Genomic DNA, 57,671 nt, shown 5'->3' with positions numbered 1-57,671 from the left:
AAGAACAGCACTGACAATAAAGGCTGCTGATAGACCATTACGAAAACCAGGCCGATCAATGTCAGTAAGTCGCGCACAAAGCTGGTGACAACGACGTTGACCAGCCGTCTGGCCGCCTGAGCCCCCTGCGTCACGCGCATCAAAAGGCCCGAGGATTCGTTTCTGGAGAAAAAGCCCACACCGCGCTTGATCAGCTTGGCGTAAAGGCGCTCTTGCTGAACGGCGATGATGCGGTTTCCGGCCCGTGCCAAAAACACTGCCTGTACGTAAGATGCAGCCGCTTTGCCGAAAAACAGCGCAATTACAGCCCCGGCAACCAGAAAGACCTGCGAACGCATCTCAGGCTCGGTCATGGTGTTGACGATGTTTTCCATCATCCACGCGGTACCCGCAGTGGTTGCGGCAACCACAACCATGGCTATCATCGCGATCCCATACAACCAGCCCTGGCTGCGCAGGCTTTCGCCCAGCAAACGGCCGATATGACCGGATTGCCATTTGGCCAAGGTTTTTTTGATCATTCTACTCTCCAAAACCCTTAGCTGTTCCGATACCCGGCAGCATCATGGTCTTAACCCGCATTGAACCGGCAACCGCCGGACAGGATGGTGTTAGTTATGCGCGACTGCGCCAAGAATCCATAGCCCACGCGCAGATAATAAAAGCGATGTGTTCCGGCTGACATCAGGTTTAGGATTTTGTCCTATTTTTCGTGTAACGAAGTGGTTTTGCTAAATTAATCACAGCAGGGAGCCCAGTATAAACCCACCTTCCAGCTATTGATAGGCGTTTTACCGCCACTCGACGTCCCCCAGAAAAATGTAACCTGCCCCATAGATGGTCTTGATCAGGCGCGGGTTTTTCGGATCTTCGCCCAGCTTGGTGCGCAACCGAGAGATACGCACATCCATTGCCCGGTCAAAGCTATCGCCAGCCGCACCGCCCAGTGCCTCTTGCATCTGAGATCGGCTGATCAGGCGTTTCGGGCTGTCCAAAAACAATCGCAGAACTTCCCCTTCGGCATGGCTGAACGGTGTCTCTGCGCCGCTGGCATCGATCAGAACATAACGGTCAAAATGCGCAGCCCAACCATTGAACATCGCCACATCCGATTGCGAGGTCTGCTGACGGGGGGAGCGTAGTCTGGCTCGGATGCGAGCTACAACCTCGGCCGGGTCGAACGGCTTGGTGATGTAGTCATCCGCCCCAAGCTCTAGCCCGGTCACACGATCTTGCACCTGTGCCCGACCTGAGATGATGATCACCGCTGCCCCCTGTTCCAGTGCCAGCCGATGCACCAACGCCAACCCGTCCGTGTCGGGTAGGGACAGATCAACCAGGCACACATCCGGCGTCACACGTTTCAGCGCGGCCTCGAATTCCCGCGCCCGCGCAAAGCTTTGGGTGCGGAAGCCGGCCTCTTCCAGCGCATCGGTCAGAACGCGCCGAATTTCGGGCTCATCATCGACAATGGTAACCAGCGGTTGAGTCATCAGGTGCCCTCGGTTCGGATCAGGGCGGACAGCTGTGCCCGCGTAAATGGTTTGCTCAGGAGCGGCGCCAGTGTCAGCGCTTGCCGGTGCAGCGGGTCGGAATAGGGCAACGAGGTCATCAGAATACACGCCAAGCCCGGTTTCAACTGCGCCAGAAGGTCGAGCCCAGTTCCCTGCCCTTCCAGTCGGATGTCTGACAGTACCAGCGCGATATCGTCAATATCCGCCGTCAAAGCCAAGGCTTCGTCGACCGAGGTTGCCTCGATCACCGAACATCCAAGATCGACCAGCATATCGCGGAACTGCCCCCGCAGATCATCATTGTCTTCAACAAGCAGGACCAGCCCATCCTGTACCGGCGGGGCTGGACGATAGGGCAAACGCATGGCTACCGCCGCGCCCGAAGGCGTGTTGCGCAGGTTCAGGTCCCCGCCTGCCAGTTTTACAGTATCATAAACCATCGGCAGACCCAGCCCCGACCCTTTGCTGCCCTTGGTCGTAAAGAAAGGGTTCAGTGCTTTTTCCAATCCTTCCTCTGAAAAACCCGGTCCGGTATCGGTGACCGCAATCTCAATCCAGATCTCTCCGATCTTATGCGCGCTGATCGTCACCTGACCAAATCCACCACAGGCATCGCGCGCGTTCAGAACAAGGTTCAACAGCGCGTCCTGCACCATGCCCGGGTCAAGCATCAGCGCCTCGTCCGGCAAGGTGTTGACCACCGACAGGCCCACGCCGCGCGGCAAAGATGGCGAGGCGAGGATGCGTAAGTCTTCCAACAGGCCGCGCATGTCGGTTGCTTTTGGTTGGAACGTCCGGTTGCCGGTCATATCCGCGATACGGTTCAACAATTGCCCGCCCCTCAGCGCGGTTTGCTGGGTAGCGGCCACAAGCTCACGCGCGGCTTCGGACAAATCCATCTTTTCCAACCGGGACTGCATACCCAGAATGATGGTCAACAGGTTCGAGAAATCATGCGCCAACCCGCTGGTCATCTGCGCCGCCATGGCCCGGCGACGTGTCTGTTGCAAGGCCACACGCGCCTGCGTTTCCTCGGTAATATCGACAGACATCACATAGACACCCCCCTCACCATCTGGTGAGAACGACACGCGGATGCGGCGGGAATCCTGATCCTCGGTAAACTCGAACACCGACGTTTCGCCGCTGTAGGCTTTGAGCAGGTAAGGTTCTACACGGGTAAAAGCCGCAGCTCCCAATGCGTCGGATATATGCATATCCAGAATTTCAGATGGTCGGCCCGGCATGACCGAGCTGAGCCGTCGGTTGGAGTAATCATACCTTCCGTCCGGATTCAGATGGGCAATATGGGCTGGCATCATCTCGGTTGTCATGCGTGTGCGGGCTTCGATCTCGGTCAGCTGACGCTTGGCCTCTTCCAGCGCAGAGTTGGTCGCTGCGAGTTTCCGGTTGGCTGCCAAAAGTTCCTCGGCGCGGTCCAGCAATTGATCCGACAGTTCCTCGGACCGGGCCCGCAGCAGGGCCTCGGCCTGTTTGGTGTTGGTGATATCGGTGTAGACCGATACCCAACCGCCTGTGGGCAAAGGTGCTCCTTCGACCGAAATCACACAGCCGTTGGCGCGCACGCGTTCCATGTAATGAGGCTCGAAAGCCAGCGCCTGTTGAACCCGCTGATTGACGGCGTCTTCGACATCGGTGACCTCACCATATTCGCCGTGCGTAACCAGATAGTGGATTGTGTCGGCGAACAGCGCTCCGGGCTGCACAAGTTCGTCCGGTAGGTCGAACATATCCTGAAAACGGCGGTTGCTGACCACCAGCCGCAATTGGCTGTCGTAGATCGACAGGGCCTGACCGATCAGGTTCAGACCCGCACTGGTCATCGACTTAATCTGTTGCTCAGTTATGTCCAAATTCGCCCTCTCCGCGAACCATGCGTAGCATCGGTTTCGTCACAGGTGTATAGGACAGATTGGATCAGTACCGCGGTTTGGACTTTGCCCCATCCGGCGTGATGGAATACAGCGACAGCGTATGGTCCATGTTTCGCATCCGATGCCGCAACATTTGCCGCCCCAAACGCGCAAGGTCAGCTGCATGATCGGGGTTGCTTGCAACATCCTCCAGCTCGCCCTTGCCGTCGTGATCGAACAGCAACGGCGGCAGGTCAGCGGCGAACTCAACCAGCGTAAACCGGACGTCGCGCAGAATGCCCAAACACGAGTCGCTGTTGCCCGTGCCCAATTGCTGTTGCCACAACGTAGGGTTTTCGGGTTCCGAGAAATCAAGCTCGCTAAAAGAATAGCTGCGCCAATCCTCAGGCGCTTCGCCACGCAAAAGCGGCAACAAAGACCGGCCATCCATCGCGTTCGGAACCGTCTGACCAACCCATTCAAGGATTGTCGGGGTAATATCGACGGACTCGGTTGGCGCAGACACTACCTTGCCCGCCTGTGATTCATTGCCCGGCACCCGGATCATCAGCGGTGTATGATAGGCCGCGTCATAGACTGTCATCTTGCCCCAGCTGTGCCGATCGCCCAGCATCTCGCCGTGATCAGCGGTGATCACCAGCAGCGTGTCGTCGTATTGCCCGCTGTCTTTAAGGTACTGGATAACGCGACCGATATGATGATCCACTTCGGTTGCCAGCCCCAGATAGACCGAGCGCAGCGTCTGGATACTCTCGACCGTGGGGTCAACGTGATCGAAACCCAATACGAAATCCGCCGCCGTCTGCTTGTCCATCGTCGGACCAAAGAAGGGATGCATCGCCCGTTCCTCAGCTGCATCAGAGCAACCCGCAGGCAGCGGCAACGTCGCCGGATCGTACATGTCATTATACGGTGCCGGGGCCACCAGCGGTGGGTGTGGCCGGATATAGGTCAAGTGGGCAAACCAGTTCTGGCCCTTGAGAGGGGCAAGACTGTTCAGGAATGTGTCGGTCAGAAAAGCCGTGTCGCTGTCTTCGGCCCGGTACAGGGCTGGATCATTCAGGCGCGGCGCGCCTCCGGCCGGCGACACCGGTTTGTGAACGTCCCAGTAATCGTCAAAGCGGTACCCTTTTTGCATCAGATGGGATCGCCACGGGTAGGATTCCTCTAACCGCATCTCGACGATTTCATCAAACCCGGCCATCGGGTTCTCATAGGATTTCAGAATCGGGTCACCTGGGTCATGCACACGCGGATCGGCCGAGGTATCAGTGTAACCGAACAGCATGGGCAGATAACCGGCCTTACGCATCTCGGTCGCGATATTCGGCGTATCATGCCTCAGCGGTGTGCCATTTCTGACCGAGCGGTGGTTCATCGCATACTGCCCGGTCAGGATCGAGGCCCGCGACGGCCCGCAGGGATTGGTAACCGAGAAGTGGCGGTCAAAGGTCACGGCCTCATCCATGAACGCCCGCATGTTCGGCAGATCGACGTGATCCGCAAGGGCACCGTTCAGGCAATCCGCCCGCAACTGATCAATAATGATGAACAGGACATTTCCCGCGTGCTTCATGACACTTACCTTGATTCCAACGAGGCGCTTCCGCTGCGGACTTTGACTTGGTTCCGTGGTCGCGGCAAGCCGTTCATCGCGCTGATATTTGAGCAGGCTTTTTTTCGTATCACTTACAAAAAACAGTCATTTAAGGGGATGGCGCACATAGCTAGCGTCAGGCGGACCCAAATTGTCACACCCCTGCTATGGTATGGCGGCAAATCTGGTCACAGCGTAAAAATCCGTTGCAGCACAACGTGGTTTCACATCACATACGCCCATGACGCAGCCCATGATACATTCGGAACATGACGCCGACGGCGTCTGCCTGCGTATTTCGGGTGAAATGCTCACCAAATCTCTGGCGTCAGTAGAACAGGCTTTTGCCTCAGCTCAACCCCAGGGTGGCAACGTCACGTTTGATCTGTCTCAGGTCGAGGCGCTGGATACCGGTGGCGCATGGCTAGTTGCCGATTTGGCCCGGCGAAACAGGGCCGTAGGCGCCGAGGTTCGGTTTGAAGGGTTAAGCCCGGCTCAGTCCGCCCTGTTGGACACTGTAGCCAAGAACATACCTGACGATCCCGGTATCGAAGCGGAACACCGCAGTTTTGTTGATTGGGTCGCCAGCGTTGGTCAACGCACGGCGGGGGCCTGGAAAGACACCCTTTCGATGCTGGGCTTTCTGGGCCTGACCCTGCATCGGTTGGCCCGCACCATTATTATGCCATGGCGGCTGCGACAGGCAGCGCTGGTATCCCAGATGGAGGAAACGGGTTTTAGGGCCATCCCGATTGTTGCCCTGATGGGGTTTTTGATCGGCGTTGTGCTGGCCTTTCAGGGGGCCACTCAGCTGAAACAATTCGGGGCCGAGATTTTCGTGGTCGAACTAATCTCGATCTCGGTACTGCGTGAGCTGGGCATCCTGCTGACGGCCATCATTGTTGCGGGCCGGTCGGGGTCGGCATTCACCGCATCAATCGGTTCGATGAAAGTGCAGGAAGAGATCGACGCCATGCGCACGCTGGGCCTGGACCCGATCGAAGTGCTAGTGATCCCGCGCGTCGTCGCTTTGTTGATCATGTTGCCGATCCTCGGTTTCATTGCGGATATGGCCGCCCTGATCGGTGGTGGTTTGATGAGCTGGATTGATCTTGGCATCAGCCCCGGAATGTTCGTGACGCGGCTGAAGGAAAGCACCGGCATCTGGCACTTTGCCATCGGCATGATAAAAGCCCCGTTTTTTGCCGTGGTCATCGGTGTTATCGCCTGTTGGCAGGCAATGCAGGTCAAAGGGTCGGCCCAAAGCGTCGGCCAAAGAACGACAGCCTCCGTTGTGCAGTCGATCTTTATGGTGATTGCACTGGACGCGCTGTTTTCGATCTTCTTCTCGGTGTTGGAGGTCTGACATGGACGGAAGTGTGCTTGAAAAGACCTCAGAAACTGGCGTTCAGCGCGAGGCGGTGATCCGCGTGCGCAACCTGACTAACCAGTTTGGAACGCAGGTCGTGCATCAGAACCTCAACCTGGATGTCTGGCGCGGTGAGGTGCTGGGCATCGTTGGCGGCTCGGGCACCGGCAAGTCCGTCCTCCTGCGCACGATTGTTGGACTGAACAGACCGGCCGCAGGCAGTATCGAAGTATTGGGTGTCGACGTCCTGAACGGCCCAGAACAGGAACGTCGCCGCGTCGAACGGCAATGGGGTGTGGCCTTTCAGGATGGCGCGCTGTTTTCGTCTCTGACAGTTTTGCAGAACGTCATGGCTCCGCTGCGCGAACACACCGGGTTAAGTGAAAAGCTTATGTGTGCCCTTGGCAGCCTGAAGATCAGCCTTGTAGGTCTGCCGCAATTGAGCTGCGGCAAGTTTCCGTCGGAACTGTCCGGGGGTATGCGCAAACGCGCAGCCTTGGCCCGCGCACTGGCACTCGACCCCGAGATCGTGTTTCTGGACGAACCCACTGCCGGGTTGGACCCGATCGGGGCGGCGGCTTATGACGAGTTGATCGGCGAGTTGCAACACGCGCTGGGGCTGACCGTGTTCATGGTTACGCATGATCTCGATAGCCTCTATGCCATTTGCGATCGTGTCGCAGTGCTGGCCGAAAAACGCGTTCTGGTTGAAGGACGGATTGAAGAAATGACCAAAGTCGACCATCCTTGGGTGCAGGAATACTTCACCGGCCCCCGGGCGCGCGCGGCGCAAAAGAAGGGGCAGGACAGGTAGAGGCCATGGAAACCCGAGCGAATTATATCCTGATCGGCGCCTTCACCCTTGCGGGTATTCTTGGCGCATTCGGCTTTTTCCTATGGTTGGCGAAATTCGAGGTGTCGCGGCAATACGCTTATTATGACGTTCTGTTCGACAACGTATCGGGCCTGTCAGCGGCTGGTGGAGTCAGCTACAATGGTCTGCCGGTCGGTCAGGTTATTTCGCTGAATCTGGACGAGGACGACCCGTCCAAGGTACGGGTCAGGCTTGAGGTCGACGCAGACATCCCCGTAACCGAAGACACAATTGCGCAGTTGCAATCACTGGGTGTCACGGGCGTTAGTTACGTGGAACTGACCGGCGGGTCCGCCAGCGGTACAAAACTGCCACAAGACAGTGTGATCAAAAGCAAACGCAGCGCCATTCAATCGTTGTTTGAGGGTGCCCCGAAGGTGCTGGACGAGGCCGTCACCCTGCTTGAAAACCTCAATGCCGTGGTTGATGACAAGAACCGCAAATACGTCAGCGACATTCTCGACAATCTGGCTTCCGCTTCAGGCAAGTTGGAAAAGACGCTTTCGGATTTCGAGAACCTGTCGACGGATCTTGGGGGCGCCGCCAAAAAGCTTGGCGATTTCACAGATCGACTGGATCAGTTGGCCGACACCGCGGAAACGACCCTGACAACCGGCACGGATACGCTGAAAAGCGTGAAAACCGCATCGGACTCGGCAACCGAAGCCTTGGGGAGCGTCAAGGTCACCATCGAAACAGCGAACAGCGTGATAGAGGAAGATATCCGACCCTTCATCGAACGGGCCACAACCTTGGCCGAGAACCTGAACAGCCTCACGGGCGAGGCCGGGGTATCATTGGCAACCATCACTGAGACATTCGTGAATGCCAACAAAACCCTCGGATCGATCACCGGCGCAATGGAGATGGCAGAGGGTACCCTGGCTTCGGCAGAACGCGCCTTCGACTCGGCCAACAAAGTCATAAACGAAGATGTCGGATCTGTGATGAACGATATCCGAACGGCAGCAAACGAAGTTGCCTCCACCGTGAAGAATGTCACCCAAAGGATTGACGACATCTCAGCCGATATCCTCAGCGCATCGAAATCCGCCTCGGAACTGCTGGGAACCATCGACGGCGTTGTTCAGGATAACCGCCGTCAGTTGTCCGACTTCATGCGGGTCGGCCTGCCGCAATTCACCCGCTTCATCGAAGAGGCGCAACGCCTGGTCATCAGCCTGGATCGACTGGTAGATAAGGTCGAACGTGATCCCGCGCGTTTCCTTCTTGGAACTCAAGCATCGGAGTTTCGCCAATGATTAGGCATTTTCTTGTGGTTCTCGCCCTGGTGTCGCTAGGGGGATGCGCGGGGCTGGGAACGCTCAGGCAGGCATCAAAGCCTAATGATTTGTACTTGTTGACACCAAAAAGCACGTTTTCGTCCTCGTTACCGCGCATCCAAAAACAGGTCGTGGTGCAGGAACCAACCGCCACCGCAGCCGTCAACACCGACCAGATTGCTATTCAACCCACACCGCTGCAGGTTCAGTATCTGCCACGGGCGCGTTGGGTGGACCGAGCCCCGCTGATCGTTCAGGCGTTGTTGGTGGAAAGCTATGAAAACAGCGGCAAGGTGGCTGCCGTTGGTCGTTCGACCGTTGGATTGCGCGCGGACTATGTCATCGTTCCGGACTTGCGGGAATTTCAGGGCCTTGTGATCGCTGAAGATGACGGATCGTCAACTGTACGGGTCGAAGTCCGCATGAACATAAAGATCATCGACGAATTCGAAGACAAGATCATCGCGTCAGATTCCTTCCGGGAATATGTGGTCGCCGCCAGCGATAAAACCCCTGATCTGGTCCGAGCGTTCGATAATGCGCTAGGCAAGACCATGCGGGATGCGGTGGAATGGAGTGTGCGCAGGATCAACACCCACGCCGCGAACAATTCTGATCGATTTTAGGTCAGGAAAACGGGTGCCTTCAAATGTCTGCGCCCGCATGCAAGTGTCATTGGGAAAGTGTCTGGGCCAAACGCATCAATGTGATGGCTTCGGCACGATACCCGAACGAGTCCTCACCCTTTGCCTCATTTGCAAGCGCAATCGCATCCGCATAGGACCACGAGCCCAAATATTCCCCGCCGCGCAACAACTGGCCGAAGCCCGCAATGGCGTATGAGAATTCCACATCTTCGGTCACGGCCCTCTGCCCCGGCAGGATTGGGTGCTGGATCAACTGGCTTTCCGCAGCCCCCGGAGTTTTGTACCGCAGTTTGAAGAACCCGATCTCGTCCGACCCCTCGGACACCGCCTGTTCCGCATAGCGCAAGGGACCATTTCGGATGGCGTCCGACCCCACAGGTGTCACTTCGTAAATCGCAGTCACCGTGTGGCCGGCCCCGATATCGCCCGCGTCCACCTTATCGTTAGCGAAATCTTCGCGCCGCAGAGCACGGGTTTCGTACCCGATCAGACGGTATTCCGCGATCTGCGCAGGGTTGAATTCGACCTGTATTTTGACGTCATTGGCAATCGGAAACAGCGCACCGGTCAGCTGATCGACCAGAACTTTGCGTGCCTCGCTTAATGTATCGATATAAGCCGCCTGCCCGTTCCCGTTCTGCGCCAGGGCCTGCATGGTCGCATCGTCCAGATTGCCCCGACCAAAGCCCAGGACGCTCAGGAACGTGCCACTGTCGCGTTTTCCGGCGATAAAATTCTTCAAAGCGTCCGGGTCGGACAGGCCAACATTGAAATCACCATCCGTGGCCAAGATGACGCGGGTAACCTCGCCATCCCCAGCCATGCTTTCCGCCACCTGATAGGCCTGTTGCAACCCGGCCTGCCCGGCGGTCGACCCCCCGGCCTCCAACTGATCCAGCGCGTTCAAGATTTTGGACCATTCTGACGCCGCCGTCGGCTCCAGCACTTGGCCGGCGCTGCCTGCGTAAGTGACAATTGACACCTGATCTTCCGGCCGCAATTCCGACAGCATCAGGCGGAAGGATTGTTTCAGCAGGGGCAGCTTGTCGGCATTTTGCATCGAACCTGACGTATCGATCAGAAAGACCAGGTTCAGCGGCGGGCGATCTTCGATTTGCGGAAGCGCACCCTGAATGCCGATATGGACCAGCTGCGTGCCTTCGTTCCAGGGTGTTGGGGTCACCGAAATCGAAGGCCGGAACGGCACATCACCTTCGGGCGCGGGATAGCTGTATGGGAAGTAATTCACCATTTCTTCGACCCGCACCGCATCTTTCGGCGGCAACAGACCGCGCATCAGCGACGACCGGACAATCGAATATGACGCCGTATCGACATCAATCGAGAAAGTCGACACGGGATCTTCCGTAGTGACCTTCAATGGGTTGGTGTCGGCGTTGGCAAAATCTTCGGTATTTTGTTCAGGCGCCAGAACAACAGCGCGTTGGTCCGGCGACGGCACCAAGCGTTGGGTACCTCCAATTAATCCCGAACTGGAATAGCTCTCACTTGTCACACCCAGGCCACCGGTTTGTATTTTACTCGATGCATTGGGACGCGATCGAGGCGCGATCGAGTCCTCCATCACAACAGGCGCTTCGACCACGGGTTCTGAAACCGCGCTGTCGGGAACGGCGAAAGACAATTCACTGTCTTGATCCGCCTCTTCTGTTTTGGTCCGGGATTCAACGCGTTCATCGTTCGGTAGTGGGAATGGATTCAACATGTAATCCCGCGTCTGTGGCAGGATCACCACCAAGGCCACTGCGGCGATTACGGTTGTTGCGGTCAAAGCACCGCGATGCGTCAGGACATTCAACATGGACTTCGCTCCTTCTGTCAGGCGGGCTATTGGGCCTCGCTTGACAGTCGGACGCGCGCCAGACTGCAATCCTTGGGCGCAGGCGAAACTTTTCTGCGCCTGCTGCAGATTTTCCACCCGACGCTGCGCATCCGGCGCGGGGGTGGCGGCATTCATCAAGGTTTTGAAATCTTCAAGATCGTCTGTCATTGAGCCAGCTCCTCTTGCCGCAAGGCGCGCAAGCGTTTGCGGATATCCGACATGCGCCAGGACACCGTGCCTTCGGACACGCCCAGCACTTGCGCCGCTTGGGCATGAGTCATCTCGTCCTCAAGCGTCAGGGCTAATGTGTCCTGCAATTCTTGCGGTAACGCGTGCATGGCACGCTGCAACCAATCTAAGGCTTCGGAAGTTTCCGACGCTTCGGCCCGACGCATCTGCTCGACATCGCCCCACCCGACCGCAGCACGGCTGTGACTGGCTTGCCGACGGCGCGCGTCTTCGGCGGCGTTGACGACAACACGGTACAGCCAAGTGGTGAATTTGGCCTGCGCCCGAAACCCAACAATCTTGGTTGGTAAGGCGGCGCAGATATCCTGTGTCAGATCCTCGGCCTGATCACCGCGCCCGCACAAACGAAAGGCCAGACGGAAAATCCGATCGTAATGGCGCGCAAGTAGGGCAGCGAACGCATCCGCGTCGCCCTTTGCGGCAGCTTTGGCCAGATCCTCATCCGAAGTTGTCATACGCATCACGATGAGTAAGACGGACCGGAAAGGTCAATCCTTGGCGGCGGGTCGAAAAAAAATCAAAAATGACTTGCCGATGCCATTTTCCAATCCGCAGCAAAGGCTTCGGGGGGCGTATCGTTCAGCAAGGCGCCTTCATCGATCAGAGTGTACATTTCGGCATAAGAACGTTCGTGTTCATCCGCGTTACGACAGCGGATATCGCTTGGGTGCAAGTCAGAGACTTTTTCTTTACCCATAGCTCCCAAAAGCTCACGAAAGCTTTCCAGCGTGGCGTCATGAAAGCGCTGCACCCGAACGCGTTTTTGCGGCACGTTCACTGCCCGTCCCCGGATCGGGTCCTGTGTGGCCACGCCAGACGGGCAACGGTTCGTATTGCAATGCAACGCCTGTATGCAACCCACCGCAAACATCATCGCCCGCGCCGCGTTGCACATATCAGCCCCAAGCGCAAATTTCTCGACCATGTCATAACCCGTGGCCACCTTACCCGAGCAAATGATCCGCATCTTGTCGCGCAAACCGGCACCACGCAGGCAGTTGTTAACAAAGATCAACGCCTCGTTCAGGGGCATGCCGAGGCGGTTGGTGAATTCAACCGGAGCCGCGCCGGTGCCCCCTTCGGCACCATCAATGGTAATAAAGTCGGGCAAAATACCCGTTTCCAACATCGCCTTGCAGATCGCCATGAACTCGGAAGGACGACCAATGCACAGCTTGAAACCGACGGGCTTGCCGCCTGACAATTCACGCAGGTGCTGAACGAAATGCATCAAACCCGTCGGGCCTTCAAAGGCCGAATGGATGGGAGGAGATATGACGTCCTGATGCTCGGGTACGTGGCGGATTTCGGCGATTTCCTTATCCACCTTAGCCGCAGGCAGAACCCCGCCATGGGAAGGTTTCGCGCCCTGCGACAGTTTGATTTCTATCGCCTTGACCACACCTTTTTGGGCTTTTTCAGCGAATTTATCCTTATCGAACGTACCTTCGAGTGTACGGCATCCAAAATAGCCCGTGCCGATCTGCCAGATGATATCCCCGCCCTCGGCCAGATGGTGCGGGGACAGCCCACCCTCGCCCGTGTTATGCGCAAACCCGCCATCCTTGGCACCGCCATTTAATGCCCGGATCGCATTGGCGCTGAGTGCGCCAAAACTCATGGCGGATACGTTCAGACGCGACGCATTATAGGGCTTGGTACACTGGGATCCGCCCAGCATGACCCGTTCCTCACTTTCGGCCACCTCTTTGGGTGCAAGTGAATGGTTGGCCCGGTGATACCCAACGTTCATGATGTCGAATTGTGTGCCAAAGGCCTGTGTATCCATCTGCCCTTTGGCGCGGGAATAGACCAGGCTGCGGATGATACGGTTAAAGGGGCGCCCGCTTTCGTTGGTTTCGACAAAGTATTGGCGGATTTCCGGGCTGACGAATTCCAGCATGTACCGGAAATGCCCCAGAACCGGATAATTGTTCAAAACGTTATGCTTTGTGGTCAGCATGTCATATAGGCCAACCACTGCGTAGGGGATCAACAGGACCAGTAGCCAATGCGCCGGTGGCCAGTACAGCCCCCACAACACAGTCAGCGGCAAACACACGTAGCTGAGGAAGTAATAGAGTTGACGTACAATCATTTTGCGCTCTCCCAAGGTGTTGCCAAACCGGCTAATGGCAAGCGTGGATCAATTCGGCTTTTGATTGCAAGCGTTTGAACCAAACATCACACGATCAGGTTAGATTACGAAACATGCGGAATACAGGGCCACGGTTGATCCCCATTGCCCCAATAGGTATGCCAAAACAAAGGTGAAATTGGGCAGGAATCCAGGCCGTGACACAGACCCGACCCGCCGTCCGGACCACGGCCATCATGTTCGCTGCCGTTTTCGTAGGGGGCGCTGCGGGGTCGTTGCTGCGCGAGGCGCTCTCGGCCCAGATCCCCGGCGCTCCGATTCTGACGGCCACGTTTGGGATCAATATTGTGGCCTGCTTCATACTCGGTTGGCTTTATGCAGTGCGGCATCGCGTGCATGCGCATGTATTGCATCTAGGCGCCGTCGGGTTTTGCGGAGGTCTGTCTACGTTTTCCTCATTTGTGGCTGAACTGGAACGTATGGCGGCAACGCATCTTTGGGGCGCTATTTCGGCTGCTGGTCTGGAAATAGCGGTTGGCCTTGCGGCAGCCATTCTGGGTGAGGCTATCGGACGGCGTCTCCTAGGGCAGAGGTCAGCAAAATGACTGAGCTGTACCTGCACGCCATGTTCGGGCTGGGCGGCGGTCTGGGCGCAGTGCTGCGCCATTGGGTCACCCTGCGGGTTCGCCACGACCTGCCGTTTGCAACGCTGATTGTGAATATTCTGGGCAGCCTGCTTCTGGGTCTGTGGATCGGTTACCTGGGTGGGCCGGTTGATTTGGGGGAGGAAGAAAGACGGCTGGTTTTCGGGTTTTGTGGTGGGTTCACCACTTTCTCAAGCTTTGCCTATCAGTCGCTGGAATTACGGCGGCAACGCACGATAGCGCTGGCGGCGGGGAATATTCTACTTAGCCTGATCTTGTGTTGGCTTGCCCTGTTGTTGGGATTGTTCCTGACGCACTAGTGCGCGGGAACAGCAGTTTGCGTGCCGGGTTTAGGAGCGCGGCAGAAAAACAGCAAAGGGATCGTCGCCAGGGCCAGCAAGCCGAGGTTATTGAACACGGTCAGATATGAGATCAGTTCAGCCTGCTGGCTGATCGCTTGCCCCAGTATGGCAGCGCCTTGCGCACTGTCGGGCGTCAGGCCAAACGGTTGCAGATAAGCCTGCGCTGCCGGATTGTAGGGTGTCACATTCTGGCCAAGCACAGCAGTATTCGTCTGCAACCCGCGCACCACCCATGTACCAACAAGTGAGATTCCAACCGACGAGCCCAACTGACGGGTTACGTTGAACAGACCAGACGCTTCGTCCTGCCGGGCTTTCGAAATACTCTCGAACGCCAGAATCGACATGGGCACAAAGACCAACCCCATACCCAGACCGCTGACGGCACCCGGCCAGGCCAGCTCCCAAAACCCCGCATTCATATTCAGCGCACCCATCATGAAGTTGCTTACCGCCGTCAACGTCATGCCCAACCCGGCCAGAACACGCGGATCAAAACGATGCACCAGCACAGCACCAGTCACCACCATGGACAGACCCGCCGTAATGCCCCGCGGAATGAACAAATGGCCTGAGGCGATGACCGGATAGTCCAGCAGGTTCTGCACGAACGTTGGCAGGATCGCGATGCCTCCGAACAGCGAGATCGCAAACCCTGCGATCACCAGATTGCACAGGGCAAAATTCCGGTCCGCGAAAAGGCGCAGATCAACGACCGGGCGTTTCGCGCTGAGCGCGTGAACAACAAACCCGAACGCACCCAGAACCGACGCGATCAGCGCCACCTGTATCACACGAGAAGTCAACCAATCCTTGGTTTCCCCCTGGTCCAGTATGTACTGTAGGCATCCAATGCCGATGGCCAGCAAGGCCAGACCCATCCAATCGATCTTGACCTCTTCGGTTTCGTCATCCGGCAGCTCTCCGGCCAGCAGCAGCAGGGCCATGGCCGCCACCGGCAGGTTGACGAAAAATACCATCCGCCACGAGAAATACTCGGTCAGGATGGCCCCGACTGTCGGCCCCAAGACGGGGGCAACCACGACGCCCAGACCAAAAACAGCCATCGCCTGCCCGCGTTTTTCGCGGGGATAGGCATCAAACAGGATGGATTGCGACAACGGGATCAGGAATGCGCCGAACATGCCCTGCGCCAGTCGGAAGAAAACGATTGTCTCAAGGCTCCACGACAGGCCGCACATGACGGACATGGTGGTAAAACCCGTGATGGCGGTCAAGATCAGCCGCCGCCGCCCGACCCGGCGGGCAACAAACCCGGTCAGCGGCATGACCACGACCGCCGAGACGATATAGCTGGTCAAAATCCACGTTGCCTGATCGGTCGTGGCCCCAAAAGCGGCCTGAATATGGGGCAGCGCCACATTGACAGTGGTGCTGTCCAACACCTCGAGTATAGCGCTGAGAACAACGGCTATCACAATCACCGGATTGACGCGGCTGGCCGCCGATCCCGTCATTTTTCTGCCTGATCGACGGTCGTGTCCACTGTCACTTTGCTGCTGCCGCCCACACGCAGCGGCGCATCGGTCGGGTCAAGCTCCACGCGCACCGCAAAGCGGCGGGTGACCTTGACCCAATTGCCGCTGGCATTCTCAGACGGCAAGAGCGAGAAAGTATCCCCCGAGCCGCGCCCGATCGAGGCGACCTTGCCTGTCAGCGTAACCCCCGGCAGCATGTCGATCTGAACGGTAACCGGTTGACCCGGACGAATACGTGGCAGCGCGGTTTCCTTGAAATTCGCATCCACCCACCACTCTGACGACTCCACAATCGAAAACTGCGGCGCATTGGCGGCCACCGCCGAACCCGGCCGCAAGGTCAGGTTGGCGATCCAGCCATCCGCCGTTGCATAAACCTTGGTCCATCCCAGATCCGCCTGCGCGATCTCAAGCTGTGCGCGGGCAGACAGAACGTCATCCTGCTTTGCGGCCACACCGCTTTGCAGGGCCAACAGACTGGACTGGCTGGCGGTCAACCGGGCCGAGGCCTGCGCGAATTCTGTCGTTGCCTGGTCCAAAGTGACCTGCGCCACATCTCCGTCCGCAAAAAGCGCTTTGTTGCGTTCAAAATTGTTGTTGGCCGTGTTGAAGGCGGACTGAGCGGAATCGACCGTTGCCTTAGCCGCTGCGATCTGGGTCGAAAACGTTTGAACCTGCTGTATGGCTCTGTCCAAATCGGCCTGCGCCTGATCGACGGTTGCCTTGAATTGTTTATCGTCGATGGTGAACAGCAGATCCCCTGCCTTGATCGGCTGATTGTCATTGATCGGCACTTCAGCAACCTGCCCGGTTACCTGCGCCGCCACGTTGATGATATTCGCACCGACATAGGCGTCTTTTGTCGACGGGTACCGTTCCTCATGGCGCCAATACAGCAACAGACCAACGGCGATGGTAATCAGCATGGCGGCAACGGCGACGACTTTAATCGATTTCATGCGTCAGACCTTATACAATTCGCTACATCGGATAGGTGTGCATCCGAACCGCCAGATTGCCCATGATCCAAACAGTTCCAAGGATGATGATCAGCAGCACCAGCGTAGAGAAAAGGATCAAATCCAGGTCTTCGCGGCTGCTGCGGCGGCGGTCGATATGCAGGAAATAGACCAGTTGCACGATCAGTTGCGCCAACCCCAGCAGAGCGATTGAAAGGTAAACCCCTTTGGTCTCGATGCCGTATTTATAAGCTATCATGAACACCGCACCTGTCAGCAAAAGCGAGCCGCCATACCCGATGACGTACCGCCGACGCTCGCGCCGGTGCATCTCGCTGCGCTTATCCATAGGAGAGCCCTCCGAAGTAAACGATGGTGATGATCCCGATCCAGATCAGGTCGAGGAAGTGCCAGAACAACGCCAACCGAACCACACGCGACATCAACAGATCGGTCAGGCCAAACAGGCGTAGCTGGATACCTAAAACAATCAGCCACAGACACCCCGCAGCCACGTGCAACCCATGCAGCGGCACCAGACCGTAGAAGGCCGAAAGGAACCCGCTGCGTTGAGGGACACCGCCTTTTTCGGTCATCGCGATGAAGTCGCGGATTTCCAACACCAGAAAGCTGAGCCCCAGAACCAGCGTCACGCAGAACCAGAACACGATCCGCCACCTGGGCAGGTTGTATTTCAGCGCCAGCATTGCCAGCCCGACGGTCAGACTGCTGGTCAACAGGATCAGGGTCTGTGCAAAGATGCTTCTTAGATCGAACAGCTCGTGCGGGCCGGGCCCGCCAGCCTGTGCATCGATCATGGTGATGTAGATGGCGAACATCAGGCCGAAATAGACCAGATCGCTCATCAGAAAGACCCAGAAGCCAAATGTAACGACCTCGGCGGCCTGGTCCGCGCTGGCATGCCGCCGCCCGAGGTTCAGCCCCGGATAGCTGTGCGTCGGTGCGCGCTTCATGTCACTGCCTCCAGGTCAGGGCGGGCAAGGCCGCGATTTTCCGGAGCGATTTCATGATCGCGATCCACTGGCGTTGCGCTGCGGACCAAATCCAACCAGGCTTCGTGTTGTATGCGAACCTCTTCAGCGGGGATGACCTCTTCGGTGTCCAGCCGGAAGGTCCACAGGATGAAAGACAACAACATCAGCGCAGTTACCAATGCGGCCAGCCACCAGATCCACCAGACTAGTGCGAACATCCAGACACCGCTCAGCACACACAGGATGAACCCGATGCCGGTGTTGCGCGGCATCGAGATATCTTCGTACTCATCAGGTGTCGGATAGGCCACACCCCGTTCCTTTGCGGCGGCAAAGTTATCCCGATCCGTCACCTGCGGGATGACGGCAAAATTGTATGGCGGCGGCGGCGACGGAATCGACCATTCCAGCGTGCGTGCATCCCAAGGATCTCCAACCGGTACGCGGGTTTTTTCGCGGTCGCGGATACTAACCCACAATTGCACGACCACCGCCAACAGCGCCGACAGGATCACCAGCGCGCCGATGACGGCGATGATCATGTAGGGGTGGAAACTGGGGTCTTCCCAACTGAACGACCGGCGCGGCATCCCCATGAGGCCAACGAAATAAAGCGGCAGGAAAGTCAGCATGAACCCGACTGTCCACAGCACCACCGTGATGCGGCCCCAATGCTCGTTCAGCCTGAACCCGAAAGCTTTGGGGAACCAATAATTGTATCCCGCCAGCAGACCGAACAGCACGCCCGGCAACAGAACATTGTGGAAATGCGCCACAAGGAACAGAGTGTTATGCACCTGATAGTCAACCGTTGGATTGGCAAGGATTACACCAGACAACCCTCCAATCACAAACAGCATCAGAAAGGACAGGCCGTACAGCATCGGCACCGAAAACCGGATTCGGCCCCGGTACAAAGTCGCCATCCAGTCATAGACCTTCACCCCGGTTGGAATGGCGATCAGCATGGTGGCAATACCGAACACTGCATTAATCAGCGCGCTTTGGCCCATAGTGAAGAAATGGTGCAGCCAGACGGTAAAAGACAGCACCGCGATGCACATTGTGGCAATCACCAGCGAGTTGTAGCCGTAAAGCCGTTTGGCCGAGAAGGTGGCGAAAACTTCGGAATAGATGCCATAAGCGGGCAGCACCAGCAGATAGACCTCGGGGTGGCCGAACAGCCAAAACAGGTTGGCATAGTTCATCATGTTGCCGCCAAGGTCGTTGGTGAAAAAATGGAAATCCAGATACCGATCCGCCGCCAACATCAGCGCGGCCACGCCAAGCGGCGGCATGGCAAAGATGATCAGGATCGAGCTGCTGATGATTGTCCAGCAATACATCGGCAGCCGCATGAACTTCATCCCCGGCGCCCGCAGCTTATAGATCGTCACCGCAAAATTAATCCCCGTCAGAGTGGTGCCGATACCCGAGACGACAATGGCCCATATCCAGTAATCCGGCCCCACCCCAGGGTTAAAGGCAGCGCCGGTATAGGGCGGATAGGCTGTCCACCCGCCGGTCGAGAAATTGCCCACCACTAGCGACACCATCAGCATCATGCCCGCCGAGACGGTCAGGCCCAGACTGATCTGGTTCATTACCGGAAAGGCCACATCCCGCGCACCTATCATCAGTGGGATAAGGTAATTCGCGAGCCCAAAGACAAAGGGCACGGCGACAAAGAACACCATGATCGTGCCATGGGTGCTGAACAGCTCGGCAAAGTGTTCGGCCTCAAGGAAACCATCGCCCGGCCCGGTTGCTTGTTGGGCGCGCATGACAACGCCTTCAAGCACGCCGCGCGCCAGCATGACGATGGCAAAGACGATGTACATGATGCCGATTTTCTTGTGATCGGCGCTGGTCAGCCAGTCGCGCCACAAGGGCCCCCACTGGCGGAACCATGTCAGCGACCCCACCACAACAATAACGCCTACGATCACCACGGCCGCCGCCGCGTTGGCTACAATTTCGTTTGCGTTAGGGTTTTGGATCAAACCTGTGATCGGGAAGGCATCCCAGTTCAGGCGGCCAAAGAATCCTGTTTCGGTCATTGCGCGCCCTCTTGCCCATATTCAGCGGTTCCCGGTTGTTGATCACGTGGCAGCGGTTGACCACCGTGATAGCGGTGCAGAATAGACCGGAATAGATCACCGTCCTCCAACGTAAAATACAGCGCGTTGAGTGGCATCAGTGGGGTCCCCAATGCTGCCTGCACCTCATCCCGGTCCGTGCGCATGGCCAGTGTTCGATAAATGTCTTCGGTCAGAGGGATGCCATGGGTGCGGACGCTTTCGACCCAGGCGTTGAAGTCTTCCGGCTGCATCGCCTGAGTCAGAAACTTCTGTTTGGTAAAACCCCGCCCATTATATTGCGTGTTTTCGCCCTGCATCGTCTCGGGCGTGTCGGCCACCAGATGCAGCTGGGTCGTCATCCCCGGCATCGCATAGATCTGCCCTGCCAGGGCTGGGATCATAAAGGACTGCATCACCGTATCCGTCGTCAACGTCATCGCAACCTGCTGTTTGACAGGAATGCCGAACTCTCCGACGGTGGCGATACCAAGGTCGGGGTAGATAAACAGCCATTTCCAATCGAGGCCAACAACCTGCACGTTCACCGCGGGTGTTTCACCGAACGGTGCGGCATAAGGGTCCAGCCGGTGGGTGGCTTTCCACAGGTAAAACGACAGCAGCGCCACAATCACGACCGGCACGCCCCACATGGCGAATTCCAGCTTGGCCGAGAAATCCCATTTGGGCCGGTACTCTGCCGCGCTGCCCTTGCGCCGCCGGTACCGCAAGGCGATCAGCGGCACCAATACCAAAACCGGCAACACGGCTATCATGATCAGAACAGTCGCCCGCAGCAGGTGGGTTTTTTGAACCGCCGCAATAGGGCCTTGCGGGTCCATAAAGCTGTTGCTTGCCCACGCCATCTGTGCCGAGGTCACAACAACCGCGATCACCAGTGCCATTGCTGAAGGTTTGAGTAAGGCCACGCCTGATCGTCCTCTTAAGCCTTCGTTTCGGCCAACTATCGACAGAGTCACAGATTTTCTCAAGGTTTTTTCCAAAACGTCGATTGTTTCACACCCTGCCTGAACAACCACAGCATTAGGATCGTGCAAATCGCCTTCGATGATGCGGTTGACTTGGCATCGCAGTCGGGTGAGACATTTTGGTGATGCGTTGGATTATTCTCGCCCTCAGCCTTTGGTGCCTTACGACAAGTGCAACCGCACAGGATCGCGCGGCGGTGGAACGCCAGTTTCAAGCATGGCTGCAGGATACGGTCTGGCCGCGTGCCAAGGCCCAAGGAGTTTCGCGCGCAACCATGCAGCGGGCCTTTGACGGGGTAACGCTCAACTGGAAGTTGCCCGATCTGGTGCCGCCGGGCAGTTCTACTCAGACACCCAAACAGCAAAAACAGGCTGAATTTGGATCACCTGGCCGATACTTCAATGCAGGTTCCGTTCAGGGTGCAACTGCAACGGGGCGGCAGATGGCCCGGCGCCACGCCGGAACTCTTGCACAGGTCGAGGCAGAAACCGGGGTTCCCGGACGGATCATCCTGGCCATTTGGGGCCGAGAGAGCGGGTATGGCCAAGTGCCCATCCGCCACGATGCCTTTCAGGTGTTGGGGACAAAAGGGTTCATGAGCACCCGGTCCGCCTATTTCACCGACGAGTTGATCGCCGCTCTGAAAATTACCGAAGCAGGCCACGCCCCAACGGGCACGTTGAAAAGCAGCTGGGCGGGCGCGTTGGGTCAACCACAATTCATGCCCTCAAACTTCCTGACCTTTGCCGCGGATGGCAATGGCGACGGGCGGTCCGATATCTGGGGCTCGGCCGAAGATACAATCGCCTCCATCGGGCATTTCCTGTCGCAACATGGCTGGGTCACCGGGCGCGACTGGGGGTTCGAGGTCACGGTTCCGACCCAGATAACCTGTGCACTGGAAGGGCCGGATCAGGGCCGACCTATTCAGGACTGGGCCGCGATGGGGATCACCCGTGTATCTGGCAAGCCATTTCCACCACACGAACTGTCGGGTGAGGGGTTTCTGATGATGCCCGCCGGACGCAAGGGACCCGCCTTTATCGTCACGCCGAATTTCTACGTTCTCAAGGATTACAACAAAAGCGATCTCTACGCTCTGTTCGTGGGCCACGTCGGAGACCGCATTCAATATGGCGTTGGCGACTTCAAAGCCCGCTGGGGCAAGATCGATACCTTGTACCGGTCAGATATCGCGGCCATGCAACGGGCGCTGGAAAGTCAGGGCCATGATGTCGGTGGTGCGGATGGATTGCCGGGGTTCAAGACGCGCCGCTCGATTGGACGCTGGCAACAGACTGCGGGACGCAGTCCGACCTGCTTCCCCGAAACCAGCATGAAATCCACTCTGTCGAAGTAGCGATTCGCTGCGAATTTGATGTGTTTCGAGCTTCCTTGGCGTCAAGTTTGCGGGGTGACCTTCACGAAAATGTCAAGAAACGATGAAGTTTCATTATTAAATTTCCCAACCTACGCCCATTTCGTTCACGATCCACCTGTAGTTGCTTAAATTGTGGGCACCATCTTTATCCCGATTTGAAATAATGCCACCTTCACCGGCAGTGAAAGGCGACTTTCGCAAACACGTTCCCGACTGCAAACCGAAAGACTGCGACGCGGTGTTCCTTGCGCTCTGAAAAAGCAAAATTCGAACCCGTCCCGGTCTTGTTCAGGGTCGGACAAACATGGTGGCCTGCACCCATCCTGAAAGGATGCGCGTGCCGGACCCCTAAAAACGGGAGTAGAAAAACATGAACAAGTATATTCGTACATCTCTGGCGGGGCTATTGACCTCGACCATGATTACCGGTGCCGCCTTTGCTGCGGGCACCCATCCCACAACCGGTGAGACGCTGGCGGATGACCAGACCTTCATCTACCGCCTTGGCGACGAACACAGCTCGGTCGATCCGCAGGTTGTTGAGGATACCTATGGCGCTGAAATTACCCGTGACCTGTTCGAAGGTCTGATGAATCAGGACGAAGACGGCAATCTGGTTCCGGGCGTCGCCACCGGCTATACCACCAATGACACCAAAGACGTTTATACCTTTACCCTGCGCGACAACGCCAAGTGGTCGAATGGCGACCCGGTGACAGCAGGTGATTTTGTTTACGCCTGGAAACGCGCTGTCGATCCCGCCCTGTCCTCGCCCTATGCCTGGTTCATGGAGCTGATGTCGATCGAGAATGCTGCTGAAATTATTGCAGGGAACAAGCCCATTGACGAGTTAGGCGTCAAAGCCATCGACGATCACACTCTGGAAGTCACCCTGAGCGCGCCCTTGCCCTATTTCCCGCAGATGACCACACACTCAACCACTTTCCCGGCCCCGCAGAAAGTGATCGAAGAACACGGCGACGCCTGGACCCGGCCGGAAAACATCGTCTCGAACGGAGCCTATATCTGGACCGAACATTTGCCGCAGGAACGCTCGGTTCGTGAGCGTAACGAGATGTATTGGGACAATGAAAACACGATCTTGGACAAAGTCGTGACGCTGGTCATTAACGATGAAAACGTCGCTTTGACCCGCTATCTGGCTGGCGAACTGGACCGCACCGAAGTTCCCGCAGGGCAGTTTCCCCGCATGAGCCAGGAACACCCGGATCAAGCCATCAGCTTCCCGCGCCTGTGTAACTACTATTACACATTCAACCTGACAGAAGACGGCCCCGAAGCCTTCAAGGACCCCAATGTCCGTCAAGCGCTGTCGCTGGCCGTTGATCGCGAGATCATCACCGAGAAGGTCATGGCTGGTGGCCAGCCACAGGCTTACACTTTCGCACCCGAAGCGACCGCTGGATTCACGGTCCCCGAGGTCGAAATGGCCTCGATGACTCAGCCCGAGCGGGATGAACTGGCTAAGGAACTGCTGGCTGGTGCCGGTTACGGCCCCGACAATCCGCTGAGCTTTGAGATGGTCTACAACACCAACGAAGACCATAAAAAGGTCGCCGTGGCGCTGAGCCAGATGTGGAAGCAGAAGCTGGGCGTGAATGTCGAGCTGGCCAACATGGAATGGAAAGTGTTCCTGGAAGAGCGTGGCAACCAGAACTTCGATCTGGCCCGTGGCGCATGGTGTGGCGACTATAACGAAGCCTCCACCTTCCTGGATCTGCTGCAATCGCAGTCGGGTTATAACGACGGCAAGTACAACAATGCCCGCGTTGACGAGCTGCTGGCCGAAGCCAAAACGTCGGATGATCCGGCGCCTCTGTATACAGAAGTTGAACGGATCATCGCACAGGAAACGCCTGTGATCCCGATCTACCACTATGCTGGCGTTTACATGATGGACACCGATGTCGGGAACTGGCCGATCAACAATGTCGAGCAGAACTGGTACTCGAAGAACCTCTACAAACGCGCCGAGTAATCGTCTTTGAACCTCGCCCTGTCCCGGATGCAACCGGGGCAGGGCCAATAAACATGGGGGCATGAAATGCTTGCCTATAGCCTGCGGCGACTACTGGTTGCCATACCGACGATCCTGTTGCTGATCGTCGCCTGTTTCTTTCTGATGCACTTCGCGCCCGGTGGGCCCTTTACCTCGGAGCGGCCTCTGCCGCCGGCGGTTCTGGCCAATATCGAAGCCCGCTATGGGCTGGATCAACCGCTGTGGAAGCAGTTGTGGGACTACCTCTACAACATCGTCGTGCATTTCGATTTCGGCCCGTCCTTCAAGTTCAAGGACCGCGATGTGAACGACATCATCGCGCAGGGTTTTCCAATCTCGCTGACCTATGGGTCGCTGTCGTTCCTGGTTGCTACCACCGCCGGTGTGGGTCTGGGGATCGCCGCCGCAATCAAGCACAATAGCTGGATCGACTATTTTGCCGTGGGTCTGGGCATTGCCGCGCAGGCGCTGCCGAACTTCATCATGGGCCCGATCCTGATCCTGACTTTCACCCTGTGGCTGGGGTTGCTGCCCGGCGGTGGCTGGAATGGTGGTCAGTGGCAATATCTGATCATGCCGGTCATTGCGCTGGCGACTTCATACATGGGGTCGATTGCGCGGATCACCCGGTCGTCCATGCTTGAGGTTCTGAACTCGAACTTCATCCGCACCGCACGGGCCAAGGGCCTGCCGACCAGAACCGTAATCTGGCGTCATGCGCTGAAGCCGACGCTTCTGCCCGTGGTGTCCTATCTGGGGCCGGTCTTTGTCTATGTGCTGACCGGTTCGGTCTTTGTCGACATCTATTTCTCGACCGGGGGTCTGGGTCAGGCCTATGTCGGCTCTGCCCTGTCACGGGATTATGCGGTGCTGTTGGGGGTCACGATCCTTTACGGGGCGCTGACTGTTGTCGTGAACTTGCTGACCGACCTGGCTTATGCCTGGTTCGATCCAAAAATCCGGTACTGAGGGGCTGGCAATGCTTGGAAAATCAAAAAAAGCCGCTCAACTGGCCGGAGACGTAACCGACTACACGGTCATTCAGGGGCGTTCGCTATGGCAGGACGCACGAATGCGGTTCGTCCGCAACAAGGCCGCGATGGCCAGCGTGTTGATACTGGGGCTGATCGTCCTGTTCACAATAATCGGCCCGTATTTCGCCGTGTGGAGCAACGAGGAAATTGACTGGAACGTCATGGGTGACGTAGCCGGCATGGGAATGCCTTCTATCGAAACCGGGCACTATTTCGGCGTCGACGATCTGGGACGCGACCTTTACAGCCGCGTCATTCAGGCCACTACGACATCGCTGCTGGTCGGATTGATCGGGGCGGCAACCGCACTGATCGTCGGCACCTGCTACGGTATCGCCGCCGGATATATCGGCGGGCGCACCGACGGCGTCATGATGCGTTTCGTCGATATCTTGCTGGCGATCCCGGCCACTTTGATCGTTATCCTGCTGCTGGTCGTGGCGGGGCGGTCGTTCTTCATGTTGTTCATCGCGCTTGGCGCAGTGGGCTGGCTGACTATGGCACGGATCGTTCGGGGGCAAACCCTGACCCTGAAAAACCGCGAGTTCATCGAGGCCGCCCGCGCTGCTGGTGTCAGCGAGTTCACCATCATGTATCGCCATATTCTGCCCAACCTGCTGGGTGTAGTGATTGTCTATGCCTCGTTGTTGGTGCCGGAAATGATACTGATGGAGAGCTTCATCTCGTTCCTTGGGTTGGGCATTTCGGAGCCCTATACGTCGCTGGGCCGTCTGATCGCCGAAGGTGCGGGAACCATGGCTTACGGTACCCTGTGGCAGTTGATGTACCCGCTGACAATCTATGTCGCCATCATCATCTCGATGTTCTTCATCGGCGATGGTTTGCGCGACGCTCTGGACCCGAAGGATCGCTGACATGAGCCTGTTTTCCATTAAGGACCTGAGCGTCCAATTCAATACACCCGACGGTGTGGTCGAGGCCGTCAAAGGCATCAGCTTCGACATCAATCCGGGCGAATGCCTTGGCATCGTGGGCGAAAGCGGGTCGGGCAAAAGCCAGACCTTCATGGCCGCGATGGGATTGTTGCCACCTGCCGGGCGGGCCATGGGATCCGCTATGCTGAACGGTCAGGAAATCCTGAACCTGCCCATCAACAAGCTGAACAAGATCCGCGGCGACGATGTTGGCATGATCTTTCAGGACCCGCTGACTGCACTGACCCCGCATCTGCGGATCGGCCAGCAAATGCGCGAAGTTCTGCAAGTCCACGAAGGGCTGCAAGGATCCGCTGCACGGGCCCGCTGCCTGGAGTGGCTCGATCGCGTCCGCATCCCCGAAGCCAAACGGCGGCTGGACCAATACCCGCACGAATTGTCGGGCGGTATGCGTCAACGCGTAATGATTGCCATGTCGATGCTGTGCAATCCCAAGCTGCTGATCGCGGATGAGCCGACCACGGCACTGGACGTCACCGTGCAGGCCGACATTCTGGACCTGATGGTGCGCCTGCAAAAGGACGAAGGCACCGCGATTGCGTTGATTACCCATGACATGGGCGTCGTGGCGCGGATGTGCGACCGCATTCAGGTCATGCGCCTGGGTCAGTTTGTCGAAGCCGGAGACACGCGCGAAATCTTCCGCGCGCCACAGCACGAATATACCCGTACCCTGTTAGAGGCGATGCCACGGATCGACGCTGGCGACGCGCCGAAGGCATTGGACAAAGTCGAAGACCCGCTGCTGAAAGTCGATGACGTCAAGGTCCATTTCCCGATTCACGTTCCGGGCGGCATATTCGGACGCAAGGTGCCATTGAAGGCGGTGGATGGCGTCAGTTTTGACATCCGCAAGGGTGAAACCCTGGGTGTTGTGGGCGAATCTGGCTGTGGCAAATCCACGTTGGCCAGGGCGGTTCTGCAACTGATCGAACCCAGCGGCGGTAATGTCAGCTGGCTGGGTCACCCAATTGTCGGACTGAAACGGGCCGAGCTAAACAAATACCGCAAGGATTTGCAGATCGTGTTTCAGGACCCGCTGGCCAGCCTCGACCCGCGGATGACGATCTCGGCCTCGATCGCGGAACCGCTCAAGACCTATCGTCCCGATCTGACGGATCGGGAACGAAAGGAAATGGTCGCCGACATGATGGAACGGGTTGGTCTGAAGGCCAACATGATCAACCGTTATCCGCATGAGCTGTCCGGCGGGCAAAACCAGCGGGTCGGCATTGCACGGGCGATGATCAATAAACCCAAGTTGATCATCTGTGATGAGGCGGTTTCAGCGCTGGATGTGTCCATTCAAGCGCAAATCGTGGAATTGTTGCGTGAACTGCAACAAGAATTCGGCCTGTCGATGATCTTCATCAGCCACGACCTGTCTGTGGTGCGTGCGGTCTCGAACCGGATCATGGTTCTGTATCTGGGCCGAATAGTCGAGCTGGGGGATGGAGAGGTGATCTGTTCCGATCCGATCCACCCTTACACGAAATCCCTAATCTCGGCGGTTCCAATTCCAGACCCGGATGTGGAACGCAGCCGTCAGCGGTTGAAGCTGCCTGGTGAACTGCCCTCACCCATGGATCCCAAAGCCGCATTGCGGTTTCTTCCCAGCCGGTTGGCCGCAGGTCAGACCGATTATGTGCCGCAACTGAGCGAGGTAACGCCGGAACATTTCGTGGCCGAACACGACCCGCTGGAAATCATCATGAAAGGGGCCTGATCCTGCCGCCCCGAAGCCGTTCACGCGGCTTCGGGGTTTGCATTAGGCCCAGTGACTACGGCAACTGTCGGCAAGGCGGATCTATGGCAGGCAGATATCCGTTTCTGCTGCAGATAAGGGCAGAAATCCGCAATGTTGCGCAGGGTAAATCCCGATCGTTTTGACTTCTACCGCACTGGGTGGCACCATCCTTTGCAAATGATACGTTGGTTGTTACAGATTGTTGATTGTTCGGACCACAGCGCCTAAGAGACCCGCGTAGTACGCTAACAGTCAGACATTGTTTTAGTAACTTGAGAGGTCAAATGACACGTAAGGTCACAAAGGCGATCTTCCCCGTCGCAGGGCTTGGTACGCGGTTCCTGCCCGCGACAAAGTCGGTCCCGAAAGAGATCATGACGTTGGTCGACCGCCCGTTGGTACAATACGCCATCGACGAAGCGCGTGCCGCCGGTATCACTGAATTCATTTTCGTGACCTCTCGCGGCAAGTCTGCACTAGAAGACTATTTCGACCACAACTTGGTGCTTGAGCAGGAGCTGAAAGCCAAAGGCAAGGAAGACCTGCTGGAAACGCTGAACGCCACCAATATGGAAAGTGGCGCGATTGCCTATATCCGTCAGCACAAAGCGTTGGGTCTGGGTCACGCGGTCTGGTGCGCCCGTCGACTGATCGGCGACGAACCTTTCGCGGTAATGTTGCCAGACGACGTGATTGCAGCCGACAAGCCTTGCCTGCAGCAAATGATCGAAGCTTATGAAGAAACCGGCGGCAACATGGTGGCAGCCATGGAAGTTCCCGAAGACAAGACCAGTGCTTACGGTGTGTTGGACGTAGGTGAGAATATCGGGACGGTCGTACGCGCACGCGGTATGGTCGAGAAGCCAAATCCCGAGGATGCGCCATCCAACCTGGCCGTTATCGGCCGCTATGTATTGGGGCCGTCGGTATTGTACAATCTGAACCAACTGAAAAGAGGCAGCGGTGGTGAGATTCAACTTACCGATGCTATCGCCGAAGATATTGGCAATGGTGTGCCGGTCTTTGGGTACAAATTCAACGGACAGCGATTCGATTGCGGTTCAAAATCCGGGTTCCTGCAGGCCACGGTTGCATTCGCACTGGCCCGCCAGGATTTGCGTGAGGACCTGAGCCAGTATCTGCGCGACGTTGTGGCGACGGATCAGGCTGCTCAGTAACAACTTCTGACGGCACACCGACCGGGGTGTCCCTCGGTACAGCATTTCCACAAGCCGGGGCGTTCAGCGCCTCGGCTTTTTTGATGCTTCTGAAAAGTTAGCAATTGGTTTTACGGGCGTCCGGCACGGTTAGATGGGATTCATCCACCAAACGGCAATGTGGCGCGCAATGCAATTATCGGATCGACAGCCACAGGAGGACGCCCGTGCCACAAAATTCACCCCGATTGAGCCTTCCATTTCTGCAACCCTCGCAGGCTCAGAAACACGTCACCCATAACGAGGCGCTGCGACAGCTGGATGTGGTTACCCAACTGAGCCTGGCCTCGACAAACGCGTCGACCCCACCTGCCGTTCCAGACCAGGGTGTGGTTCACGCATTGGGCGTCGCGCCAACAGGGGATTGGACAGGTCAGGCCGGAATGTTAGCTACTTGGCTGGACAACGCCTGGTATTTCGCCGCGCCCGGCACAGGCTGGCGCGCATGGGATGAAAGCACCGGTCAAATGAAAGTCTGGGACGGTGGGGCCTGGATCGATCCTCCGGTAGCGACGCAGAATATGGACGGACTGGGTATCGCCACAAGCTATGACAGCACGAACCGCCTGTCGGTTAGATCCCCGGCCACATTGCTCAGCCACGAAGGCGGTGGGCACCAGCTGAAAATCAACAAGGCCGGTGCAGGCGACACCGCGTCCTTACTGTTTCAGTCCAATTGGACCGGCCATGCCGAGATGGGTTTGTCGGGCACTACAGGCTTTTCCATCAAAGTCTCTCCCGATGGCAGCAACTGGACTGACGCACTAAGCTTTGACCCCACGACCGGCATTGCAGATGGCGCGGCAATTCAGGCCAGCCCTGAAGACATCACACCCGGGCGCCTGATGCGGGCTGACTACGGTTATGGCCCAGGCAACCTGTTAGGGCCCGTTTCTGAAAATGGCGGTGTACCAGGCGGAGCGGTGATCGAGCGGGGCTCGACCCCTAATGGCGACTACGTGCGCTTTGCGGATGGAACGCAGATTTGCACCGTCACCTTGCCCGCAACAGGCTGCACAAATGCCGATGGCGCGCTTTTCGCAAGCGGCGCGGCAGTCTGGGATTTCCCGATGACTTTTGCAACCGGCTCAACCATTTCGGTCAGCGGCGGCGGTGGGGCCAGCAATCGGTTCATCGGTTTCGACGCCCCGACCGAAACACAGGTAGGTTTCAAGATTTTGGCCACCACCAGCGATGCCACCGCATTGGCACCAACAGCAATCGCCATCGGTCGCTGGTTCTGATGGAGCGAACTGCCCGGGCACCGGTCCGGGCGGTTACTTAGCCCGCAAATCCGCCGCTGCCTGATCCAGGAACCAAGCATAGGTTTCGCGAATGCCGTCTTCCAGCCCAACGCGCGCGCGCCAGCCCATGTCGGCCAGACGGGACACATCCATCAGCTTGCGCATGGTGCCGTCCGGTTTGCTGACATCCTGCGTAATCCGCCCGGTGTAGCCGGTTGTTTTGGCCACCAACGCAGCCAACTCCGCGATCGAGATATCCTCGCCACAGCCCACGTTGATGTGGCTCAGCATCGGTTGAGTGTTTGCCTCATAGACATCGCGCGGCAGGTCAAGCACGAACAGCGACGCCTCGGCCATATCGTCCACATGCAGGAATTCGCGGCGTGGTTTGCCGGTGCCCCAGATCACAACTTCGTCCAGACCATCGCGCTGCGCCTCATGAAAACGGCGGATCAGGGCGGGCAGAACATGGCTGTTTTCGGGGTGGAAATTGTCACCCGGACCATACAGGTTCGTGGGCATGACCGAGCGGTAATCGACCCCGTGCTGCCGATTATAGCTTTCACACAGTTTGATCCCGGCGATCTTGGCAACAGCATAGGGCTCGTTCGTGGGCTCCAGCTCTCCGGTCAGCAACGCATCCTCGCGCATCGGCTGTGGCACAGCTCGCGGGTAGATGCAGGAACTACCCAATTGCAGAAGATGTTTCACTCCGGCGGCAAAGGCCTGATGGATCACATTACACTCGATCATCAGGTTGTCGTAGATGAAATCCGCCGGGTAGGTGTTGTTGGCGTGGATGCCCCCCACCTTGGCCGCGGCAAGGATCACGACATCCGGACGTTCAGCCTGCATAAAGTCGCGCACGGCGGCCTGATCGGTCAGGTCTACTTCGGAATGTGTACGCGTGATCAACTCAAGCGCTTCACCGGCTGCCTGACGATCCTGCAAACGGCGCAGAATTGCGCCACCTACCATACCGCGGTGACCTGCTACGTAAATCTTGCGCATGTCGTGTTCCTCAGCCGTTTTCCAGACTTACCGGCAGTTCGTAACCATGCTCTTTCAACAGCGCATGGCGTTTCGCGGTTTTCAGGTCTTCGACAACCATCTCGGCGCACATTTCCTGCACGGTCAGCTCGGGCTCCCAGCCCAGCTTGGTTTTCGCATTCGACGGATCGCCCAACAGCGTTTCCACCTCGGCCGGGCGGAAATATTGCGGGTCGATGCGCATGATCACGTCGCCAGGTTTCAAAGCTGGCGCGTTGTCCCCTTCGATCTTCGTGACGGTCGCGATTTCATCCACGCCGTCGCCCGAGAAGTCCAGCGTGATACCCAGCTCGGCCGCTGACCATTCGATGAACTGACGCACCGAATATTGCACGCCGGTTGCGATCACGAAATCCTCGGGATTGTCCTGCTGCAGCATCAGCCACTGCATCCGCACATAATCCTTCGCGTGGCCCCAATCCCGCAGGCTGTCGATATTGCCCATGTACAGACAATCTTCGAGCCCTTGTGCGATATTTGCCAGACCGCGGGTGATCTTGCGGGTCACAAAGGTTTCGCCGCGACGTGGGCTTTCGTGGTTAAACAGGATGCCGTTGCAGGCATACATGCCATAAGCTTCGCGATAGTTGACGGTGATCCAATAAGAATACAGCTTGGCCACCGCGTATGGCGAACGGGGGTGGAACGGAGTTGTCTCACGTTGCGGCGTTTCCTGGACCAGACCATACAACTCGGATGTGGACGCCTGGTAGAACCGCGTCTTCTTCTCCAGCCCCAGAAATCGGATCGCTTCCAGCAGGCGCAGTGTTCCGATGGCGTCTACATCTGCCGTGTATTCCGGTGATTCAAAGCTGACTGCCACATGAGACTGCGCACCCAGGTTGTAAACTTCGTCCGGCTGCACCTCCTGAATGATTCTCGTCAGGTTCGACGTGTCGCTCAGATCGCCGTAATGCAGGTGCAATTTGGGGTTGGGGTCATGGGGATCTTGATAAATGTGGTCGATCCGCTGCGTGTTAAAGGACGACGCCCGGCGCTTAATCCCATGAACTTCATAACCTTTTTCCAGCAGGAATTCGGCCAGATAGGATCCGTCCTGCCCGGTAATACCTGTAATCAACGCCTTTTTCGTCATCTTATTTTCCCACGAAATACTGTGTGCATCTTTTCCACCTCAGAAACAGCAAGAACTCGCGGAATGCAACCCAACGCATTAAATCACTGAAAATACTGGCGGCTGTAAACCGCCAGCCTGCGCATGCGTCACTATTTAACGTCAGGACGTCCCGTAGAGCGGCACATCGCTTTTAGCACCATCCGCCAACGCTTTGCTCTGATCCCGGCGTACTTGTTCGTACAGAGCCAGCGATTGTTCAGAGAACGCGGCGCTCGGGGGGGCGACATGGACAAAGTTTGACCGTTCGTCCTGACCGCGTGCCAACATGGCATAGTCGCGATCCGCGATCAGTTGCCGGGCGTTGGGGTTGAGATAGCGGATCGCCAGACCAATTCTGCGATCACCGGATCGGTTCGGACCCGAGCCATGAATAGTCAGCCCGTGATGCAGCGACATTTGACCGGGGGCAAGCTCGATATGGGTTTTGTCTTCGTCTGCTACATCAACGGCAACCTCCTGCCCGCGCGACAACAGGTTGGTGTCGGAATAGGTGTCGTTATGCGGCAGGATCGGGTTCTTATGGCTGCCCTGCACGAAATCCATACAACCACTTTCGACCGTGGCCGGGGACAGCGCGATCCAAGCGGTCACCTGATCCGGTGTTTCACCCATGCCCCAATAGGTCAGATCCTGATGCATTCCCACCGTGTGTTCGGTTTGGGCCTCTTTGACGAAAAACTCGGCGGACCAGACCATGATATCCGGGCCCAAAACGCCTTCGACCACATCCAAAACCCGCGGGTCCTGCGCCACCCTTGCGGCCAAGGGGATGACCAGATGCGCGTTTACACGCTTGTAGGTGTTCAGAGGCAAAGGCAGATCGGCGGATAGCCAGTCTGTCTCGAGTTGTTCAAACTCTGCACGGATTTCCGCGATCTCATCGGGAGAAAAAACCGTCAGAGGGAACAGAAATCCGTCTTCCCAATATTTCTCGGACTGGTTCACCGTCAGGGCGTGGGGTGAGTTAGCTGATTGCGGCATGAGGCACCTCTTGAATGATGGTTCACGCAGGATAGGCCGGAACGCCACATAGTCAGCGCACAACCTCTTGCCCGTTAGGCTAAGTTCAGCTTAGCCTACCCCCATGTCGTCCCGTATTCCCTCGCTCAACTGGCTACGCGTGTTCGAGGCCGCCGCCCGTACCGAAAGCTTTGCCCGCGCGGCCACGCAGTTAAACATGTCGGCTGCAGCCGTCAGCCAGCAGGTGAAAGCGTTGGAAACGCGACTGGGCACGCCGCTGTTTCACCGCCACGCCCATGCCGTAACCCTGACCGAGGCAGGACGGGCCTATCTGCCATCGGTTCAACAATCGCTGCTGATGCTGGAAACCGCCACCACAGGGCTGTTCGGTGAAACGCGGGAACAGCGGTTGTTTGTGCAATCTCTTCTGCTTTATGCGCACGGCATTCTGGCCAGTGGGCTTCCAGACTTTCACGCTTCGCATCCGCAGATCAGTCTGTCTTTGACCACCGGCAATCTGGTTTCAGATTTCGCCAACCAGTTCACCGATTTGCAGATCGTGTTCGGCAATCCGACGCTCTATGGCGCGGACAGTGATGTGTTGTTGCATGAACGCCTGTATCCCGTAGCTCCGCCAGATATCGCCAAACAGGTTCAGCACCCCCAAGATCTGTTCCGGTTCCCTTTGATCGAGGTCTCAACCCACCGCGCCAGCTGGCTGCATCTTTTCGATATCCTGCGCCTGCCGACAGGTCAGGCGCGGTTTTTCTTTGCCGACAATTCCCTGATGGCGGCCGAGATATCGGCCAGTGGCGGCGGCATCGCATTGGCCCGCTCTCCGGCATCAGATCGGATCATGGAATTGTCGGGCCTTGTCCCCTGCCTGCCCGACATTCAGGTGGCGGGTCACGAAGCCTACCATTTGGTCTACCCATCCCGCGCAGCCCTGCGGCCACCGGCGCGTGCCTTTCGCGAATGGCTGCTGGATCACAATGCGGCGGTCCAGACCCGGTAACGCCCCTGCCCTGTCACCTCGCGGATCAGGCCGCGCCGGGTGAACCGGTCGATATTCCGCTGTATTGCTGCGCGTGACGCTTTTGTCAGTTCTTCGGCCAGTGGTGCCGAAACCATGGGCCAAGCCGTCAGCACATCGATCAGCAAAGGCGGTGTCCGGCCGCTCAGCCCGCTGGTCGCCTCGCGCGCGCGGTGTTCCCAGGCGCTGACCCGATCAAGATGCATCAGCGCGGCCAGGGTCGCCTGCCCTGCCCCTCTGATCCAGGCCGAAAGCTTTTCGTTTACCTCGCCTGCCCCACGCAGCGCCCCGGGACCGGACAGCGCCAAAGGCATGAACATCGCCCCGCCCCGCCCCATCGTTGCCGCGTGGCGGGCCGCGATAATTGCGGCTTCGGTATCCTGCCCGATCCCCTGGGACAGCGCGCGCCAGGCATGGAACCCCATGGCCGCCTGCGTCACCGGATGCAAGCCTTCGGCATTGCGCATCACTTCTGCCAGATCGGCCACTGCCTCGGGGATGTCTTCGATACCTTGCGCCATGCGATCCAAAAAGGCGGTCAGGCCAATTTCCCACCCATCCGAAGACGGGCCCGGTCCGGAAGTTAAACGCCGTACCGCCCAACCGGCCCGAAACAAAGCCTGAACGTCATCACCGGTTGCACCGATCCGCAGACCGGTCCACAACGCCAGCCGGTCAACACTGATCCGGTCCCCGGTCCACCAGCCCAGATCGGATACATCCATCAGCGCCAGCCGATGCGTCCATCCATCCGGCCCGGCCCGCAACCTCTCATCCAAAGCACCGAAAATTGCCGCCAGGTCGGCCAGTTCAAAAGACAGCTCGGCCTGTGCCGCACACCAATCGCGCGGATCGAACAGCAAACGGCGATCCACTTTCGGGCCTGGGGGCAAAAAATCCTCGACCGCCTCCTCATCCTCGGGCGGCAAAAACCACAAGTCATCGTCTTCGGGTGGGTCCACATCATAGATACTGGGAGGGCCTACCGCATCGGCGTCCTCATCCGGATCAGGCATGACGGGCTTTTTCTTCATACCCATTATATTTCGAGGATTTGCCCCGCTTTACAAGACGTTTTTGCGCATTACGCGTTTAACCCGCAAATCTTTCAGTAAGAAAATCCAGCTGACCGCTCAGATCGGTCTGATCGTTGCTGCCGATCAGCATGTAGCCATATCCGTCCTGCGCCCAGTTGGCTGTGGCCAATCCGCTCAGCACGGCCTGTTGCACGTCCTTGTTCGGCGCGCCCTCACCCTGTCGGATGACACAAAAGGCAAAGGGCCGACCTTCCGCATCGGCAAACACCACCTGAACCAACGGCTTGCCCTTAAATGACAGGACCTGCGCGCGTTTCAGCTCCATCCCCGGCAGGGTTTCAAGCTCTTCGCGGTTCAACGACCGACCCAGCTGTGCCTCAGCCTGCGCGAACTGCTCGTCTAAAGCCTGAGAGGAACTGTCCAGCGACGCAATCGTCTCCGGCACATAGAGCGACTGGTAAATCGCTGCCTGTTGAACCCAGCCCAGCGGCTCGGGGCGCGTCGCCCAAAAGGTCGCCGACGCGGCAATGATCGCGACCGAAGCCGCAACGGCAAGCAGACGCAGCCCACCACCGGCTCGCACGACCGGGACCACCGGCTGTGGCAAATCAACCTGGGGCGTTTCCACTGGCACACGTTCGAAAACCGCCTGCACCACAGGTGCGAACGGGTCCAGCGCCATCAGGCGCTGTTCCAATGCGGGATCCGCCTCAACCGCGCTTTCGATCGCGGCGGCTTCGGCCTCATCCAGCTTGCCTTCCAGATACGCCATCAGCGTCTCATCGGAAAACTTCATTTGCCACTCCGTCGAACGGCGTCTGCCGCCTCATGCTGCATCACAGTTTTCAGTTTCTGCCGGGCATTGGACAGCCGGCTCATGATAGTTCCTATCGGCACCTCCAGCAACGCGGCGGCTTCGCGGTAGCTATAGCCCTCGACGAACACAAGCACGACCGTCTCCCGCTGCGCCTCTGGCAACTGCATCACTTTTGTAAACACTTCAGTGGCGAAAATATTCGTTTCTGAATCGTTTCCGGGTGCAATTAAGTCTGCTTCGGGTGTCACGGAAAGCGCTTGCGCCTTGCGAACCGAACGCGCCCGCACCTCATTCAACCAGATCGAGCGGCAGATCGTCATCAGCCAGCTATCCAGCCGGTCATGTGACGTGACCTGGTGGTGTCGTTCCAACGCGCGCAGACATGTGGATTGTAGCAGATCGTCGGCCACGTCGGATGCGCCGGACAGTGCCAGCCCAAACCGCCAGACGCGTTTCGAATGCATCTGGATCGCGCCGCGCACGGCCTGTTCCGAACTAATCTCACCACCCATCGAATAAATCGCGACCTGTGTGTGTTTGCTTTCCACGGACCGGGCCCGCGGGGTCAGGACTGACATAACCCGAGGAGGAAAGAAATGAAACTTCTGTTGAAGGCAGTCACGATTGCGTCGGCAATTGTTGCAACCCCGCCGCTGGCGGACGGCTGGACCCTTGTCCCCGAAGGATCGCATCTGGCCTATGGGACCATCAAGAAAGACACCGTGGGCGAGGTCAATTCCTTCACCAATCTCAGCGGTCATGTCAGCCCGGACAGCAAGGCCGAGATTCAGATCGACCTGTCCTCGGTCGAGACCAATATCGACATCCGTAACGAACGCATGATCGAGCATGTGTTTCGCAAAGCGGGCACCGCTGGGCTGACGGCCACGTTTGACATGGCCAAGGTCTCGGGTCTGGGCGTTGGCGAAACAACTACGGTCGACGCCGAGGCCGTGTTGTCCTTAATCGGAACGGATGTGGCCTTCGACGCCGAGATGTTTGTGGCCCGTCTTTCCGAAACCTCGGTGATGGTGTCGACCAACGACATGGTTTTCATCAGCACCGAAGACGCAGGCGTGAATGCGGGTGTCGACAAACTGATGGAGCTGGCCAGCCTGCCCGGCATCACCCGTGCGGTTCCGGTGACAGCCCGGCTGATATTCAACATGGACGGCGAACAGGCCGCCGTATCCTCTGCCGCCCCGGTGGCCGTTGCCGCTGTTGACGGCGATATCAAGGCGGGCAAGAAAGTGTTCCGCAAATGCAGCGCGTGCCACAAGCTTGAGCAAGACCGCCACACCGTCGGTCCATCGCTGCACGGGGTTATCGGCGCCACAGCCGGACAGGCGGACGGGTTCCGGTATTCGGCCCAATTGCAAGAGTCGGGCATCATCTGGACCGCTGACACCCTGACCGCGTTCCTGTCCGACCCGCGCGGCACGATCCCCGGTAACAAGATGCAGTTTCCCGGCCTGAAAAAGGACGAGGATATCACCAACCTGATCGCGTACCTGCAGGCCGAAGCGCAGGGCTGATCCCGAACCCGGCTAAAACTGGGTTTCCTTTGCCCGCTCTGCCACGCTATCCCTTGTCTCAACCACGATGAGGGAGACGCAGGGCATGAGCGAAACGGTCAAACTGTCATTGGACGAAATCCGAGACCTCAGCCTTTCTATTTTGACCACGTCTGGTTTCGGGCCAGATCATGCCGCGGCGATCGCCGATACGCTAACCACCTGTCAAATCGACGATTGCCAGTCACATGGATTGTTCCGCCTGTTCATGTGCGCCGACACGATAAAAGCGGGGCAGATCGACGGGCATGTAGAGCCAGTCCTTGAACCGTCGGATAACGCAGTTGTTCGGGTTGATGCGCAGGGCGGGATGTCCCTGCTGGCGTTCGAAAAAGCACTGCCGGTTTTGATCGAAAAAACCCACACCCACGGCATCGCCGCCATGGCGATCAACCGGTGTTTCCATTTCTCGGCACTCTGGCCCGAGGTGGAGCGTCTGTCCGCGGTCGGTCTGGCGGCGATGGCGATGGGCCCCAGTCACGCCTGGGTTGCCCCAGCCGGCGGCACGCGTGGTAGCCTTGGCACCAACCCGCTGGCTTTCAGCTGGCCGCGTCAGGGCAAAGACCCGTTTACCTTTGATTTCGCCACCAGCGCTTTTGCCCGCGGAGAAATCGAGCTGTACCGCCGCGCAGGTAAACCCCTGCCCGAGGGTGTGGCAATCGACAAGCACGGCAACCCGACCACCGATCCGCAGGCCGCGATGGACGGAGCCATGCTGACCTTTGGCAGTTACAAAGGTTCGGCCCTGTCGATCATGATCGAGCTACTGGCTGGCCCGCTGATTGATGACCTGACCAGCCTGGAAAGCATGGAATACGCAAATGGCGCAGGCGGCGCGCCTTATCATGGGGAAATCCTGCTGGCCTTCGATCCTGCACAGCTCAGCGGCGGTCGGGTCGATGAGAATGATACCCGTGCCGAACGTCTGTTTGCCGATATCACCGACCAGGGCGCCCGCCTGCCCTCGCAACGGCGCTTTGCCGCGCGGGCCCGCAACACCGAACGCGGCTATGTCGAGATTTCCAAAACCCTGCATGATGATCTGCAGGCTTTGGCCGAACAGGCTCAGGCACGCTAAAGCCCCTTTCCCTTGGCGATGCGGCTGGCTAAGAAGTCCCTCCAGACATATTCAGGAGGCCCCCTTGGACCGCATCGCCCGCACCATCGCCACCGAAATTAACGCCCGCACCGAACAGGTGGGGGCCGCGGTGAAATTGCTGGACGAAGGGGCCACCGTGCCTTTTGTCGCCCGCTACCGCAAAGAGGTGACGGGTGGGCTGGACGATACCCAACTGCGCACCCTGTCCGACCGCCTGACCTATCTGCGTGAACTGGAAGCGCGGCGCGAGACGATCCTGGGCTCGATCAAGGACCAGGGCAAGCTGACCGACGATCTGGTCAAATCCATCGCGCAGGCCGACACCAAGGCGCAGCTGGAAGACATTTACCTGCCCTACAAACCCAAGCGCCGCACCAAGGCGATGATCGCCCGCGAGAATGGGCTGGAACCCTTGGCCGACGCAATTCTTGCGGATCGGTCGGCTGACCCAGAAATTCTGGCGCAGGGATATGTCACCGAAGCAGTGGCAACCGTCAAAGACGCGCTGAACGGCGCGCGGGACATCATCACCGAGCGGCTGACCGAAAACGCCGCCCTTCTGGGTGAGCTGCGCAATTTCATGCAGCGAGAGGCCCTGCTGACTTCAAAGGTAATTGACGGCAAGGAACAGGAAGGCGCGAAATTCAGCGACTATTTCAGCCATTCGGAGCTTTGGGCAAAAACTCCGTCGCATCGTGCGTTGGCGATGCTGCGGGCCTCGAAAGAGGGGATCGTTACGCTGGATATCGCGCCTGAACCCGAAACTGGCGCCGCCCGTGCCGAAGCGATTGTCGCCGCGCACCTGCACACACGTGGGGTCGGTCCCGGAGATCTGTGGCTACGCAAGGTGGCGGGCTGGACCTGGCGGGTGAAACTGTCGCTGTCGATGATGGTCGAACTGATGGCGGATCTGCGCAGCCGGGCGCAGGATGAGGCTATTAATGTTTTCTCCCGCAATCTCAAAGATTTACTGTTCGCGGCCCCGGCGGGCGCAAAGGCAACCCTGGGTCTGGACCCCGGCATTCGAACCGGCGTCAAAGCTGCGGTGGTGGATGCCACGGGTAAAGTGGTTGCGACCGATACGCTTTATCCCTTTCAGCCCAAGAACGATCTACGCGGCGCGCAGGCCGCCATTCTGAACCTGATCGCTGCGCAAAAGATTGAACTGATCGCCATCGGCAATGGCACCGCCAGCCGGGAAACCGAGAAACTGGTGGGTGATACGTTGAAACTGCTGCCAAAAACAGCTTCAGCCCCGACCAAGGTTGTTGTGTCCGAGGCTGGCGCATCGGTCTATTCCGCCTCTGAACTGGCGGCGCGTGAGTTTCCCGATCTTGACGTGTCGCTACGCGGCGCGGTTTCCATCGCCCGTCGGCTGCAGGACCCACTGGCCGAACTGGTTAAGATCGAACCCAAATCCATTGGGGTCGGCCAATACCAGCATGATGTGGACCAGCACAGGCTGTCGCAATCTCTGGCCTCGGTGATCGAAGATGTGGTGAACGCGGTGGGGGTTGATTTGAACACGGCCTCGGCCCCCCTGCTCTCTCATGTCTCGGGGTTGGGGCCCGGCCTGGCCGAAGCGATTGTCATGCATCGCGACATGAATGGCGCATTTCAATCACGTAAAGAGCTGCTGAAAGTCGCCCGCCTCGGCCCACGCGCTTATGAGCAAAGTGCAGGCTTTTTGCGCATACGCGACGGGTCGGAACCTCTGGACGCATCGTCAGTTCACCCCGAGGCCTATGACGTGGCCCGCCGGGTTGTCTCGGCTTGCGGGCGCGACATCCGTCAGATCATGGGTCACGACGGCGCGCTTAAGGGGTTGCGCGCGGAACAATTCGTCGACGACACCTTCGGTCTGCCTACTATACAGGACATTTTTGCCGAGCTGGAAAAGCCTGGTCGCGACCCTCGCCCCAGTTTTGTCACCGCCTCGTTTACCGACGGTGTCGAAAACATCACCGACCTGAAACCGGGCATGGTGTTGGAAGGCACGGTGACAAATGTCGCCGCCTTTGGCGCGTTTGTGGATATCGGGGTGCATCAGGACGGGCTGGTCCATGTCAGCCAATTGGCCGACCGCTTCGTCAAGGACCCGCACGAGGTGGTCAAGACCGGACAGGTCGTCAAGGTCACCGTGGTCGAGGTGGATGTCCCACGCAAGCGAATTGGCCTGACCATGCGCAAGGATGGCGGAACATCAGCCCGCGAAGATCGGGCCAGTCGAGGACCGAAAAAGAATTTCAGCTCATCAAAACCTAAAGGATCGCAGCGCGCAAAATCTGACAGTAATGCACACAACAACGCATTTGCGGATGCGCTGAAATCAGCCATGAAGAACCAATGATGGATTGGGTCGATGCTCTCCGCCACAATTAAAGACGCTTAGGCGAACGCTTCCGGTTCAAGTTCTTCCCAAAAATCGAATATGGCGTTGGCGTTCAAACCCGAGCGCCAGCCGTGAGCTCGGAAGTGTTCCCGGTCCAAGTCATTATCAAGCCCGGCCATGAACAAGCGTTTATCCGCATCTCTCTGCGTTGGGTTTCGTCGCGAAACCAGCTCCTCAACAATGGACAATTTCCGCGAGCGCTCAGCGCGTTCAACCGTTCGGGCTGCATAGGCCTGCTCCTCCTGTGCTTTTTCGGCGTCTCGAATTCGGGCGGCTTCAATGGCCTCGGGACTGGGTTCTGCGGGTGTTTCCTTTTCAGGCGGTTGAAAATCATCGCGCAGAGCCGCAGACAAATATCCAACCGTTGATTTTACACCGCCCTGCCCGCTTACGTAGTCCAATTTTTGCTGCACGTATTCTTCGCCATGTTCGGCAATCCATTGGCGCGCCAACCGGTCGGACACCCCCTGCTTGCGCAGCGTCTTATAAACTTTCAGATTCCGAACACCGTCGCTGTCATCAATTTCGAACATCGCCTTCTGTGGATTGCCTTTGATCCGAAACCGGATATCCGTAACTGTGCGGCCTTTTTTCTGAAACTCTGGCTCTATCAGTATGTCCGAACTTTTGTTTACCTCAGCCACGGCGGGTTTGATGATCTTGGCATTGAGATGTTTGAAGCTGCCGTAATAGTCGCTACCGTCTACCCCCATGAGTTTACGGAACACGTCCAGCGCCCACCAGCCCGTAGAACCGGTTCTGACAAACCTATAACAATTCTCATACAGCGCCAGGCCATGCCCAGAGCTAAAGTTCCTTTGGATCTGCACATTGATCAGGGCATAGATTTTCGGATCGTAAAGCTTTTGGGCCAATGCCGGGGAATAGGCGTATTCACAAACCCCGTTCTTCAACTTGGCAAAGCTGAGCAATGAGGACACGCCCCATTCTTGTCGGCCCTGCTCATCCAACATATCCCATTCCGCGACGGTCTCGGCCAGCGCTCGCAAACTCGCCCGCAGCGTATCGAAGTCGTTTGAATTATAGCCGACCATCATCGCAAGTGTCCGCGCGTCAATGGTATGTGTCTGCGCCGAGGTCAGTGCGTCATACGCGTTCAACAACAGGACATTCGAGAGCTTACGCTGCAACAGAGTAAGCTTGCCGCTGATGTGAATTGCGGCGACGTTTTTCTTGACCGTCTCCCGGCGCAATGCACCAGAGAGCTGATCCATATCCAATTGTGTATCCGGCATGATTCTGCCTGGCTGCTCGTTTTGGTATTTCTTGCACAAAAAGTACCCATGGATCAATTCTATTTGGGTACCCAAATACAGGAAAGGGGGAATCCTGTATCTGGGTACCTGACCTGAAAATCCCCGCAGTTATCCACAGAACCGAAGCGGGGGTCGCCCAATTAGCGGGTTTAACATGTACTGCGACCCGGCGAAAAATGAAAATTTAGGGTCTAATCCGGTCGAAATTTCAGTGTCCTGCGAATCGGCTCCCTTCTTCCTGAAACTCGGCACCCAGCAACCTGTAGACGGGTACCTTTGATACCGAAATCGGGTCCCCTTCATACCGTAAACAGGCACTGAAGTGAGTTTAGAATATTGGTTTTAATAATTATTTTCTTGGTAAAGATTCTAAAACTTCTAAAATAAATAAACTCTTTGTTGGCCCTGGTGTTGTCTTTTTTACTGGTTTCGTCACGAAACCCACTCAAGGTGGCGTATTCTGTGGAAAACTCTTACTCAGAGGATAGCGTCGTTCGAAAATGTTCGCTATGTTAGGCAATATACGCCGCTAAGGCGAACATTATCCGAGGCATCGACAGTGAATAAATCTAACCAACCTCCTCTGCCGCCCTATTTGAATCTGGATCCAGAGCTAGCAGCGCAAAAGTTGCCTGATCCTATCGGAACTTCTCGATTCGCCAAAGCGGCCACATTCTGCGCAAAAGGGCGCGAAGACCTGGCGCGACGTGGGTATGCTCCGGACGGCGAAAAAAGACTGCGTAGATTTTCCATCTGGGAGATCACCAAATACCTGATCCCCGTCGCTCCAGCGCATCTGCGCCGGGTTCTCAAGGCCAATCCCGAACTGCCACAGGGCGAAGGCGAGGCTGGCTCCAAATGGTTTACGTTGGAGGAAGTATTGACCCTCCGACAACACTTTGCAGCCGAGGGTGTCAGCACTAAGGAATACTTGCCCTACCGACCAGATGGCCTTCCTGCAAAGGTTGTTGCTGTGGCCAATTTCAAAGGCGGTGTTGGTAAAACATCAACAGCTGCGCATCTGGCAATGTCAGCTGCACTGGATGGATACAAAGTATTGGTTATCGATCTGGACAGTCAGGGCTCGATGACCTCAATTCTGGGTGGAAGTGTTGCAGATGAATGGCAAACGGTTTTTCCGCTTGTCGCTAAGGATTACGCGCGTGCCGTGCAAGAGGAAAACCGGGTGCGCAACGCGGCTGGGCAGCCAGAAATCCCCCTGGATGAAACGCTGCAAGAGGCGCTCAATACCCTGCCCCGCGATGTTATCCAGAAAACGCATTGGCCCAATATCGACCTGATCGGTGCCCAGTTGAACCTGTATTGGGCCGAGTTTCAGATACCTGTTTGGCGCATGGGTTTGCGCAGTTGGCCGCTTTGGGATGGTTTGACCAACTTTCTGCAGGATGAAGGAGTGTTGAACGATTACGACATTGTTTTCCTCGATACGCCTCCTGCACTTGGGTACCTAACGATCAACGCGCTGGCTGCGGCCGACATTTTGCTTGTGCCGCTGGGAGCCTCGTTCCTTGAATTTGATTCAACGGGCCGGTTCTTTGACATGCTCTATACGACTTTTGCCAGCATCGAGGACGGTGAAAACGCGGCGCAAAGGGCGGCTGGTTTGCCCGAGCTCAAGTTTGAATGGGACGTGGTCAGGGCCATAATCACCCGGTTTGATGCCAGCCAGCAAACCGATATGGCAAATGTCATTCAGGCCTATTTCGGGGATTTCATGAATGCATACCGTCAGGACTATACCGCTCTGGTCGGTCAGGCGGGTGAGCAGGTCAACGGGATCTATGAAGCGGATTACAGGGACTTCAATCGCGATACGTATGTACGAGGTCGGGAAACATTCGACCGGACCTACGCAGAATTCAAACAGGTCTTGATTGGCTGCTGGTGGCGCGACGCTCAGATGGAAGGAAACGCAGATGGCTAAACGCAGAAGACTGACCGCTCCGGACACGTCAGAATTGGAACAGCTTGAGGCTGGTTTCGCCGCGAAACCGTCGATCAGCCCGTTTGAAACCAAATCATCGACGCCTCCGATTGCACAGGTTGCGGCTGAGGCGGCAACGCTCAACGGCATGGCAGCCGTGACGGATCGACTTGCCCTGGCGCAGGATCAAGGCGATGCGGCCCGATGGCGCGATGCGCAGGATGCCGGGCTGGTGGCGGAAATGCTGTCGCTGAATCAAATTGATGCCGATTTCATTCGTCGCGACCGGATGGTTGAAGATGAAGAAGCCATGGCGGAACTTCTGGAGTCGTTGCGCGTTCACGGGTTGCGCACACCGATTGAGGTCACGCGCGACGGCGAAGGTTACGGGTTGATTTCTGGCTTCCGGCGATTGAATGCATTCCGGCGCCTGGCCGAGACCGATCCGCGGTTTTCCGAAATCCCAGCCTTTGTCCGAGAGGCCGGTTCGGGGCAGGGCGCCTATGTCTCAATGGTCGAGGAAAACGAACTCAGAGCAAACCTCAGCCCATATGAACGTGGACGCATCGCCGTTTTGGCCGCAGGGCAGGGGGTTTTTGCATCGACAGAAGCCGCTGTTGACATTTTGTTTGCGGCTGCGTCCAAGGCAAAACGATCCAAGGTTCGTAGTTTTGCGGTGGTGCATGAAGCACTCGGAGATTTGTTGCAGCACCCGATCGCCTTGTCCGAAAAAGCCGGTTTGAAACTGGCGACCGCATTGCGGGAGGGGGCGCAACCCCAATTGCGTCAGGCTTTGGCCGAGGTAGGCGAGTTGGACCAAAAATCGGAATGGGCGTTGCTGGAAGCCGCCCTAAGGACGTCACCTGCCCCTGTGAAAGACAAGGCGAGGGGAGGGCGTCCACAACAGGTTCAGCGCCTGGCTCCGGTAGCGTTGGCCGGAGGCGGCGACATTCTGGCCGAAGTGTCCGCAGGCGAATTGCGCCTTCGTATTCGTGGAATGGATATCCCTGCCGAAGACGCGCAGAACATCGTTGAAAGGTTGGCCGATTACCTGCGTGAGTTTCGCGGCGAAACATAAAGCAGAAAGTTGAGATAGGGCCGCATACTAAGACCAGCTATGTGGTGCGCAAAATGACTTATTTTTGCGCACCAATAGGGCCGAGCGTCTGGCACCTTAGGAAGCTGGGGTTCCACGTAATGTGCCAACGGTTGTGAGGGTCATGCCGTACCCGTATGAAACGGAAACTTGGTTCTCAGGACGTCAAACGGGACGGGTTCGGAATGGCTGACCGCCGTTCGATCAGCTGACCGTCAAGCCGTTCGGCGCTGGGTCTTTCCTGATCCGAAATCCAGCGTGCGAGGGCGACGGCGGCTTTCTCGCCCATTTGAGACACCGGCAAATGCACTGTGGTGATGGCAGGTACTGCGACAGCAGAACTGGGCAGATCGTCGACCCCAACCAGAGAGATCTCATCGGGCACGCGGACACCCTCGGCCTGAAGACCGAACAAAACCCCCAAGGCAACGACATCTGAAAGGCACAAAATGGCCTCCGGTTTTTGAGCCTGCCCGCAGATGCGTTTGGCACTTTCCGCGCCGCCACGAAGGCTGATCTGGGTCTCGTAGCAGGTTAGCTCTCCGTCCCAGGGCAGGGCGTGCAGCCCGGAAAGACGTGCACGTGTTCGGTCATTGTCATGCACCGGACCGTGTACAACAGCTATGTGACGATGCCCAAGGTCGGCAAGATGCTGCAAGGCAAGCTGAGCCACCGCTTCGTTGTCATACCCGATGGTCGGCAGAGGGTTTGTTGCGTCAAAAAAGGATGTGATGATCGTCGGCAGCGTTGTCCTGTCGATCAGGTCGTGCAGCGCGCCACTGTGAGTGGCACCGGTGATGATCAAACCTTCGGCCCCGATATCAACAAGGCTTTGCGCTTTGTCGGCTTCGATTTCGAGGTCCGAGTCTGTTGTCGCCACAACAAGGGACAATTGGTGCGCAGAAAGCTCACGCTCTAGCGCGGCAAGGAACCGGGCAAAGATCGCATTGTCCAGCGTTGGCACCAATGCCCCGACAAATCGGGTGCGGCCGGAATTGATCGCCCGTGCAGCGGCGCTGGGTACGAATTTCAACGCGTCAATGGCAGCCTGGACTTTCTCAAGCGTGTCTTTCTTCACCACGCCCGGTTCATTGAGAACCCGTGACACCGTTGCAACCGATACGCCCGCAGCTTTGGCCACGTCTCTGAGATTTGAGCGTTTTTTGGGTTCAGGGCTTTTGGGCTTCACCGTTTTCTGGGTCCGTTTCTGCGGTCGTTTAAGAAAGTGTTGACATATGTAACTAGTTTCAGCAACCTTTGTAACTAGTTACATTTTGGGTTTCTGGCTGCATCATGAACGGATCTTCAGTCCTACATACGTTCTCGAATACGGGGTTTGACGGCCCCGGTCGGCGGTTTCCGGGCTTTCCGAAACTCTCAGACGCGCGGACGCATATCCTGGCCCCGCGTGAGGCCATTCAGCTGAAGATGTCTGCTGGGGATTTGCTGTCGATAGAAGGGGTTGGCCCGGCGCAACCTCTGGATTTGACGGCCTTTGACGAGGTAGGGCAACCAATGCTGGCAACCTTGGGGTTGACGGCAAACGGACAGATCGCGGTGGCCGATTTTGACAGTGCCCGGTTTTCAGGATGGATCGCCATGCAGGGCGGGGCGGAACCGGTTCCGGGTCACAGGTTAGATCAAGTGACCGATCCAGTGATTCTGCGCGCCGACACATCCGTTACGGTCTGGGTGATCCGCCCTAATGAACGTGCGGGGTTGATCGAAGGTGCTGGGGCCGGATGCGTTACGGTTCAACACAAATCATCCACTGCGCAAGCCCTGCATCTGCCACCTTTGCTGGGTGATACTCGCGATGAATTCACCGTACCGCGGGGTCGGGCGATTGCCTATGAACTGAAGGCCGGAGAGTTTGTTCAGATCATCGACGTCGAAGGCCAGCAATGTTCAGATTTCATGGCGCTGCGCGCTGATGGGCTGGATCGGGGTGACGAGTGGATGATCGACTCGACCGCCACCCGTTCGATGGTGCGGCGCGCATTTCCGGGGCCGGGGTTGCTGGACAAGTTCTATGATCGCGAGATGCGTCCGCTGTTGAATGTCATACAGGACACCTGCGGGCGGCACGACACGTTCGGGCTGGCCTGCACAGCACGCGGGTATGAGGAGCGGGGCTTTCCCGGCCATCTGAATTGTTCTGACAACATGTCGAATGCTTTGGCCCCTTATGGCGTAGCACGGCGTGCGGCTTGGCCGGCCATCAATTTCTTTTGGAACACATGGATCGATCCGGCGACTCATCACATCCAGACCGAAGAATCCCATTCTCGTCCTGGGGACTATGTCGCGATGCGCGCGATCGAGGATCTGGTCTGTGTCTCGACCGCCTGCCCGGATGACATTGACCCGATCAATGGCTGGAACCCGACGGATGTGCATGTGCGCATATATCGCCCCGAAACACCGATCCGCCGGGCGGTGGCCTATCGTGAAAAGGAAGATGCCCCGATGTCGATCAGTCAGGAATCCGCATTTCACGACCGGCTCGCCCCGCTGACCCAGCATTTCGCGCCGGCGCGTGATCTGTGGGCGCCGGTCAGCTATCCCGCCCATGGCACGTTGGGAGAATATTGGGCCTGTCGTCAGGCGGTAACGGTTCAGGATATGAGTGGGTTGCGCAAATTCGACATCATCGGCCCGGATGCCGAGACGCTGTTGCAGCTGGCGACCACGCGCAACGTGGCCAAGTTGCCGGTGTGGCGCGGGTCTTACACCTTGATGTGTGACGAAAGCGGGGCCGTGATTGATGACGGCACATTATTCCGCCTCGCGCCCGAGATTTTTCGCTGGTGCTGTGGCTCGGAAGAAAGCGGGCGCGTTTTGCAGACGCTGGCGGATGAACGCGGTTTGCAAGTGCGCGTGCATGCATTGCGCGGTGCGATGCCGAACCTGGCAATCCAGGGTCCGAAATCGCGCGACCTGTTGCGCAAAATTGCCTTTACACAGCCGCATGTGCCCGGGCTGGATCACCTGAAATGGTTTGGTGTCACCGTAGCGCGATTGCGCGACCGTGAGGGCGCACCGTTCATGCTGTCGCGCTCAGGCTATACCGGAGAACTGGGGTATGAGCTCTTCTGCTCCAAATCCGATGCCGTCGCCATCTGGGACGCGGTGATGGAGGCGGGTGAGGAATTCGGGATCACGCCAATGGGATCAGCCGCGTTGGACGTTATCCGGATCGAAGCCGGTCTGGCCGCCGCCAACGCCGAATTCGCGCCAGGCGTCGATGCGTTCGAGGCCGGGTTGGGTTTCGCCGTCGACCTGACCAAATCCGAATTCACTGGAAAGGCTGCGCTGGAACGCAATGCGCGCGAACCGCGCCGGGTACTAAAGGGGTTGCTGATTGGCTGCGATGATGTGCCCGCCCATGGTGCCCCTGTCTTTGCAGGTGAGCGGCAGGTGGGCGTGGTCACTTCGGCCACACGATCACCGATGCTGGAACACGCCATCGCGATGGTTCGGCTGTCGGTCGAACACGCAGAAAACGGCACCGAACTTGAGATCGGACAGCTTGATGGGCGGATGAAGCGCCTGTGTGCCACCGTCTCGGACATTCCATTCATAGACCCGCAACGCAAGCGGGCGCGCGCCTGATGGCGCATGCAACTCAACGCAACGGGAGAAGACATATGAAGAACCTTACATTCACGGCAACCTTGACCATGATCTTGGGCGCAACAACGGCAATGGCGCAGGAAAAGGTCATGGTGGGTGAACCCAGCTGGCCCGGTGCCAAAATCATGAGCCGGGTGATCGGTCAGGTCATCGAAACCCGCCTGGGCGGCGAGGTCGGTTATGCCCCCGGCGCTAACGCGGTGATCTTTGCCGCGATGGATGGTGGGCGGGGTGATATCGACGTACACCCGGACGTCTGGCTGCCGAACCAGTCTTCGTTCACTGATGAGTACGTTGATCAGAAGGGTACTGTTGGACTGTCTTCGGGCAGCTACGAAGGCCGCGCCGGGATTTGCGTGCCGAACTACATGGTCGAAGATCACAATATCAAATCCATCTACGATCTGGCCACGCCGATGGCGCAGGAATTGTTCGATTCAGACGGTGACGGCCTGGGTGAGGTTTGGGTCGGCGCGTCCGGCTGGGCGTCGACCAACACGTTCAAGGTGCGGGTGCGGGACTACGGCATCGAAACCTTCCTGACACCCACCACCGAAGACGAAACCGTGTTTTATTCGCGTCTGAAGGATCAGATCGACCAGCAGAAAGGGGCCGCGTTTTACTGCTATGCGCCGCATTATGTGCATGCCCTCTATGACGTGACCATTCTGGAAGAGCCCGAGCATGACGCGGCCACCTATAAGATGGTGCAGCCGGATCAGGATGCCGATTGGTACAACAAATCCCATGTCAGCACCGGCGAGCCGGTTAAAACCGTGACCGTGGCGCATTCCAAGTCTTTGGAACAGCGCAATCCGGCAGCGGCGTCGTTCTTGGCCAATATCGACATGGATGCGGCCCAGCTTAGTGGTTTGACCTATGAGGTCGTGGTCAAGGGCCGCGAGATTGACGAGGTCGTAGCCGAATGGGTCGATGGTAATGGTGATACCATTGATGGCTGGCTTGGTCTGAAAACCAACTGAAGCCGGTGCGCCCCCGGTGTTTCGGGGGCGCCTTTCAACACTCTCAACAGCGGTGGGGCCAGTATGACAGCGGATATCGCAATTGACGCAAAAGGCGTGTGGAAGGTTTTCGGCGCGCGCTCGCAGGAGGCTTTGAAAGCCATCCACAGCGACGGGCTGAGCAAGGCTGAAGTGCTGGAGCGATTTAACTGTGTTGTCGGTGTGGCCGATGCCAGTTTCGAGATTGAGCGTGGGGAGCTGTTCTGCGTCATGGGCCTGTCGGGGTCTGGCAAATCCACCCTCGTGCGCCATGTGAACCGGCTGCTCGAACCGACGGACGGCCATATCTATCTGGATGGTGACGATGTGATGGGTCTGAATGAGGAAGGTCTGCGCGACTTGCGCAATCGCCGCGTTGCCATGGTGTTTCAAAACTTCGGCCTGATGCCGCACCGCACCGTGCGTGACAACGTGGCGATGCCGCTGGAAATTCGGGGCACTGGCAAGGCCCGCCGCTGGGAAGAGGCGGACCGAGTTTTGGAACTGGTCGAGCTTAACGGCTGGGAAGACAAATACGCGCATGAACTGTCGGGTGGCATGCAGCAGCGTGTGGGCCTTGCCCGCGCCATTGCAGCCGATCCGGAAATCCTGTTGATGGATGAGCCATTCTCGGCCCTTGACCCGCTGATCCGCAAGCAGTTGCAGGATCAGTTCATGGACCTCAGCCACAAGCTGAATAAAACGACGATGTTCATCACCCACGATCTGGACGAGGCCATTCGCATCGGCCACCGCATCGCGATTATGAAAGACGGGCGTATCGTGCAGATTGGTACGCCGGAAGAGATCATTCTCAACCCCGCAGACGATTATGTTGCTGACTTTGTGGCCGGTATATCCAAGCTCAACATGATCTTCGCCCATTCGGTGATGAAACCGGTAGATGAATTCGAGGCCCATCATGGCGAGGTGCCGGAGGATGCAAAAGAAGCGCATCCCGAGATGGATCTGTCCGACCTGATGAACCTTTGTGTCGACGGCCACGGTGTCGTCGCGGTCACGCAGGATGGCAACACGGTCGGGGTGATCAACCGCGCGGGTCTGATCCGCGCCATTCAGGACAGCCAGGCATAAGGGGACCGATATGAAACATGTTGATGTGCAACAGATCCAACCGGAAACCGCTGATCGGCTGAACGGGCTGATCGCCGATTTCGTGGGGCAGGGGCAGGAATACTACCAGAAAACCTTTGCCTATATGATGCAGGCGCCCGGTTATCGGTTCACGCTGAACAAGGCCGCGGCGATCCTGGGACCGATCTGGTTTGGCGCGCGTGGGCTATGGTCTTGGTTTCTGGGCTTTCTGGTGCTGGAAACACTGGCCTATATCCAGATCGGGCTGGGGCTGTTTGGTGACCTTGGTCGCGAGTTCCGTGAACGCGCTGCTCAGATCGAACAGACGTTAGAGCTGCGCCGCCAGCAGATTTCGGCCGCCGAACAATCCGGCTCCGCCACGTTGGAGTCGTTGAAACGTGCGGCGGAATCGCTTGAGGGCGCGTTGATCGGGGCCCAAGAGGCCGCGCGCGGTGCGGATTCCACCGGTGTCACTTATCTTGTGGTGGGGATCGTCCTGTTACTGGCGGTCAAGTTTCTGGCAGCGTCGCTGGCCAACTGGACGCTTGAGGGACAATTCGCGCGGTGGCGCTCGGACACAAGTGTCGCAAATGGCTGGTCGACCCCCCGGATGGTTGTGGCCGCGGCATTGACGGGCATTGTCGTTGTGCTGTCGATGATCAAATTCGCGCAGCCTGACGCTTTGGCGGTGCTGAAGACTTTCCCGACCAATCGCGACTGGCGGTTGAATGTTGGCGACGGGGTGCAGGCGGTTTTTGAGTGGACCAAGACCGCAGGGCGCGGCTTCTTTGACGGGCTGACCTATGGCATGCGCACCCTGCTGGACTGGATTGAGGTGGTGCTTGTCGATACGCCGTGGCCGGTGGTAGCTCTGGTGATCGTCATGCTGGCCTACCTGTCCGCCGGTGCGCGCGTGGCAATCTTTACCGGCGCGGCGCTCGCCTATCTTGGGCTTCTGGATTTCTGGGAAAAGGCCATGACCACAATCGCGTTGCTAGGTGCGGCAGCGCTGATTTCGATCACTTTGGGTATCCCGCTGGGCATTTATTGCGCCCGCCGTCCACGTGCCTTTGCCATCGTGCGGCCTATTCTGGATTTCATGCAGTCGATGCCATCCTTTGTCTATCTGATCCCTGTGGTGGCTTTCATCGGATCAGGCAAACCGGCAGGGGTTGTGGCCACGATGATTTTCGGCAGCCCCCCGGTGATCCGCTTCACCGTTCTGGGTTTGCAGCAAGTGCCGGAAACGGTGCGTGAGGCTGCGCTCGCCTTTGGGGCCACGCCGCGTTACCTGCTGTGGCGGGTGGACCTGCCATTGGCGCACAAGACCATCATGGCAGGCGTGAACCAGACCATTCTGATGTCGCTGGCCATGGTGGTTGTTGCCTCACTGATTGGCGCCAAGGGTCTGGGTGAGGACGTGCTGGAAGCTTTACAGTATGCGGCGGCAGGTCAGGGTATTCTGGCCGGTCTGGCGATCCTGTTTTGTGCGCTGATCCTGGATCGGATCGTGGCCGGTAAGAAGTAGAGATTGAGCAGGATCCAAAGCGATCTGGCCGGGGACTGACCCCGGCCAACGCTTCCCGTTTACGACCAACGTTCGATCAGGCGAATGGCCCAGACCAGAACGATGCCATAGATCACATGCCCAACCAGCGCGACCCATGTGATACCCGTGAAGTTCAAGAAGAACGGCAAACCGGCGATGGTCGTGATACCGCCAATGGCAAATACCCAAAGCCCAAAACCGTAGACTGCTGATCCCACAAAGATGTGGCGGCCTTTGAACAGTGTCGTCCAGATCGGGTTGAAGACGTAGAGCCAGCCAATCGGATAACCAATCAGGCCAACCAGATAAAAGTGAACGAAGTACCCGGCGAAATCGCCGTTGGGCAGACCCAGAGTTCCCAGCAGGCTGCGTGCAAGCCCATGCGGAGACAAATTGGCAAACCCCAATGCCGGGCTGATCAGCTGCCCCCACAGGTCAAACGCATTGGACGCGAAGAAACCTGAAATGAACATCATACCCAAGAGCGGGATGTTGAATCGTGGGAACAGACCCGTCGAAGACTGCGCAGTTTCTGACATCGCCATGGGATGACCTTTCATGCCGTTTGCGTTGCTTTGTCTTCCTTAAATTGTGAAGCAGCGGCTGAATTCAACGGATTGAAAGAGCTTTCACGCACAGGTGACAAAGCGAAGAATTTTGAAACAAACCTGTGGGGATGGCCAGCTATCCGCGGCGTGCGGCTCGCCTCAGCAGCGGGATTTCAAAACGTCCACGACCGCATCAAAGGCCTGTACATCCTGTTCGGCGCGGGCGGTCAAAAGCGCGCCTTCAAGTAAAGCCAAGGTGGCGCGGGCCTCAGCCGCTGGATTTGTCACGCCCGTGATCGACTTGTCTTGCAAGCCCAACTCAAAGATCGCTTCGATCTGTTTGATCACCATGGCACGGAAGGCTTTGATCTTTTCAATCACTTCGTCCGACAGGCTTTCCAGACTGCTGATCAGCGAAACGCACAGGCACAAGGTTTTGCCATCGTTGAGGGCATTTCGGTAAAGCCCGATCAATGCCAGCAATCGTTGCGACGCGGTGTCATGGGCGGCCTCGGCTTTGCGGCATTCGGCCTCAAAGGTCGAGTGATAGCGATCCATCAATGCAGCGGACAGGGCAGCCTTGGTGGGAAAGTGATAGTGGATCGAAGCCTTGCGAATACCCACCGCATCAGCCAGGTCGGCATAGCTGAACCCATCGAACCCGCGCGCGCGGGCGGCGTGTTCGGCAACATCCAGCAAGGCGGTTTTGGTATCGGTCGCCATCTGTGTTCAATCCCTTCCCGAGCTAATCAAAGGCAGCGGTGTTCCCCCTGCCTTTGACACCCTCAAAGCAGTACCGGCCCGGCCCCTAAAAGGCCAGAGGGATCGCGTTTCATGTGCTAGACCGCCGGAGCTTTGGCAAAAGGCAAATGCCCGGTTTTCATCCAGACTTTTGCGCCCTGGGAACCCGCGATGGCTGAAAGGGCCTGGCCTTCGGGCAGGCGTAACCAGCCATCTTTGGTCAGGTCATCGCCGCCAGTGGTGATGGACCCGTCAATGACCAAAAGTTCGATGCCGCCAACGGCGTCAGAGTTGAGAACCGCGCCCGGATCAAGATGAATATAGGTGACGATCTCACGGTCATCCTTGTGCAGGGTGGCGGTCGCAACACCATTTACCGGGGCGGCCAGTTCATCCGCCATGGTCTTGCGGAACTGGGTGCGGTCGTCCAGATCGAACTGCCATAACTTGACGAAGATGGTGCAGCCGGATTCCGATCCGGGCGTATGCGCCGAAGTCGGAGGATTGCGCACATAGGTTCCAGCGGGGAAGTCGCCGTGTTCGTCCTGAAATACACCATCGAGAACGATGAACTCTTCACCGCCAGTGTGGGTATGAGCCGAAAACTTGCTGCCCGGCGCGTACCGCACGATGGTGGTGGCGCGGGCAACTTCGCCGCCGATCCGGTCTAGCATGCGCCGGTCCACACCTTTCATCGGCGAGGCCTGCCACTCAAGCTGATCAGAGTGAACGACGACGCGGGACGAGAAATCCGAGTTGAGTTCCATTGATAGTTTTCCTTTCGACTTCAGTGGCAGGGGCCGGTTCAGGCCGCGATGGACGGGCGCGCCGCCATTTTTGCACGCCATGCCTTTAGATGGGTCAGGTTTTCCGGGATGTCGACCTTGGCGAAGTCGGCAAAGGCCAACCCGGCGAAGGCCGTGATGTCTGCCATCGAGAAAGTGTCGCCAGCAAGATATTCATTCTCGGCCAGAACTGAATCCAGATAAGCCATGGCTTGCCCGGCCACCTCTTTCTGTTTCAAGCCCCATTCAGCACATTGATAGGTTTCAAGATCCGGTCCAAGGCCGGGGGTGGCGTGGTGGAAATATGTGCCGACTGCGTTCAGCAGACCGTTTTCCGCCCGCAGGTTCATCATCGAGATTTGTGCGCGTTCCTTGGCTGTTTCCCCAGTCAGCGATGGGCCGTCGAATGTCGCATCAATATATTCGGTGATCGCGTTGCACTGCGCGATATGTGTGCCATCGGGCAGCTCCAGGCAGGGAACTGCGGCGTCAGGGTTTTTAGCTTTGAATTCAGGGGTGCGGTGCTCGCCGCCCATCACGTCCACCGGGATGAACTCAACTTTGTCCGATGCGCCCTTTTCGGCCAGAGCTATGCGGATGCGGGTTGGGTTTGGGAACCCTTCGATATCATGGATTTTCATAAGTGCGATTCCTTTGGAAGTGTTATCAATGAGAGCATACCTATCAGTAGGTAGGTATTTTTGCAACCTTGATTTAACCCCCACCTCTTGCGGCTAGAAATGCTCTAAAGCGTTGGGGTCTAAGCCCCGCGTAACTGTTTCACCAGAAAGTCGATCAACGCACGAATCCGCGCGGTCAGGTGGCGGTTTTGCGGATAGGCTGCGTAGAGTCCCAGCGATATTGCCTCTTGTGCTTCAAACAGCAATTGCAGACGGCCCGTGTCCAAAAAGGGTTGTGCCGTGTACAAGGGAATCCGGCCTATCCCTAGCCCGTCCGCTGCCATATGCGCCACAGCGCGTGGGGAATTTGCGCGAAAGTTTCCGGATACAGAAACCGCGTATTCTCCGTCCGGTCCTTTGAAAGCCCAATTGTCGATCATGTTGCCGGTGGTCTGTAGTAGACAATTGTGGCTGGACAGGGCGGCGGGCTCTTGTGGCGTCCCGTGTTGCGCCAGATATTCGGGCGACACACAGCAGACGATCCGCATATCCGTCAGCTTGCGCGCCACAAGGTTGGAATCCTTCAGCGTGCCAAAGCGAATGGCAAGGTCGTACCCTTCTTCGACCATTGAAACGTGATGGTCAGACAGGTGCAATTCGATTGTGACTTTCGGATGTTCGGTTTGGAATGGTTTAAACAGATGTATCAGTTCGGCCGAGCCAAACCCGGTTGGCGCGGTGATCCGTATACGCCCCGCCAATTCGGTCTGGCGTTGCTGGACCAGACCTTCCAATTCATCAAACTGGTCCAGCAGGGATAGGCAACGCTCGTAATAGGACCGTCCGGTATCGGTCAGGGTAACACTGCGGGTGGTGCGGTTGAACAGTTGGGCGTTTAGGCGGTCCTCAAGCTGGCCGACATATTTGCTGGCCAGTTTAGTGCTGATGCCGATTTGTTTTGCACCTTCGGTAAACGAAGAATGTGCCGCCACCGCCGCAAAGGTGCGCATGCCTTGGATCGTGTCCATTGTCTACACAACGTTCATAGTAATTCTATAAATGCGTATATTATCGCCTCTGATAAAGCAATCTAAGTTTGGCGCGTAGATGCTGACCTTCAGCCGAACCCCTTCAATCAGAGAAAGAGCTATCAGATGTCCAACGCAATCCGAATTCACAGCTTCCCCCTGTCCGGCCATGCCCATCGTGCCGTCCTGTTTGCCAGCATTGCCGGTATCAATCACGACGTCATCGATGTGGACCTGGCTGGTGGTGAGCATAAGCGCGAGCCGTTTTTGGCGATGAACCCCGCGGGGCAGGTGCCGGTGCTTGAAGATGGTGATGCGGTCATCACCGACAGCAACGCCATTCTGGTCTATCTGGCGCGCAAATATGCACCATCCTATCTGCCTGCGGACCCAGTGCATGAGGCCGAAGTGCAGAAGTTTCTGACCCTCGCAGCTGGTGAGATCGCCTTTGGCCCTGCCGCTGCGCGTTTGATCAATGTTTTCAATGCGCCATTGGACAAGGACTTTACCCACGCCACCGCGGCAAAGGTTCTTGCCAAGCTGGATGCGCATCTTGAAGGCCGCGACTGGCTGGTTGGGGATGCCCCAACAATCGCGGATGTCGCCATCTACAGCTACACCGCGCATGCGCCTGAAGGTGACGTTTCGCTTGAACCTTACGCAAACGTGCGCCGCCTTCTGGCCAATGTCGAGGCGCTGGACGGCTTTATCCCGATGCCTCGCACCGCGGTTGGTCTGAACGCGGCCTGATCCAC

General features: G+C 57.5%; 50 protein-coding genes (1 of these 50 only partly in view). 24 read left to right on the top strand and 26 right to left on the bottom strand.

From position 1 onward, the window contains the following. From AB1A64_RS01625 to AB1A64_RS01610, 4 genes are all read right to left on the bottom strand, one after another. A protein-coding gene (locus AB1A64_RS01625) for an ABC transporter ATP-binding protein (RefSeq protein ID WP_366549798.1) crosses the window boundary here: on the bottom strand, positions 1-521 show its 5' end (the start). Its footprint begins 1,246 nt before the window's first position; the window shows 521 of its 1,767 coding nt (coding positions 1-521); the start codon lies at positions 519-521; its stop codon lies off the left edge, out of view. A 270-nt stretch (positions 522-791) separates the two neighbouring features. Beyond that, on the bottom strand, positions 792-1,493 hold the full coding sequence (locus AB1A64_RS01620) for a response regulator transcription factor (RefSeq protein ID WP_366549797.1): 702 nt from the start codon (positions 1,491-1,493) through the stop codon (positions 792-794). Further along, complete coding sequence (locus tag AB1A64_RS01615; protein WP_366549796.1) at positions 1,493-3,388, bottom strand: PAS-domain containing protein; 1,896 nt, start codon at positions 3,386-3,388, stop codon at positions 1,493-1,495. The genes AB1A64_RS01620 and AB1A64_RS01615 overlap by 1 nt, the downstream gene beginning before the upstream one ends. 64 nt (positions 3,389-3,452) lie before the next feature. Then, complete coding sequence (locus AB1A64_RS01610; protein WP_366549795.1) at positions 3,453-4,985, bottom strand: sulfatase-like hydrolase/transferase; 1,533 nt, start codon at positions 4,983-4,985, stop codon at positions 3,453-3,455. Positions 4,986-5,259: 274 nt separating this feature from the next. Here AB1A64_RS01610 and AB1A64_RS01605 point away from each other — a divergent pair, with 274 nt between their 5' ends. The 4 genes from AB1A64_RS01605 (at position 5,260) to AB1A64_RS01590 (ending at position 9,158) form a co-directional block, all read left to right on the top strand. Next, a complete protein-coding gene (locus AB1A64_RS01605; RefSeq protein ID WP_366549794.1) occupies positions 5,260-6,372 on the top strand; it encodes an MlaE family lipid ABC transporter permease subunit in 1,113 nt (370 codons plus the stop codon). Between the two features lies 1 nt (position 6,373). Continuing rightward, on the top strand, positions 6,374-7,189 hold the full coding sequence (locus tag AB1A64_RS01600) for an ATP-binding cassette domain-containing protein (RefSeq protein WP_366549793.1): 816 nt from the start codon (positions 6,374-6,376) through the stop codon (positions 7,187-7,189). 5 nt (positions 7,190-7,194) lie between these two features. Next, on the top strand, positions 7,195-8,511 hold the full coding sequence (locus tag AB1A64_RS01595) for an MlaD family protein (protein ID WP_366549792.1): 1,317 nt from the start codon (positions 7,195-7,197) through the stop codon (positions 8,509-8,511). Positions 8,512-8,606: 95 nt separating this feature from the next. Continuing rightward, on the top strand, positions 8,607-9,158 hold the full coding sequence (locus tag AB1A64_RS01590; protein ID WP_254440505.1) for an ABC-type transport auxiliary lipoprotein family protein: 552 nt from the start codon (positions 8,607-8,609) through the stop codon (positions 9,156-9,158). A gap of 46 nt (positions 9,159-9,204) precedes the next feature. Here AB1A64_RS01590 and AB1A64_RS01585 read toward each other — a convergent pair whose 3' ends face one another. From AB1A64_RS01585 to AB1A64_RS01575, 3 genes are all read right to left on the bottom strand, one after another. Next, positions 9,205-11,190: a VWA domain-containing protein gene (locus AB1A64_RS01585; RefSeq protein ID WP_366549791.1), complete on the bottom strand. Its 1,986-nt coding sequence runs from the start codon at positions 11,188-11,190 to the stop codon at positions 9,205-9,207. Then, positions 11,187-11,726 (bottom strand): sigma-70 family RNA polymerase sigma factor, encoded by a 540-nt coding sequence (locus tag AB1A64_RS01580; RefSeq protein WP_366549790.1) that lies wholly within the window; start codon positions 11,724-11,726, stop codon positions 11,187-11,189. The genes AB1A64_RS01585 and AB1A64_RS01580 overlap by 4 nt, the downstream gene beginning before the upstream one ends. Before the next feature lie 62 nt (positions 11,727-11,788). Next, the gene (locus tag AB1A64_RS01575; RefSeq protein ID WP_366549789.1) at positions 11,789-13,369 is read right to left on the bottom strand and encodes an FMN-binding glutamate synthase family protein; all 1,581 of its coding nucleotides are present in this window, start codon (positions 13,367-13,369) and stop codon (positions 11,789-11,791) included. A 197-nt stretch (positions 13,370-13,566) separates the two neighbouring features. Between AB1A64_RS01575 and AB1A64_RS01570 the strand changes: the two genes are divergently transcribed. Both AB1A64_RS01570 and AB1A64_RS01565 read left to right on the top strand, forming a co-directional pair. Further along, positions 13,567-13,974, top strand: a complete 408-nt coding sequence (locus tag AB1A64_RS01570; protein ID WP_366549788.1) for a CrcB family protein — start codon at positions 13,567-13,569, stop codon at positions 13,972-13,974. Continuing rightward, positions 13,971-14,333: a CrcB family protein gene (locus tag AB1A64_RS01565; protein WP_366549787.1), complete on the top strand. Its 363-nt coding sequence runs from the start codon at positions 13,971-13,973 to the stop codon at positions 14,331-14,333. Before AB1A64_RS01570 ends, AB1A64_RS01565 begins: the two co-directional genes overlap by 4 nt. On the opposite strand, the gene AB1A64_RS01560 is transcribed toward AB1A64_RS01565, so the two are convergent. Genes AB1A64_RS01560 through AB1A64_RS01535 form a run of 6 tightly spaced genes read right to left on the bottom strand, consistent with a single transcriptional unit; the run spans position 14,330 to position 20,835 of the window. Next, entirely contained in the window at positions 14,330-15,853 is a 1,524-nt protein-coding gene (locus AB1A64_RS01560) for a DHA2 family efflux MFS transporter permease subunit (RefSeq protein ID WP_366549786.1), read from the bottom strand. The two genes, AB1A64_RS01565 and AB1A64_RS01560, sit on opposite strands and share 4 nt — an antisense overlap. Next, positions 15,850-16,833, bottom strand: a complete 984-nt coding sequence (locus AB1A64_RS01555; RefSeq protein WP_366549785.1) for an HlyD family secretion protein — start codon at positions 16,831-16,833, stop codon at positions 15,850-15,852. Before AB1A64_RS01555 ends, AB1A64_RS01560 begins: the two co-directional genes overlap by 4 nt. A 22-nt stretch (positions 16,834-16,855) precedes the next feature. Further along, positions 16,856-17,182: a cytochrome C oxidase subunit IV family protein gene (locus AB1A64_RS01550; protein WP_366549784.1), complete on the bottom strand. Its 327-nt coding sequence runs from the start codon at positions 17,180-17,182 to the stop codon at positions 16,856-16,858. Then, positions 17,175-17,807, bottom strand: a complete 633-nt coding sequence (locus AB1A64_RS01545) for a cytochrome c oxidase subunit 3 (protein WP_366549783.1) — start codon at positions 17,805-17,807, stop codon at positions 17,175-17,177. The genes AB1A64_RS01550 and AB1A64_RS01545 overlap by 8 nt, the downstream gene beginning before the upstream one ends. Continuing rightward, positions 17,804-19,888, bottom strand: a complete 2,085-nt coding sequence (locus AB1A64_RS01540) for a cbb3-type cytochrome c oxidase subunit I (protein WP_366549782.1) — start codon at positions 19,886-19,888, stop codon at positions 17,804-17,806. Before AB1A64_RS01540 ends, AB1A64_RS01545 begins: the two co-directional genes overlap by 4 nt. After that, on the bottom strand, positions 19,885-20,835 hold the full coding sequence (locus AB1A64_RS01535; protein ID WP_366549781.1) for a cytochrome ubiquinol oxidase subunit II: 951 nt from the start codon (positions 20,833-20,835) through the stop codon (positions 19,885-19,887). Before AB1A64_RS01535 ends, AB1A64_RS01540 begins: the two co-directional genes overlap by 4 nt. Positions 20,836-21,020: 185 nt before the next feature. On the opposite strand from AB1A64_RS01535, the gene AB1A64_RS01530 reads away from it, so the two are divergent. The 7 genes from AB1A64_RS01530 (at position 21,021) to AB1A64_RS01500 (ending at position 30,495) form a co-directional block, all read left to right on the top strand. Next, positions 21,021-22,256 (top strand): lytic murein transglycosylase, encoded by a 1,236-nt coding sequence (locus tag AB1A64_RS01530; protein WP_366549780.1) that lies wholly within the window; start codon positions 21,021-21,023, stop codon positions 22,254-22,256. 391 nt (positions 22,257-22,647) lie between these two features. Beyond that, positions 22,648-24,276, top strand: a complete 1,629-nt coding sequence (locus AB1A64_RS01525; RefSeq protein ID WP_366549779.1) for a peptide ABC transporter substrate-binding protein — start codon at positions 22,648-22,650, stop codon at positions 24,274-24,276. A gap of 66 nt (positions 24,277-24,342) precedes the next feature. After that, positions 24,343-25,266 carry an oligopeptide ABC transporter permease OppB gene (gene oppB, locus AB1A64_RS01520; RefSeq protein WP_366549778.1) on the top strand — a complete coding sequence of 308 codons (924 nt, stop codon included), beginning with the start codon at positions 24,343-24,345 and terminating at the stop codon, positions 25,264-25,266. A 10-nt stretch (positions 25,267-25,276) separates the two neighbouring features. Beyond that, positions 25,277-26,206 (top strand): ABC transporter permease subunit, encoded by a 930-nt coding sequence (locus AB1A64_RS01515; protein ID WP_366549777.1) that lies wholly within the window; start codon positions 25,277-25,279, stop codon positions 26,204-26,206. Between the two features lies 1 nt (position 26,207). After that, complete coding sequence (locus AB1A64_RS01510; protein WP_366549776.1) at positions 26,208-28,013, top strand: ABC transporter ATP-binding protein; 1,806 nt, start codon at positions 26,208-26,210, stop codon at positions 28,011-28,013. Between the two features lie 305 nt (positions 28,014-28,318). After that, a complete protein-coding gene (gene galU, locus AB1A64_RS01505) occupies positions 28,319-29,212 on the top strand; it encodes a UTP--glucose-1-phosphate uridylyltransferase GalU (protein WP_170394818.1) in 894 nt (297 codons plus the stop codon). Between the two features lie 206 nt (positions 29,213-29,418). Next, on the top strand, positions 29,419-30,495 hold the full coding sequence (locus AB1A64_RS01500; protein WP_366549775.1) for a DUF2793 domain-containing protein: 1,077 nt from the start codon (positions 29,419-29,421) through the stop codon (positions 30,493-30,495). Between the two features lie 33 nt (positions 30,496-30,528). Here the strand turns inward: AB1A64_RS01500 and AB1A64_RS01495 are convergent, their stop codons facing one another. The 3 genes from AB1A64_RS01495 to AB1A64_RS01485 all read right to left on the bottom strand — a co-directional run bounded on the left by AB1A64_RS01495 (position 30,529) and on the right by AB1A64_RS01485 (position 33,664). Beyond that, positions 30,529-31,506 (bottom strand): GDP-L-fucose synthase, encoded by a 978-nt coding sequence (locus AB1A64_RS01495; protein ID WP_366549774.1) that lies wholly within the window; start codon positions 31,504-31,506, stop codon positions 30,529-30,531. A 10-nt stretch (positions 31,507-31,516) separates the two neighbouring features. Then, positions 31,517-32,641: a GDP-mannose 4,6-dehydratase gene (gene gmd, locus AB1A64_RS01490; RefSeq protein WP_366549773.1), complete on the bottom strand. Its 1,125-nt coding sequence runs from the start codon at positions 32,639-32,641 to the stop codon at positions 31,517-31,519. Between the two features lie 141 nt (positions 32,642-32,782). Then, positions 32,783-33,664, bottom strand: coding sequence for a phytanoyl-CoA dioxygenase family protein (locus AB1A64_RS01485; protein WP_366549772.1), 882 nt, complete (start codon positions 33,662-33,664; stop codon positions 32,783-32,785). Positions 33,665-33,767: 103 nt separating this feature from the next. On the opposite strand from AB1A64_RS01485, the gene AB1A64_RS01480 reads away from it, so the two are divergent. Beyond that, on the top strand, positions 33,768-34,658 hold the full coding sequence (locus tag AB1A64_RS01480) for a LysR family transcriptional regulator (RefSeq protein WP_366549771.1): 891 nt from the start codon (positions 33,768-33,770) through the stop codon (positions 34,656-34,658). On the opposite strand, the gene AB1A64_RS01475 is transcribed toward AB1A64_RS01480, so the two are convergent. Genes AB1A64_RS01475 through AB1A64_RS01465 form a run of 3 tightly spaced genes read right to left on the bottom strand, consistent with a single transcriptional unit; the run spans position 34,631 to position 37,078 of the window. Next, positions 34,631-35,710 carry a helix-turn-helix domain-containing protein gene (locus AB1A64_RS01475; RefSeq protein WP_366550244.1) on the bottom strand — a complete coding sequence of 360 codons (1,080 nt, stop codon included), beginning with the start codon at positions 35,708-35,710 and terminating at the stop codon, positions 34,631-34,633. The genes AB1A64_RS01480 and AB1A64_RS01475 overlap by 28 nt on opposite strands. A gap of 58 nt (positions 35,711-35,768) precedes the next feature. Then, entirely contained in the window at positions 35,769-36,509 is a 741-nt protein-coding gene (locus AB1A64_RS01470) for a hypothetical protein (RefSeq protein WP_366549770.1), read from the bottom strand. Next, positions 36,506-37,078, bottom strand: coding sequence for an RNA polymerase sigma factor (locus AB1A64_RS01465; RefSeq protein ID WP_366549769.1), 573 nt, complete (start codon positions 37,076-37,078; stop codon positions 36,506-36,508). The genes AB1A64_RS01470 and AB1A64_RS01465 overlap by 4 nt, the downstream gene beginning before the upstream one ends. Before the next feature lie 48 nt (positions 37,079-37,126). Between AB1A64_RS01465 and AB1A64_RS01460 the strand changes: the two genes are divergently transcribed. From AB1A64_RS01460 to AB1A64_RS01450, 3 genes are all read left to right on the top strand, one after another. Beyond that, positions 37,127-38,065 (top strand): cytochrome c family protein, encoded by a 939-nt coding sequence (locus tag AB1A64_RS01460; protein WP_366549768.1) that lies wholly within the window; start codon positions 37,127-37,129, stop codon positions 38,063-38,065. Positions 38,066-38,150: 85 nt separating this feature from the next. After that, positions 38,151-39,182, top strand: coding sequence for an Ldh family oxidoreductase (locus tag AB1A64_RS01455; RefSeq protein ID WP_366549767.1), 1,032 nt, complete (start codon positions 38,151-38,153; stop codon positions 39,180-39,182). Between the two features lie 64 nt (positions 39,183-39,246). After that, a complete protein-coding gene (locus tag AB1A64_RS01450) occupies positions 39,247-41,553 on the top strand; it encodes a Tex family protein (protein WP_366549766.1) in 2,307 nt (768 codons plus the stop codon). Positions 41,554-41,591: 38 nt separating this feature from the next. On the opposite strand, the gene AB1A64_RS01445 is transcribed toward AB1A64_RS01450, so the two are convergent. Continuing rightward, positions 41,592-42,851: a replication initiation protein gene (locus tag AB1A64_RS01445; RefSeq protein WP_366549765.1), complete on the bottom strand. Its 1,260-nt coding sequence runs from the start codon at positions 42,849-42,851 to the stop codon at positions 41,592-41,594. A 580-nt stretch (positions 42,852-43,431) separates the two neighbouring features. Here AB1A64_RS01445 and AB1A64_RS01440 point away from each other — a divergent pair. Next, positions 43,432-44,817: an AAA family ATPase gene (locus AB1A64_RS01440; protein ID WP_366549764.1), complete on the top strand. Its 1,386-nt coding sequence runs from the start codon at positions 43,432-43,434 to the stop codon at positions 44,815-44,817. Further along, the gene (locus tag AB1A64_RS01435; protein ID WP_366549763.1) at positions 44,810-45,895 is read left to right on the top strand and encodes a ParB/RepB/Spo0J family partition protein; all 1,086 of its coding nucleotides are present in this window, start codon (positions 44,810-44,812) and stop codon (positions 45,893-45,895) included. The genes AB1A64_RS01440 and AB1A64_RS01435 overlap by 8 nt, the downstream gene beginning before the upstream one ends. A gap of 175 nt (positions 45,896-46,070) precedes the next feature. On the opposite strand, the gene AB1A64_RS01430 is transcribed toward AB1A64_RS01435, so the two are convergent. After that, positions 46,071-47,054 (bottom strand): LacI family DNA-binding transcriptional regulator, encoded by a 984-nt coding sequence (locus tag AB1A64_RS01430; RefSeq protein WP_366549762.1) that lies wholly within the window; start codon positions 47,052-47,054, stop codon positions 46,071-46,073. A 152-nt stretch (positions 47,055-47,206) separates the two neighbouring features. On the opposite strand from AB1A64_RS01430, the gene AB1A64_RS01425 reads away from it, so the two are divergent. From AB1A64_RS01425 to AB1A64_RS01410, 4 genes are all read left to right on the top strand, one after another. Continuing rightward, positions 47,207-49,528 (top strand): DUF1989 domain-containing protein, encoded by a 2,322-nt coding sequence (locus tag AB1A64_RS01425; protein WP_366549761.1) that lies wholly within the window; start codon positions 47,207-47,209, stop codon positions 49,526-49,528. A gap of 35 nt (positions 49,529-49,563) precedes the next feature. Then, positions 49,564-50,532 carry a glycine betaine ABC transporter substrate-binding protein gene (locus tag AB1A64_RS01420; RefSeq protein WP_366549760.1) on the top strand — a complete coding sequence of 323 codons (969 nt, stop codon included), beginning with the start codon at positions 49,564-49,566 and terminating at the stop codon, positions 50,530-50,532. 63 nt (positions 50,533-50,595) lie between these two features. Beyond that, positions 50,596-51,645, top strand: a complete 1,050-nt coding sequence (locus AB1A64_RS01415; protein ID WP_170516296.1) for a glycine betaine/L-proline ABC transporter ATP-binding protein — start codon at positions 50,596-50,598, stop codon at positions 51,643-51,645. A gap of 10 nt (positions 51,646-51,655) precedes the next feature. Continuing rightward, positions 51,656-53,173 (top strand): ABC transporter permease subunit, encoded by a 1,518-nt coding sequence (locus tag AB1A64_RS01410; RefSeq protein ID WP_366549759.1) that lies wholly within the window; start codon positions 51,656-51,658, stop codon positions 53,171-53,173. 59 nt (positions 53,174-53,232) lie between these two features. On the opposite strand, the gene AB1A64_RS01405 is transcribed toward AB1A64_RS01410, so the two are convergent. The 5 genes from AB1A64_RS01405 to AB1A64_RS01385 all read right to left on the bottom strand — a co-directional run bounded on the left by AB1A64_RS01405 (position 53,233) and on the right by AB1A64_RS01385 (position 56,916). Continuing rightward, positions 53,233-53,739 carry a hypothetical protein gene (locus tag AB1A64_RS01405; RefSeq protein WP_366549758.1) on the bottom strand — a complete coding sequence of 169 codons (507 nt, stop codon included), beginning with the start codon at positions 53,737-53,739 and terminating at the stop codon, positions 53,233-53,235. Between the two features lie 162 nt (positions 53,740-53,901). Next, positions 53,902-54,465 carry a TetR/AcrR family transcriptional regulator gene (locus AB1A64_RS01400; RefSeq protein ID WP_366549757.1) on the bottom strand — a complete coding sequence of 188 codons (564 nt, stop codon included), beginning with the start codon at positions 54,463-54,465 and terminating at the stop codon, positions 53,902-53,904. 116 nt (positions 54,466-54,581) lie between these two features. Beyond that, positions 54,582-55,250, bottom strand: a complete 669-nt coding sequence (locus tag AB1A64_RS01395) for a cupin domain-containing protein (protein ID WP_366549756.1) — start codon at positions 55,248-55,250, stop codon at positions 54,582-54,584. A gap of 38 nt (positions 55,251-55,288) precedes the next feature. Next, positions 55,289-55,909 (bottom strand): glutathione S-transferase, encoded by a 621-nt coding sequence (locus AB1A64_RS01390; RefSeq protein WP_366549755.1) that lies wholly within the window; start codon positions 55,907-55,909, stop codon positions 55,289-55,291. 119 nt (positions 55,910-56,028) lie between these two features. After that, positions 56,029-56,916: a LysR family transcriptional regulator gene (locus AB1A64_RS01385; RefSeq protein ID WP_366549754.1), complete on the bottom strand. Its 888-nt coding sequence runs from the start codon at positions 56,914-56,916 to the stop codon at positions 56,029-56,031. A gap of 126 nt (positions 56,917-57,042) precedes the next feature. Between AB1A64_RS01385 and AB1A64_RS01380 the strand changes: the two genes are divergently transcribed. Beyond that, positions 57,043-57,666, top strand: coding sequence for a glutathione S-transferase (locus AB1A64_RS01380; protein ID WP_366549753.1), 624 nt, complete (start codon positions 57,043-57,045; stop codon positions 57,664-57,666). Positions 57,667-57,671 lie beyond the last annotated feature (5 nt).

Origin of the sequence: Ruegeria sp. ANG10, from assembly GCF_040705255.1 — a bacterium.
Classification (GTDB): domain Bacteria; phylum Pseudomonadota; class Alphaproteobacteria; order Rhodobacterales; family Rhodobacteraceae; genus Ruegeria.
This window is presented reverse-complemented; position numbering and strand designations above follow the sequence as displayed.

Coding starts and splice junctions, on each gene's coding strand:
- AB1A64_RS01620 (WP_366549797.1), bottom strand. CDS start 1,493: ATGACTCAACCGCTGGTTACCATTGTCGATGATGAGCCCGAAATTCGG.
- AB1A64_RS01435 (WP_366549763.1), top strand. CDS start 44,810: ATGGCTAAACGCAGAAGACTGACCGCTCCGGACACGTCAGAATTGGAA.
- AB1A64_RS01585 (WP_366549791.1), bottom strand. CDS start 11,190: ATGACAGACGATCTTGAAGATTTCAAAACCTTGATGAATGCCGCCACC.
- AB1A64_RS01595 (WP_366549792.1), top strand. CDS start 7,195: ATGGAAACCCGAGCGAATTATATCCTGATCGGCGCCTTCACCCTTGCG.
- AB1A64_RS01495 (WP_366549774.1), bottom strand. CDS start 31,506: ATGCGCAAGATTTACGTAGCAGGTCACCGCGGTATGGTAGGTGGCGCA.
- AB1A64_RS01445 (WP_366549765.1), bottom strand. CDS start 42,851: ATGCCGGATACACAATTGGATATGGATCAGCTCTCTGGTGCATTGCGC.
- AB1A64_RS01485 (WP_366549772.1), bottom strand. CDS start 33,664: ATGCCGCAATCAGCTAACTCACCCCACGCCCTGACGGTGAACCAGTCC.
- AB1A64_RS01470 (WP_366549770.1), bottom strand. CDS start 36,509: ATGAAGTTTTCCGATGAGACGCTGATGGCGTATCTGGAAGGCAAGCTG.
- AB1A64_RS01560 (WP_366549786.1), bottom strand. CDS start 15,853: ATGACGGGATCGGCGGCCAGCCGCGTCAATCCGGTGATTGTGATAGCC.
- AB1A64_RS01550 (WP_366549784.1), bottom strand. CDS start 17,182: ATGGATAAGCGCAGCGAGATGCACCGGCGCGAGCGTCGGCGGTACGTC.
- AB1A64_RS01515 (WP_366549777.1), top strand. CDS start 25,277: ATGCTTGGAAAATCAAAAAAAGCCGCTCAACTGGCCGGAGACGTAACC.
- AB1A64_RS01460 (WP_366549768.1), top strand. CDS start 37,127: ATGAAACTTCTGTTGAAGGCAGTCACGATTGCGTCGGCAATTGTTGCA.
- AB1A64_RS01425 (WP_366549761.1), top strand. CDS start 47,207: ATGAACGGATCTTCAGTCCTACATACGTTCTCGAATACGGGGTTTGAC.
- AB1A64_RS01540 (WP_366549782.1), bottom strand. CDS start 19,888: ATGACCGAAACAGGATTCTTTGGCCGCCTGAACTGGGATGCCTTCCCG.
- AB1A64_RS01420 (WP_366549760.1), top strand. CDS start 49,564: ATGAAGAACCTTACATTCACGGCAACCTTGACCATGATCTTGGGCGCA.
- gmd (WP_366549773.1), bottom strand. CDS start 32,641: ATGACGAAAAAGGCGTTGATTACAGGTATTACCGGGCAGGACGGATCC.
- AB1A64_RS01390 (WP_366549755.1), bottom strand. CDS start 55,909: ATGAAAATCCATGATATCGAAGGGTTCCCAAACCCAACCCGCATCCGC.
- oppB (WP_366549778.1), top strand. CDS start 24,343: ATGCTTGCCTATAGCCTGCGGCGACTACTGGTTGCCATACCGACGATC.
- AB1A64_RS01410 (WP_366549759.1), top strand. CDS start 51,656: ATGAAACATGTTGATGTGCAACAGATCCAACCGGAAACCGCTGATCGG.
- AB1A64_RS01545 (WP_366549783.1), bottom strand. CDS start 17,807: ATGAAGCGCGCACCGACGCACAGCTATCCGGGGCTGAACCTCGGGCGG.
- AB1A64_RS01455 (WP_366549767.1), top strand. CDS start 38,151: ATGAGCGAAACGGTCAAACTGTCATTGGACGAAATCCGAGACCTCAGC.
- AB1A64_RS01385 (WP_366549754.1), bottom strand. CDS start 56,916: ATGGACACGATCCAAGGCATGCGCACCTTTGCGGCGGTGGCGGCACAT.
- AB1A64_RS01395 (WP_366549756.1), bottom strand. CDS start 55,250: ATGGAACTCAACTCGGATTTCTCGTCCCGCGTCGTCGTTCACTCTGAT.
- AB1A64_RS01565 (WP_366549787.1), top strand. CDS start 13,971: ATGACTGAGCTGTACCTGCACGCCATGTTCGGGCTGGGCGGCGGTCTG.
- AB1A64_RS01610 (WP_366549795.1), bottom strand. CDS start 4,985: ATGAAGCACGCGGGAAATGTCCTGTTCATCATTATTGATCAGTTGCGG.
- AB1A64_RS01415 (WP_170516296.1), top strand. CDS start 50,596: ATGACAGCGGATATCGCAATTGACGCAAAAGGCGTGTGGAAGGTTTTC.
- AB1A64_RS01480 (WP_366549771.1), top strand. CDS start 33,768: ATGTCGTCCCGTATTCCCTCGCTCAACTGGCTACGCGTGTTCGAGGCC.
- AB1A64_RS01405 (WP_366549758.1), bottom strand. CDS start 53,739: ATGGCGATGTCAGAAACTGCGCAGTCTTCGACGGGTCTGTTCCCACGA.
- AB1A64_RS01400 (WP_366549757.1), bottom strand. CDS start 54,465: ATGGCGACCGATACCAAAACCGCCTTGCTGGATGTTGCCGAACACGCC.
- AB1A64_RS01475 (WP_366550244.1), bottom strand. CDS start 35,710: ATGAAGAAAAAGCCCGTCATGCCTGATCCGGATGAGGACGCCGATGCG.
- AB1A64_RS01525 (WP_366549779.1), top strand. CDS start 22,648: ATGAACAAGTATATTCGTACATCTCTGGCGGGGCTATTGACCTCGACC.
- AB1A64_RS01555 (WP_366549785.1), bottom strand. CDS start 16,833: ATGAAATCGATTAAAGTCGTCGCCGTTGCCGCCATGCTGATTACCATC.
- galU (WP_170394818.1), top strand. CDS start 28,319: ATGACACGTAAGGTCACAAAGGCGATCTTCCCCGTCGCAGGGCTTGGT.
- AB1A64_RS01380 (WP_366549753.1), top strand. CDS start 57,043: ATGTCCAACGCAATCCGAATTCACAGCTTCCCCCTGTCCGGCCATGCC.
- AB1A64_RS01530 (WP_366549780.1), top strand. CDS start 21,021: ATGCGTTGGATTATTCTCGCCCTCAGCCTTTGGTGCCTTACGACAAGT.
- AB1A64_RS01605 (WP_366549794.1), top strand. CDS start 5,260: ATGATACATTCGGAACATGACGCCGACGGCGTCTGCCTGCGTATTTCG.
- AB1A64_RS01580 (WP_366549790.1), bottom strand. CDS start 11,726: ATGACAACTTCGGATGAGGATCTGGCCAAAGCTGCCGCAAAGGGCGAC.
- AB1A64_RS01600 (WP_366549793.1), top strand. CDS start 6,374: ATGGACGGAAGTGTGCTTGAAAAGACCTCAGAAACTGGCGTTCAGCGC.
- AB1A64_RS01510 (WP_366549776.1), top strand. CDS start 26,208: ATGAGCCTGTTTTCCATTAAGGACCTGAGCGTCCAATTCAATACACCC.
- AB1A64_RS01575 (WP_366549789.1), bottom strand. CDS start 13,369: ATGATTGTACGTCAACTCTATTACTTCCTCAGCTACGTGTGTTTGCCG.